Annotated in this window: 47 protein-coding genes and 4 tRNA genes; 41 read left to right on the forward strand and 10 right to left on the reverse strand. The window is 34.3% G+C overall.

The features are described 5' to 3' along the window. Positions 1 to 222: 222 nt before the first annotated feature. The 7 genes from V7056_RS11505 to dnaA form a co-directional block, all read right to left on the reverse strand. Complete coding sequence (locus V7056_RS11505) at positions 223 to 1,260, reverse strand: HD-GYP domain-containing protein (RefSeq protein ID WP_499702048.1); 1,038 nt, start codon at positions 1,258 to 1,260, stop codon at positions 223 to 225. Positions 1,261 to 1,347: 87 nt separating this feature from the next. Beyond that, positions 1,348 to 3,828 (reverse strand): DNA gyrase subunit A, encoded by a 2,481-nt coding sequence (gene gyrA, locus V7056_RS11510; RefSeq protein WP_499702050.1) that lies wholly within the window; start codon positions 3,826 to 3,828, stop codon positions 1,348 to 1,350. A 72-nt stretch (positions 3,829 to 3,900) separates the two neighbouring features. Beyond that, positions 3,901 to 5,820, reverse strand: a complete 1,920-nt coding sequence (gene gyrB, locus V7056_RS11515) for a DNA topoisomerase (ATP-hydrolyzing) subunit B (RefSeq protein WP_499702137.1) — start codon at positions 5,818 to 5,820, stop codon at positions 3,901 to 3,903. 114 nt (positions 5,821 to 5,934) lie between these two features. Continuing rightward, positions 5,935 to 7,056 (reverse strand): DNA replication/repair protein RecF, encoded by a 1,122-nt coding sequence (recF, locus tag V7056_RS11520; RefSeq protein ID WP_499702052.1) that lies wholly within the window; start codon positions 7,054 to 7,056, stop codon positions 5,935 to 5,937. Between the two features lie 17 nt (positions 7,057 to 7,073). Further along, positions 7,074 to 7,292 carry a S4 domain-containing protein YaaA gene (gene yaaA / locus V7056_RS11525; RefSeq protein WP_499702054.1) on the reverse strand — a complete coding sequence of 73 codons (219 nt, stop codon included), beginning with the start codon at positions 7,290 to 7,292 and terminating at the stop codon, positions 7,074 to 7,076. A 226-nt stretch (positions 7,293 to 7,518) separates the two neighbouring features. Then, positions 7,519 to 8,664 (reverse strand): DNA polymerase III subunit beta, encoded by a 1,146-nt coding sequence (gene dnaN / locus V7056_RS11530; RefSeq protein WP_499702056.1) that lies wholly within the window; start codon positions 8,662 to 8,664, stop codon positions 7,519 to 7,521. A gap of 156 nt (positions 8,665 to 8,820) precedes the next feature. After that, complete coding sequence (dnaA, locus tag V7056_RS11535) at positions 8,821 to 10,167, reverse strand: chromosomal replication initiator protein DnaA (RefSeq protein ID WP_499702058.1); 1,347 nt, start codon at positions 10,165 to 10,167, stop codon at positions 8,821 to 8,823. A gap of 833 nt (positions 10,168 to 11,000) precedes the next feature. Here dnaA and rpmH point away from each other — a divergent pair. The 10 genes from rpmH to V7056_RS11585 all read left to right on the forward strand — a co-directional run bounded on the left by rpmH (position 11,001) and on the right by V7056_RS11585 (position 19,970). After that, on the forward strand, positions 11,001 to 11,135 hold the full coding sequence (rpmH, locus tag V7056_RS11540) for a 50S ribosomal protein L34 (RefSeq protein WP_056467137.1): 135 nt from the start codon (positions 11,001 to 11,003) through the stop codon (positions 11,133 to 11,135). A 142-nt stretch (positions 11,136 to 11,277) separates the two neighbouring features. After that, a complete protein-coding gene (gene rnpA / locus V7056_RS11545) occupies positions 11,278 to 11,658 on the forward strand; it encodes a ribonuclease P protein component (protein WP_088001660.1) in 381 nt (126 codons plus the stop codon). Between the two features lie 60 nt (positions 11,659 to 11,718). Further along, entirely contained in the window at positions 11,719 to 12,486 is a 768-nt protein-coding gene (spoIIIJ, locus tag V7056_RS11550; protein ID WP_499702139.1) for a YidC family membrane integrase SpoIIIJ, read from the forward strand. Further along, positions 12,483 to 13,121 carry an RNA-binding cell elongation regulator Jag/EloR gene (gene jag, locus V7056_RS11555; RefSeq protein ID WP_499702061.1) on the forward strand — a complete coding sequence of 213 codons (639 nt, stop codon included), beginning with the start codon at positions 12,483 to 12,485 and terminating at the stop codon, positions 13,119 to 13,121. The genes spoIIIJ and jag overlap by 4 nt, the downstream gene beginning before the upstream one ends. Positions 13,122 to 13,287: 166 nt before the next feature. Beyond that, a complete protein-coding gene (gene mnmE / locus V7056_RS11560) occupies positions 13,288 to 14,664 on the forward strand; it encodes a tRNA uridine-5-carboxymethylaminomethyl(34) synthesis GTPase MnmE (protein WP_499702063.1) in 1,377 nt (458 codons plus the stop codon). 19 nt (positions 14,665 to 14,683) lie between these two features. Then, entirely contained in the window at positions 14,684 to 16,570 is a 1,887-nt protein-coding gene (gene mnmG / locus V7056_RS11565) for a tRNA uridine-5-carboxymethylaminomethyl(34) synthesis enzyme MnmG (protein ID WP_499702065.1), read from the forward strand. A gap of 20 nt (positions 16,571 to 16,590) precedes the next feature. Continuing rightward, positions 16,591 to 17,310 (forward strand): 16S rRNA (guanine(527)-N(7))-methyltransferase RsmG, encoded by a 720-nt coding sequence (gene rsmG, locus V7056_RS11570; protein WP_499702067.1) that lies wholly within the window; start codon positions 16,591 to 16,593, stop codon positions 17,308 to 17,310. A gap of 85 nt (positions 17,311 to 17,395) precedes the next feature. Beyond that, positions 17,396 to 18,247 (forward strand): nucleoid occlusion protein, encoded by an 852-nt coding sequence (gene noc, locus V7056_RS11575; protein ID WP_499702069.1) that lies wholly within the window; start codon positions 17,396 to 17,398, stop codon positions 18,245 to 18,247. A gap of 129 nt (positions 18,248 to 18,376) precedes the next feature. Beyond that, complete coding sequence (locus tag V7056_RS11580; RefSeq protein ID WP_088001648.1) at positions 18,377 to 19,138, forward strand: ParA family protein; 762 nt, start codon at positions 18,377 to 18,379, stop codon at positions 19,136 to 19,138. Further along, the gene (locus tag V7056_RS11585; protein WP_499702071.1) at positions 19,131 to 19,970 is read left to right on the forward strand and encodes a ParB/RepB/Spo0J family partition protein; all 840 of its coding nucleotides are present in this window, start codon (positions 19,131 to 19,133) and stop codon (positions 19,968 to 19,970) included. The genes V7056_RS11580 and V7056_RS11585 overlap by 8 nt, the downstream gene beginning before the upstream one ends. Positions 19,971 to 20,270: 300 nt before the next feature. On the opposite strand, the gene yyaC is transcribed toward V7056_RS11585, so the two are convergent. Next, positions 20,271 to 20,858: a spore protease YyaC gene (gene yyaC, locus V7056_RS11590; RefSeq protein WP_499702073.1), complete on the reverse strand. Its 588-nt coding sequence runs from the start codon at positions 20,856 to 20,858 to the stop codon at positions 20,271 to 20,273. Between the two features lie 233 nt (positions 20,859 to 21,091). On the opposite strand from yyaC, the gene V7056_RS11595 reads away from it, so the two are divergent. The 25 genes from V7056_RS11595 to V7056_RS11715 all read left to right on the forward strand — a co-directional run bounded on the left by V7056_RS11595 (position 21,092) and on the right by V7056_RS11715 (position 41,672). Continuing rightward, positions 21,092 to 21,934, forward strand: coding sequence for a mechanosensitive ion channel family protein (locus V7056_RS11595; protein ID WP_499702141.1), 843 nt, complete (start codon positions 21,092 to 21,094; stop codon positions 21,932 to 21,934). Positions 21,935 to 21,964: 30 nt separating this feature from the next. After that, positions 21,965 to 22,162, forward strand: a complete 198-nt coding sequence (locus V7056_RS11600; RefSeq protein ID WP_499702075.1) for a DUF951 domain-containing protein — start codon at positions 21,965 to 21,967, stop codon at positions 22,160 to 22,162. A 163-nt stretch (positions 22,163 to 22,325) separates the two neighbouring features. Further along, positions 22,326 to 23,426, forward strand: a complete 1,101-nt coding sequence (gene ychF / locus V7056_RS11605; RefSeq protein ID WP_499702077.1) for a redox-regulated ATPase YchF — start codon at positions 22,326 to 22,328, stop codon at positions 23,424 to 23,426. Between the two features lie 128 nt (positions 23,427 to 23,554). Continuing rightward, positions 23,555 to 23,845 (forward strand): 30S ribosomal protein S6, encoded by a 291-nt coding sequence (gene rpsF, locus V7056_RS11610; RefSeq protein ID WP_499702079.1) that lies wholly within the window; start codon positions 23,555 to 23,557, stop codon positions 23,843 to 23,845. Positions 23,846 to 23,880: 35 nt separating this feature from the next. Further along, positions 23,881 to 24,369 carry a single-stranded DNA-binding protein gene (gene ssb / locus V7056_RS11615; RefSeq protein ID WP_499702081.1) on the forward strand — a complete coding sequence of 163 codons (489 nt, stop codon included), beginning with the start codon at positions 23,881 to 23,883 and terminating at the stop codon, positions 24,367 to 24,369. A 76-nt stretch (positions 24,370 to 24,445) separates the two neighbouring features. Then, entirely contained in the window at positions 24,446 to 24,679 is a 234-nt protein-coding gene (rpsR, locus tag V7056_RS11620) for a 30S ribosomal protein S18 (protein ID WP_499702143.1), read from the forward strand. A 152-nt stretch (positions 24,680 to 24,831) separates the two neighbouring features. Further along, positions 24,832 to 25,758, forward strand: a complete 927-nt coding sequence (locus V7056_RS11625; protein WP_499702082.1) for a YybS family protein — start codon at positions 24,832 to 24,834, stop codon at positions 25,756 to 25,758. A gap of 91 nt (positions 25,759 to 25,849) precedes the next feature. Beyond that, complete coding sequence (locus V7056_RS11630; RefSeq protein ID WP_499702084.1) at positions 25,850 to 27,826, forward strand: DHH family phosphoesterase; 1,977 nt, start codon at positions 25,850 to 25,852, stop codon at positions 27,824 to 27,826. After that, a complete protein-coding gene (gene rplI, locus V7056_RS11635) occupies positions 27,823 to 28,269 on the forward strand; it encodes a 50S ribosomal protein L9 (protein ID WP_499702086.1) in 447 nt (148 codons plus the stop codon). The genes V7056_RS11630 and rplI overlap by 4 nt, the downstream gene beginning before the upstream one ends. 27 nt (positions 28,270 to 28,296) lie before the next feature. Beyond that, positions 28,297 to 29,658: a replicative DNA helicase gene (gene dnaB / locus V7056_RS11640; RefSeq protein ID WP_499702088.1), complete on the forward strand. Its 1,362-nt coding sequence runs from the start codon at positions 28,297 to 28,299 to the stop codon at positions 29,656 to 29,658. 201 nt (positions 29,659 to 29,859) lie between these two features. Next, complete coding sequence (locus V7056_RS11645) at positions 29,860 to 31,149, forward strand: adenylosuccinate synthase (RefSeq protein WP_499702089.1); 1,290 nt, start codon at positions 29,860 to 29,862, stop codon at positions 31,147 to 31,149. Positions 31,150 to 31,318: 169 nt separating this feature from the next. After that, positions 31,319 to 31,391, forward strand: a tRNA-Lys gene (locus tag V7056_RS11650). Positions 31,392 to 31,410: 19 nt separating this feature from the next. Then, a tRNA-Glu gene (locus tag V7056_RS11655) sits at positions 31,411 to 31,482 on the forward strand. A 23-nt stretch (positions 31,483 to 31,505) separates the two neighbouring features. Beyond that, positions 31,506 to 31,581, forward strand: a tRNA-Asp gene (locus V7056_RS11660). Positions 31,582 to 31,588: 7 nt separating this feature from the next. Continuing rightward, positions 31,589 to 31,661, forward strand: a tRNA-Phe gene (locus V7056_RS11665). 374 nt (positions 31,662 to 32,035) lie between these two features. Then, positions 32,036 to 32,740 carry a response regulator YycF gene (yycF, locus tag V7056_RS11670; protein WP_499702091.1) on the forward strand — a complete coding sequence of 235 codons (705 nt, stop codon included), beginning with the start codon at positions 32,036 to 32,038 and terminating at the stop codon, positions 32,738 to 32,740. After that, on the forward strand, positions 32,740 to 34,575 hold the full coding sequence (walK, locus tag V7056_RS11675) for a cell wall metabolism sensor histidine kinase WalK (protein ID WP_499702093.1): 1,836 nt from the start codon (positions 32,740 to 32,742) through the stop codon (positions 34,573 to 34,575). The genes yycF and walK overlap by 1 nt, the downstream gene beginning before the upstream one ends. Further along, positions 34,572 to 35,930 (forward strand): YycH family regulatory protein, encoded by a 1,359-nt coding sequence (locus V7056_RS11680; protein WP_499702095.1) that lies wholly within the window; start codon positions 34,572 to 34,574, stop codon positions 35,928 to 35,930. Before walK ends, V7056_RS11680 begins: the two co-directional genes overlap by 4 nt. Then, positions 35,917 to 36,696, forward strand: a complete 780-nt coding sequence (locus V7056_RS11685) for a two-component system regulatory protein YycI (protein ID WP_499702097.1) — start codon at positions 35,917 to 35,919, stop codon at positions 36,694 to 36,696. Before V7056_RS11680 ends, V7056_RS11685 begins: the two co-directional genes overlap by 14 nt. A 23-nt stretch (positions 36,697 to 36,719) precedes the next feature. Beyond that, positions 36,720 to 37,514, forward strand: coding sequence for an exodeoxyribonuclease YycJ (yycJ, locus tag V7056_RS11690; protein ID WP_499702099.1), 795 nt, complete (start codon positions 36,720 to 36,722; stop codon positions 37,512 to 37,514). A gap of 73 nt (positions 37,515 to 37,587) precedes the next feature. Continuing rightward, entirely contained in the window at positions 37,588 to 37,779 is a 192-nt protein-coding gene (locus V7056_RS11695) for a CxxH/CxxC protein (RefSeq protein ID WP_499702100.1), read from the forward strand. A gap of 59 nt (positions 37,780 to 37,838) precedes the next feature. Then, on the forward strand, positions 37,839 to 38,318 hold the full coding sequence (rlmH, locus tag V7056_RS11700; protein ID WP_499702102.1) for a 23S rRNA (pseudouridine(1915)-N(3))-methyltransferase RlmH: 480 nt from the start codon (positions 37,839 to 37,841) through the stop codon (positions 38,316 to 38,318). A 158-nt stretch (positions 38,319 to 38,476) separates the two neighbouring features. Then, complete coding sequence (locus V7056_RS11705; RefSeq protein WP_499702145.1) at positions 38,477 to 38,806, forward strand: DNA/RNA non-specific endonuclease; 330 nt, start codon at positions 38,477 to 38,479, stop codon at positions 38,804 to 38,806. A 23-nt stretch (positions 38,807 to 38,829) separates the two neighbouring features. Next, a complete protein-coding gene (locus V7056_RS11710) occupies positions 38,830 to 39,279 on the forward strand; it encodes a DUF600 domain-containing protein (RefSeq protein ID WP_499702104.1) in 450 nt (149 codons plus the stop codon). 890 nt (positions 39,280 to 40,169) lie between these two features. Further along, a complete protein-coding gene (locus V7056_RS11715) occupies positions 40,170 to 41,672 on the forward strand; it encodes a malate:quinone oxidoreductase (RefSeq protein WP_499702147.1) in 1,503 nt (500 codons plus the stop codon). Positions 41,673 to 41,858: 186 nt separating this feature from the next. On the opposite strand, the gene V7056_RS11720 is transcribed toward V7056_RS11715, so the two are convergent. Next, positions 41,859 to 43,205 (reverse strand): S8 family peptidase, encoded by a 1,347-nt coding sequence (locus V7056_RS11720; protein ID WP_499702106.1) that lies wholly within the window; start codon positions 43,203 to 43,205, stop codon positions 41,859 to 41,861. Positions 43,206 to 43,555: 350 nt separating this feature from the next. On the opposite strand from V7056_RS11720, the gene V7056_RS11725 reads away from it, so the two are divergent. The 5 genes from V7056_RS11725 to V7056_RS11745 all read left to right on the forward strand — a co-directional run bounded on the left by V7056_RS11725 (position 43,556) and on the right by V7056_RS11745 (position 51,535). Then, a complete protein-coding gene (locus tag V7056_RS11725; RefSeq protein ID WP_499702108.1) occupies positions 43,556 to 45,103 on the forward strand; it encodes a GNAT family N-acetyltransferase in 1,548 nt (515 codons plus the stop codon). A 353-nt stretch (positions 45,104 to 45,456) separates the two neighbouring features. Beyond that, entirely contained in the window at positions 45,457 to 47,793 is a 2,337-nt protein-coding gene (helD, locus tag V7056_RS11730) for an RNA polymerase recycling motor HelD (RefSeq protein ID WP_499702110.1), read from the forward strand. Between the two features lie 170 nt (positions 47,794 to 47,963). Next, the gene (locus tag V7056_RS11735; RefSeq protein WP_499702112.1) at positions 47,964 to 48,995 is read left to right on the forward strand and encodes an ATP-binding cassette domain-containing protein; all 1,032 of its coding nucleotides are present in this window, start codon (positions 47,964 to 47,966) and stop codon (positions 48,993 to 48,995) included. Continuing rightward, positions 48,992 to 49,807 carry an ABC transporter permease gene (locus V7056_RS11740; protein WP_499702114.1) on the forward strand — a complete coding sequence of 272 codons (816 nt, stop codon included), beginning with the start codon at positions 48,992 to 48,994 and terminating at the stop codon, positions 49,805 to 49,807. Before V7056_RS11735 ends, V7056_RS11740 begins: the two co-directional genes overlap by 4 nt. Before the next feature lie 282 nt (positions 49,808 to 50,089). Further along, positions 50,090 to 51,535 carry a DEAD/DEAH box helicase gene (locus V7056_RS11745; RefSeq protein ID WP_499702116.1) on the forward strand — a complete coding sequence of 482 codons (1,446 nt, stop codon included), beginning with the start codon at positions 50,090 to 50,092 and terminating at the stop codon, positions 51,533 to 51,535. A gap of 188 nt (positions 51,536 to 51,723) precedes the next feature. On the opposite strand, the gene V7056_RS11750 is transcribed toward V7056_RS11745, so the two are convergent. Further along, on the reverse strand, positions 51,724 to 53,004 hold the full coding sequence (locus V7056_RS11750; protein WP_499702118.1) for an MFS transporter: 1,281 nt from the start codon (positions 53,002 to 53,004) through the stop codon (positions 51,724 to 51,726). Positions 53,005 to 53,386: 382 nt separating this feature from the next. Here V7056_RS11750 and V7056_RS11755 point away from each other — a divergent pair, with 382 nt between their 5' ends. Continuing rightward, positions 53,387 to 53,986, forward strand: coding sequence for a CAP domain-containing protein (locus V7056_RS11755; protein WP_499702120.1), 600 nt, complete (start codon positions 53,387 to 53,389; stop codon positions 53,984 to 53,986). Positions 53,987 to 54,019 lie beyond the last annotated feature (33 nt).

Here is a 54,019-nt window from a genome sequence, read left to right on the forward strand (position 1 = left end):
TTTAGTTTTCAAAGTTCATTTTGTGCCACTCATTGGCGACTTCTATATAATATCAAAGGTATCGCTAATGGTCAAGATGTTTTTATAAAATAATTTTAAAAAAAATACGTTATTTTCTATTTTAGTCAAAACTCCTTATTTTATAAGGGTTTCCACTAAAATATTAGATAAAAACAACGCACTTTTTTCATTTCAATATTTTATTACTTATAATAATATCTACTATAAGATTTGTTCTATAAATACTTTTCTCTCTTTAGATAGGTCAATTACTCGGTCGCTACTTTCTTCTTTCACAACCGGTCTTGTTATTTCGTTAAGTGATTGATATACAATTTGCCCAATTATTCCATTAGATAATAATACTTTATCTCCTAATTGATAATTGATAACAATTTGATTAATAGAATCAATAACAGTTGGATGAAATTTACCGAAGCATTCTTTATTTAAATGTTCAATAATTTGAAAATCATTTAAATCCTCATTAGAAAATAAAACTTTATTAAAGAAATAGGCGCTTGCACCAAGTATTGAAGCATATTCGTTAATATGAGTTGCTTTTAACTTTAATGGATATCCACTTCCATCTAATCTTTCTTCATGCTGAAGTATAGCTATTTTCATTGGATCTCGTAAGAATTGCACCTTTTCTACAATACGATAACTATGCATTGGATGGTTTTTATAATCTGCACTATTTTCTAATTGCTGAATGCTTTTGAAATGATATTTAGCATAACCGGCATTACAAAGAGCTGCAGATACTCCCACTTGAATAATATCACCTTTTGAATAGTTAAGTTTTTGTGCAATAAGCGTAGAAAGAAGTGTACATAGTAAACTGTGATGAACGATCTTATCTTTATCATCTTTTAAAGTAACACTAGGCCTTGGTATTTTCTTAATCGTCGTATTTTCAATATAGTCGATTAATGGGATTAAGATCTTTCTAAATTCTACTATATTTAGAGGCCCCCCAGATTCCCAACTAACAAAGTGAGTACGATACAATTTCATAGCTTCTTGATAAATACTTATAAATTCTAATGAAGTATTATCAGTTTTTGACTCTGAAACACTCGATTCATTCTTTTGTGCAATATCAACTTCAATATCATGAATTAGAAAAGCTCGGATTAATTCAATATCGAAAGTTGTTAATTGTTTTCCCACGTCAACTATAGGAGTTTCTGTATTTGCTAGAACTGGTTTACTTATAATCCAGCCTTCTCTTAACATTTCCGTACGCACTTTCATTAGTTATCCCCCGTATTATCAGTTTAAAAAAGAGAGAACAAATAAATCTGTTCTCTCTTTATCTTGTCATAGGATCAACTTAAAGCATTATTCTTCTGTTGTTTCGATCTCGTCTGCTTCTTCAAGTGTAGAAGGATCTTCTTCATCCTCTTTAGCTGCAATGGCTACTGTAGCAACATGACCTTCTTGATCTAATTTGATTAGTTTTACCCCTTGAGTAACTCGTCCAAGTCGAGAGATTTGCCCAATTGGCATACGAATGATGACACCAGATTCAGTAATCAACATTAAATCTTCTTCATCACTTACGCATTTTAGAGATATCATCTTTCCGTTCTTCTCTGTAACGTTAAGTGTTTTTAGACCTTTACCGCCACGACTTTGAATACGATATTCTTCTTGAGAAGTTCGTTTACCATAACCAAGTTCAGTAACAACTAGAATATCTAATTCTTCCTCAACTACTTCCATCCCTACTACATAATCATCGTCAGAAAGTGTAATTGCTTTAACACCTGTAGCTGTTCTTCCCATCGATCTTACATCTTCCTCGTTAAATCGAATCATCATACCTTTAGAAGTTCCGACAACAATATCCTTTGTTCCATCTGTTAAACGGACTGAAATTACATCATCGTCTTCTCTTAGATTGATAGCGATTAAACCGTTAGTACGGATATTTGCAAACGCCGATAATGGAACACGTTTAGAAATACCTAGCTTCGTTGTAAAGAATAGATACCAGTTATCTAAAAACTCACTTACTGGGATGATTGCATTAATACTCTCACCCTTATCAATTTCTAGTAAGTTTACAATCGGAAGTCCTTTAGCTGTACGACTATATTCAGGGATTTCGTAACCTTTAGAACGGTATACTTTCCCTTTGTTTGTAAAGAATAATATCGTATCATGCGTAGAAGTAGTTAGTAAGTGTTCTAGGAAATCATCATCATTCGTGCCCATACCTTGAATCCCTCTGCCACCTCTACGTTGAGAACGATAAGTAGAAATAGGTAAACGTTTGATATACCCATTATGAGTTAAGCTAACAATGATATTTTCTACTGGAATTAAATCTTCATCTTCAATCATTTCAACTCCACCAGGAACAATTGCAGTTCTTCGTTTATCGTTGTATTGATCTTTTAATTGCGTTAACTCTTCACGGATGATTTCAAGTACTCTCTCTTCATCTGCAAGAATAGCTTTTAATTCTGCAATTAATTTAATTAATTCTTGATATTCTTCTTCGATTTTTTCACGTTCTAATCCAGTTAAACGTTGTAATCTCATATCTAAGATTGCTTGAGCTTGTCTTTCCGATAAAGAGAATGTTTCCATTAAACCATTTTTAGCAATTTCTCCTGTTTGAGAAGCTCTAATTAAACTAATTACTGCATCTAAATGATCTAAAGCTACTTTTAAGCCTTCTAAAATATGTGCACGAGCTTCAGCTTTTTCTAATTCAAATTTAGTTCTTCGTTTAATAACTACAATTTGATGATCTAAGTAATGCTTTAAGCAGCTTTTTAAAGATAAAACCTTTGGTTCACCGTTAACTAGTGCTAAAAGATTTATACCAAAACTAGTTTGAATAGCAGTTTGTTTATATAAATTATTTAATAAAACATTGGCATTTGCATCTCTTCTTACTTCAATGACAATTCGCATACCATTTCTGTCAGATTCATCACGAAGATCTGTAATACCTTCAATTTTTTTATCGCGTACTAACTCAGCAATTCGTTCAACTAATTTTGCCTTATTTACTTGATATGGTAATTCAGTAACGATAATTGTTTGTCTTCCGTTAGCTTTTTCTTCAATCTCAACTTTACCCCTGATAATAATAGATCCTTTACCAGTTTCATAAGCTTTACGAATCCCAGATTTCCCTAGAATCATTCCCGCCGTAGGAAAGTCCGGTCCTTGAACATATTCCATAAGGTCTTGAGTAGTAAGTTCAGGATCTTTACTTAAAGCAAGAACACCATCGATTATTTCACCTAATTGGTGTGGTGGAATATTAGTCGCCATACCAACCGCTATACCTGTAGCACCATTAACAAGTAAATTAGGAAAACGAGCTGGTAATACAATTGGTTCTCTTTCGGAACCATCATAGTTATCTTGAAAGTCTATTGTATTTTTATTAATATCACGAATTAGTTCCATTGATATTTTAGACATTCTAGCTTCTGTGTAACGCATTGCCGCTGCTGCGTCTCCATCTACTGAACCAAAATTACCATGGCCATCTACTAACATATAACGGAAGTTAAAATCTTGAGCCATTCGAACCATCGTTTCGTAAACTGCCGAGTCACCATGAGGGTGATACTTACCAATTACTTCACCAACGATACGAGCTGATTTTTTATAAGCTTTTTCTGCTGTCATGCCTAAGTCATTCATTGCGTACAAAATTCTTCGATGTACAGGCTTCAAACCGTCACGTACATCTGGTAATGCACGCGAGACAATTACACTCATTGCATAATCTAGGAAGGAATTACGCATCTCATTACTTATATTGATTTCTTTGATTTGTTGATTTTCGTTCAACATTGGCACCTCCCTTTATTTTACGTTTCTATGTAGGAAAAGGAGCATACTAGCTCCTTTCATATTTACTTATTAAATATCTAAATTCTTAACATATCTAGCGTTATCTTGAATGAAGTTACGTCTTGGTTCTACTTTTTCACCCATTAATGTTTCAAACGTTTCATCTGCCTCGATTGCGTCCTGAAGATTTACTTGAAGTAAAGTTCTAGTTTCAGGATTCATTGTTGTTTCCCATAACTGCTCAGGGTTCATCTCTCCTAAACCTTTATAACGTTGGATAACTGGCTTTGGAACCGCAGATATATTCGAAAGTATTTCTTCCATGTCTCGATCATTGTAGGCATATTGTATTTTCTTACCTTGTTGAATTTTATATAAAGGCGGTTGAGCAATATATATATATCCACTCTCTATTATTTGACGCATATATCGGTACAAGAACGTTAACAATAAAGTACGGATATGAGCCCCATCAACATCGGCATCCGTCATCAATATAATTTTGTGGTAACGTGCTTTTTCAATATCAAAGTCTTCGCCGATTCCAGTACCAAATGCAGTAATCATTGAACGTACTTCATTATTAGATAAAATTTTATCTAGACGTGCTTTTTCTACGTTAATGATTTTTCCTCGTAATGGTAAGATAGCTTGGAAATGTCGATCTCGTCCTTGTTTAGCACTTCCGCCGGCAGAGTCACCCTCTACAATATAAATTTCGCTTATTGAAGAGTCTTTTGATGAACAATCTGCTAATTTCCCAGGCAAACTTGATACTTCAAGCGCACTTTTTCTTCTTGTTAATTCACGTGCTTTCTTAGCCGCCATACGTGCTCTAGCAGCCATTAAACCTTTTTCTACTATTTTTCGAGCCTCGGTAGGATTTTCTAATAAGAATTTATCTAACTTCTCACCAAAAACTTGCTCAGTGATCGTACGAACTTCACTATTACCTAGCTTTGTTTTTGTTTGTCCTTCAAATTGAGGATCTGGATGTTTAATAGATACGATTGCAGTTAAACCTTCACGTACATCTTCACCAGATAAATTACTATCTTGTTCTTTAATTAATCCATTTTTACGACCGTAATCATTTATTACTCTTGTTAAGGCAGTTTTAAATCCAACTTCATGTGTACCGCCTTCATGAGTATTAATATTATTCGTAAATGAGTAAATATTACTTGTATAGCTCTCGTTATATTGAAGAGCAATCTCAACAGTTATTCCATCTTTTTCACCAATTACAAAAATCGGCTCTTCATGGATGACTTCTTTTGAACGATTTAAATGCTCAACATAAGATTTAATACCACCTTCATAGTGGTACTCTTTCTTTTGTTTGTTCTCTCTACGGTCTTCAATTGTTAAACGCAGACCTCTATTTAAAAAGGCTAGTTCTCTTAAACGATTTGCTAGCGTATCAAATTCATAAATTATTGTTTCAGTAAAGATTTCCGTGTCTGGTTTAAAGTGTGTAATAGTACCTGTAATGTCTGTTTCACCAACAATACTCATATCAGCTACTGGAACACCTTTAGCAAACTGCTGATAATAAATATTTCCATCACGATGAACATGAACTTCTAACAGTGTAGAAAGGGCGTTAACTACAGAAGCACCAACACCGTGTAAACCACCAGATACTTTATAACCGCCACCACCGAATTTACCACCAGCGTGTAGTACGGTCATAATAACTTCTAGAGCAGGTCTACCCATTTTTTCATGTATACCTACCGGAATTCCACGACCATTATCTTTAACTGTAATGCTATTATCATCTTCAATGATGACGTTAATTTCATCACAATAACCTGCTAAAGCTTCATCTATACTATTGTCTACAATTTCCCATACTAAGTGATGTAAACCTTTTCCACTTGTAGATCCGATATACATACCTGGTCTTTTACGAACGGCTTCTAAGCCTTCTAGAACTTGTATTTGATTTTCATCATAATTATGTTCTTGCATTTTCTGATCCATTGTCATGAACACTCACCTACTTTTCTTATTTTACATAAAAGAATTAACAAATTTCAGCTATGCTTTCTAGGCGGCGTAGTAGAAATTTCTAAATAAAAATGTCGTAAAATTTACTTAATCAGCATTACTAATAATTGTTCCATGTGAAACATTTATAATGTTCGCTTGCTTTATCGTTTCATGTTGAATGCCGTCGACACTTGTAGTAGTTACAAAAGTTTGCACTTTATTTTGAATAGCATTTAATAAATGAGTTTGACGATAATCGTCTAATTCTGAAAGAACATCATCAAGTAGAAGGATAGGATATTCGCCTACTTCCTCTTTTATGAGTTCGATCTCCGCTAGCTTTAATGAAAGAGCAGTCGTCCGCTGTTGACCTTGTGAACCAAAAGTTTGGACGTTTTTGTCGTTTACCATAAAAACTAAATCATCTCGATGTGGACCAAGCAGCGTAGTACCTCTAGATACCTCACGCTCTTTTTCAGCTTCAAATTGTTTTATGTACTCTTCTTCCATTTTCGTCAAATCTGTTAAATCTGATACATTGATGCTTGGTTTATATATAATTTCTAGTTTTTCAGTCTCTCTAGAAATCTGACTATGAATTGGCGACGCCCAATCTTGTAATAATTTGATAAAAGAAATTCGCTTTTCTACTATTTTCACTGCGTGTTTTACTAATTGAGCAGTAAGTACTTCTAGTATTAAATAGTTTCGATCCCGACTCGTTTGTAAGGTTCTAAGAAGTGAATTTCGTTGTTGGAGGATTCGTTGATATTGACTTAATTCATGTAGGTAAACAGGCGATACTTGTCCTAATTCCATATCAAGAAATTTACGACGCACTTGTGGACTACCTTTTACTAAGAATAGATCTTCTGGTGCGAACATAACGACATTCATTACGCCAATATATTGACTCAACCTCATCTGTTCAAGATGATTTAGCTTCGCTTTCTTACCTTTCTTTGAGAGGATTAGTTGTAGTGATACATGTTGATTTTTCTTTTGTAACGTACCTTTAATTGTACCATACTCTTCATCCCAACGTATCATTTCTTTATCATTGCTCGTGCGATGTGACTTTGTTAAAGCTAGCACATAGATAGATTCCATTAAATTAGTTTTACCTTGTGCATTTTCACCAATAATAACATTCACGTTATTCTGGAAATTTAATTGAAGATCCTCATAGTTGCGATATTGTTTTAATTGTAAATCTTTAATATACAATGGGATTCCCCCAGAAGTTATGAAGTAATAATATACGTACCAATTCCTGTGATAGAAATAGTGTCATTTACAACTAATTTTTTCCCTCTTCTATTTTCAGGCTCATTATTTACAAAAATCTCGTGTTCAGATAAAAACCATTTTGCCATTCCGCCTGTATCTATTACACCCGCTAATTTTAAAAATTGACCTAAAGTAATATAATCGGTATTTATTTTAACTTTTTCATTTTTCATTTTTCATCACCCTCAAATATCCATTTCTTAATTGTACTAAACTTCTAATAGAAAAAAAATAGGAATCCCATATTTTCTCTTGTATGAGTAAAAAAGACTGACCCAAGTTGTACTTTGCACTCTCCAAAAAATCATTTAGTAGATAATTTATTAAAATCATTCTACAAAACAAGTGGAGGTTGCTAGTACATTCTTTAGGTCAGCCCCTTTTAGTAGAATTTACTAACTAGTATGTGCGAACAGGTAAAATTAATTGCAATGTTCTTGAATCATTAGCTGTACGGATTAAAAATGGTCTCATTGCGCCTGTAAACTGAATATAAATTTCAGGACTTTCAATGGCCTTTAATGCATCCATTACATATTTCGCACTAAATGATATTTTTAACTCTTCACCTTTTATATCCTCACAAGCAATCTCATCAACTACTTTTCCGATTTCTGGAGAATAAGAAGAAATATTTACAACTGAATTACCTTTTGTTTCTAAGTGTACAACATTATTTCTACCTTCTCTTGCAAGTAGAGAAGCACGATCAATCGCTTGTAAAAACTCTTTTGTCATTACAGTTAGTTCAGTTTTACTTTCACTTGGAATCAATTTTGAAGTATCAGGATAATTGCCTTCAAGTAATCGCGTAAAGAATAAAATATGCTTTGTTTTAAATAGTGCTTGATGTTCTGTTAATACGATATCAACTTTTTCATTGCTATCATCAAGAATTTTACTTAATTCATTTAAACTTTTACCTGGGATTACGACACTGGCTTTAAACTCACTTGATAAAGCATTATTGTCAATTTTAGCTTGTCTTAAAGCTAAGCGGTGACTGTCAGTTGCAATACAAGTCAGCTCACCATTTTCTATCTTCCAATTTACACCCGTTAAAATTGGTCTTGTTTCAGATGTGGACACTGCGAATACAGTTTGACGGATCATAAATTTAAGTAGATCTGCAGAAATAGAAATCGTTTCATGTTCTTCAATTTGAGGAAGTAATGGATACTCTTCTGCATCAAAGCCATTTAAACTAAATTCTGTTTTTCCTGCTCTTATTGTTGTTACGTAATGACTGTCTGATTCTAATTCTACAAAATCAGCAGGTAATTTTTTTACAATATCACTAAAATATCTAGCATTAAGTACGATACTTCCCGGTTGCTTTACATCTACTAATTGTTGGTCGTCTACAATCGTTGGTAAATAAGATTCAATAGAAATATCTGAATCACTACCTGTTAAAGTAAGTCCTTCATTTGTAACAACTAATTTTATACCCGTTAAGATCGGAATTGTTGTTCTAGATGAAACAGCTCTCATTACATCTTGTACAGCTTTAACAAGATGATCTTTTTGTACTGTAAATTTCATTTTTTGTACTCCTTATATATTTTATAAAATAATATAGTAATAGTAGTAGGGCCTGTTAATTTGTGGATAACCCTAATTTAGTAAAGAAAAATAAGTCTATCAACATGTGGATAGACTGTGTAAAAAAACTAGAAAGTTATGCACAGTTACAAGTATCTACTGATTTAATTTTTCATTAATCTCTTTAATTTGAGATTGAAGTTGTGAGTCAGTTTCAACCAATCTTGATATCTTTTCGTGTGCATGAATAACTGTTGTATGATCTCTACCACCAAACTCTTCTCCAATTTTAGGTAAAGAATGGTCTGTAAGCTCTCTCGAGAGATACATTGCTACCTGCCTAGGAAATGCCACTGACTTAGTACGCTTCTTTGCTTTAAAGTCCTCTAATTTAATACTAAAAAACTCTCCAACTGTACGCTGGATATCAAGTATTGATAATGTTTTAGGTCTTGAAGCAGTGATTAAATTCTTTAAAGCCTCTGCAGCAACACTAGCATTAATATCTTTATTAATTAATGAAGAATAGGCTACAACGCGTATTAAAGCACCTTCTAATTCTCGTATATTCGTATCAATTTGATTTGCAATATATAACATGACTTCATTTGGTATATCTAAACCTTCTGCTTTTGCCTTCTTACGTAATATGGCGATCCTTGTCTCTAAGTCAGGAGGTGTAATATCTGTTATTAAGCCCCATTCAAATCGTGAGCGAAGACGATCTTCTAGTGTAGGAATTTCTTTAGGTGGTCGGTCACTTGAAATGACAATTTGCTTACTTTCTTCATGTAGAGTATTAAAAGTATGGAAAAATTCTTCTTGTGTTTGTTCTTTTCCCGCTAAAAATTGAATATCATCAATAAGTAGTACGTCTACATTGCGGTATTTATTTCTAAATTCAATTGCTTTGTTATCACGAATTGAGTTAATAAATTCATTCGTAAATTTTTCCGATGATAGATAAACTACCTTTGCATTTGGATTATGTTCAAGTACATAGTGTCCAATCGCATGCATTAAGTGGGTTTTACCTAGTCCTACTCCCCCATAAATAAATAAAGGGTTATATGCTTTTGCAGGCGCTTCAGCAACAGCTAATGAAGCCGCGTGAGCAAAACGATTTCCAGATCCGATTACAAATGTATCAAAAGTATATTTTGGATTTAACATACTTTGTCCGAATTCAACTGGTTCATCATATTTAACCTTTTCTTTTACAGCAGGAATATTCATTTCTATTTCTTCAATATGGTTTTGAGGAAGGATGAACTTAATTTCTAATTCTGCTCCAGTAATTTCTAAAACCGTATCCATGATTAAAGAAGAATACTTTGATTCTAGCCAATCACGTGCAAACTCATTAGGTGCAATAATGGTTAAAGTATCATTTTTTAATGAGAATGCTTTTGTTGATTTGAGCCATGTTTCGAAGCTTGGCTTGCTTATCTTTTTCTCTATTTCTGATAGAACCCTGGACCAAAGATCCCCTATATTCTCCAAAGAATAATCCCTCCTTTTATGACGTGTATAAGTTTTGTACAAGCGCTATATTCAAACTGTAATTTTTATACATTTTGTTGTATATGCCTTAATTCAATTATCTGCAAAATTCCACTTTATTTGACAGTATTCACCTATGTGGATAACTGTAAATAAGCATAAGTGTAAAACCTGTCCACAAGTTATTAACAGTTGTGGACAATTAAATATTAAAATAGACTTGTCCATAAGAGGAAAACAAATTAATGATATCAAAAAACTTTAGGTATTTCAATGAGTAGTTCATGTTATCCACATGCTAATCCACTTGTTTAAGAAAATTGTCCACAGAAAAGTAGCTTGTGCAAAACTTGTCAATAAGTGTTGTGAGTAAAAATTTTGTTGATAAATCTTATCCACAGCGTATTTAACAATTATATGTAAAGGTGATGTAATTAATTTTTGGCTATTTTTTTATACATATAAATTTAGGAGAAAAAAATCTTTCGACACCCTCGTTTTAAGATGATTATTTTGTTTATAAATGAGCGGAGGGGAAAAGATATAAGTAAAAGTTTTTTCTTTATATATGAAATCTGTTTCTCAACAATTAATGAAGAAGTTAATTGGAGATAAAAAGTCAGTGCTCCTTAACAGAAACGATAAGTTTTTTTAGTACTTACTATAAAGAAAGAAAATTTTTAAACATGAAAACGTATGGGATCAGTCATTCTTTTATAAATAATTGTAAAAAATAAAGATGATTTAATATCCTACATTGACATATTGGCCACTTATTCTTTATAATTTATAGGACTGTCTATTACAGTAATTCCTCAGGGAGGTGTCATATAATGAAAAGAACATTTCAACCAAACAAACGTAAACGCAGTAAAGTACATGGTTTCCGTAGCCGTATGAGCACTGCCAATGGACGTAAAGTTCTAGCTGCTCGTCGTCGTAAAGGTAGAAAAGTATTATCTGCGTAGGCCACTGACAACAGTGGTCTTTTTCGCTAATTAGAAGGCCTTTTTTGCTTTAAATGTCACAATTTGTAAGTAAAAAAGGCCTCATTTTTTATGAAAATATTGGTATGATAATTGAAGGAATCTTTAGAGGTGTCAGTAAATCATGAACAAGAAAAACAGAATAAAAAAGAACGAAGATTTTAGTCGCGTTTTTCGAGAGGGTACATCTACTGCGAACCGACAATTCGTAATCTATACATTAAGGAAAGAAGATCAGCAGCAATATCGAATCGGATTATCTGTCAGTAAGAAGTTAGGTAATGCTGTAGTAAGAAATCATATAAAGCGCTACATTAGACAAGCACTTCATGAACTTAGCGATGATCTTCAAATAGAAATGGATTATGTAGTGATCGCTAGAAAACCATGTACTGAACTACCTTTTAATGAATTTAAAAAAAGTTTAATTCACGTATTAAAAAGGGCGGAAGCGCTGAAAATTCGTGATTCAAAACATAAAACAGATAAAAAACAAATTAAGTAATTACATATTTAAGTGTAACAACTTAAAGGAGGAACTAGTTTGAAGACTAAGAAGTATCAAATGCTAGTTGCAATTCTTTTCTTAGTAGTAGTGTTGGCTGGATGTTCACAAACAAACCAAGCGATCACACCTGAAAGTACTGGGATTTGGAATCAGTATTTCGTTTATCCATTATCTTGGCTAATTACAACGGTAGCTAATATTTTCGGTGGTAGCTATGGTATGGCAATTATTACCGTTACAATTTTAATTCGTTTAGCATTATTACCGTTAATGATCAAACAAATTAGAAGTACGAAAGCGATGCAAGCAATTCAACCTGAAATGTTAAAGCTTAAAGAAAAATATTCTTCTAAAGATCAAAAAACAGTTCAAAAATTAAATGAAGAAACAATGAAATTATACCAACAACATGGAGTTAACCCATTATCTGGTTGTTTACCAATCTTCATTCAAATGCCGATCCTGATTGCTTTCTATCATGCAATTATGAGAACAATGGAAATTAAAGCACATGATTTCTTATGGTTCCAATTAGGTCACCCGGATCCAATCTATGCATTACCGATTATTGCTGGGATCACTACATTTATCCAACAAAAAGTATCAATGAATACTAGTACAATGGCTGGTCCTGCGGCACAACAAATGAAAATCATGCTTTATGTTATGCCAATCATGATCTTAGTATTTGCAATTAACTTACCTTCAGCATTAGCGCTATATTGGGTAGTGGGTAATACATTTATGATCGTTCAAACATTACTTGTAAATAGAACTGGTAATACACCAGATCAAAAAAACAATGTAGGAGGGGCTAGTAAGTGAGAGAAGTAACTGCTACTGGTCAAACAATCGAACAAGCAGTTCAAAATGCACTTCAGCAACTTAGTTCAACAAAAGAAGAAGTAGAAATTGAAGTATTAGAAGATGGGAAAAAAGGATTTTTGGGATTTGGTTCAAAGCCAGCCAAAGTTTTAGTTATAAAAAAGAAAACTTTAGTAGAAAAAGCTTATGACTATATTTCAAATATCGTTACATGTTTAGATGAAACAGCCCAAATTGATTTCGATTTTCAAGATAAAAAAGAGCCATCTCTTTTATTTACAATAAAAGGTGAAAAAGTAGCTCTTATTATCGGAAAAAGAGGTAATACTTTAAATGCACTTCAGTTTTTAGTACAAACTTATGTAAATCGCCATTCAAAGCAATTAATTCATGTTGTAGTTGATGCTGAGAATTATCGTTTAAAACGTAAAGAATCACTAGAAATATTAGCCAAAAAAGCTGCACAGACAGTTTTAAAAACAAGGAAGGCTGTTTCGTTAGAGCCAATGCCTTCTTTTGAAAGAAAAATAATACATCACATACTAACAGACATGCCGAATATTTCTACTAAGTCAGTAGGTCAAGATCCATATCGTCAATTAGTTATTGATATCAAAAAACCAATTAAGGGCTAACCTTAGTTGGTTTTTTTGATGCTTGCTCTTTGGGCATTTAAGTTTACTTGTACTTTCGTAGGGTTATAATATAAAAACATTCAATTATAAAAATCTTTATGCTATGCTATAGGTTTAGAAGTAACATGTTATCAATTACATAACATGCTCTAGAGGTGATATTTTAATGGAATTTGATACAATTACAGCGATATCGACACCTAAAGGCGAAGGGGCAATTGCCATCGTACGATTAAGTGGGGATGAGGCTGTTCAAATAGCTAATAAACTGTTTAAAGAAAAAGATTTAAATATGGTAGATTCACATACAATTCATTACGGTCATTTAGTAGATCCTAGTACTGAAGCGATTGTCGAAGAGGTAATGGTTTCGGTGTTAAGAGCTCCTAAAACTTTTACTCGTGAGGATGTAGTAGAGATCAATTGTCATGGCGGAATCTATTCTGTTAATAAAGTGCTAGAATTAGTTCTTTCATCAGGTGCTAGACTTGCTGAACCTGGTGAATTTACGAAAAGGGCATTTTTAAATGGACGTATTGATTTATCACAGGCTGAAGCAGTGATGGATTTAATTCGTTCTAAAACAGATCGAGCGATGGCAATTGCTATGAATCAAGTCGAGGGTCGCTTGTCTAAGATGGTTAATGGACTACGACAAACACTCCTTGAAATTCTTGCTCATATTGAAGTGAATATTGATTATCCTGAATATGATGATGTTGAAGAGATGACGAATACAGTTCTAATTGAAAAAGCAAAAACAGTTCAGAACGAAATTCAAAGACTTCTTGAAACATCAAAGCAAGGAAAAATCTTACGTGAAGGATTATCTACGGTCATTATCGGTAGACCGAATGTTGGTAAGTCCTCTCTATTAAACACACTTGTGCAAGAAAGTAAGGCGATTGTTACTGATATTCCTGGTACAACAAGGGATGTAATTGAGGAATATGTGAATGTTAAGGGTGTTCCTCTCCGTTTGATTGATACAGCTGGTATTCGAGAAACGAAGGACGTTGTTGAAGCAATTGGGGTAGAACGTTCGAAAAAAGTATTAAACTTAGCTGATCTAGTATTGTTTGTTCTAAATAATAATGAGCAACTTACTGAAGAGGATCGTGTTTTATATAAACAAATGAGTGAAAAAGATGTTATCGTCATCATAAATAAAACAGATTTACCACAAAATCTTGATATTGAAGAAGTGAAGCAATTAGTTGGTAATGCTACAATTGTAACGACTTCTTTAAAAGAAGAACAAGGAATTGAAGATCTTGAGAAAGCGATAGCTGATTTGTATTTTGAAGGGCAAATTGAGGCGCAAGATTTAACATATTTATCAAACGCTAGACATATTGCATTATTAAAGCAAGCGGAATCGACAATCAATGATGCTACTGAAGCAATGAGAAATGGAATGCCGATTGATTTAGTGCAAATTGACCTAACAAGAGCGTGGGAATTATTAGGTGAAATTATTGGAGATACAGTACAGGAAAGTTTAATAAACCAATTGTTTTCTCAATTCTGTTTAGGAAAATAAAGGGTTAGGAGGAAGTTACATGAGTTTTGAAGCAGGCAATTATGATGTAATTGTTATTGGCGCTGGTCATGCTGGTTGTGAGGCAGGACTTGCAGCTGCTCGTATGGGTGCAAAAACATTAATGCTGACGATTAATTTAGATATGGTAGCATTTATGCCGTGTAACCCTTCAGTAGGTGGACCTGCTAAAGGGATTGTTGTACGTGAAATTGATGCACTTGGTGGGGAAATGGGTAGAAATATTGATAAAACTCATATCCAAATGAGAATGTTAAACACAGGGAAAGGCCCTGCAGTACGTGCTTTACGTGCTCAAGCGGATAAATTTGCTTATCAGCACGAATTGAAAAAAACGATTGAGAATACTGAAAACCTTACTTTAAAACAAGGATTAGTTGAAAGACTGATAATCGAAGACGGTGAATGTACAGGTGTTATTACACAAACAGGTGCTATTTATCGTTCTAAAACAGTTGTTATTACGACTGGTACTTTTTTACGTGGTGAAATTATAGTAGGTGAATTAAAATATTCTAGTGGACCTAATAACCAGCAACCAGCTATTAAGCTATCTGAGCATTTAGAGGAACTAGGTATTGAGCTTGTGCGTTTTAAAACAGGTACACCCCCTCGTGTAAATAGCCATAGTATTGATTATTCTAAAACTGAAATACAACCAGGTGATGACGTTCCACGTGCATTCTCATATGAGACAGAAGCAGTTGAAACAGATCAAATTCCTTGTTGGTTAACGTATACAAGTGAAAATACCCATCAAATTATTGATGATAACCTTCACCGTTCACCGATGTACTCTGGTATGATTAAAGGAACTGGACCACGTTACTGTCCATCTATTGAAGATAAAGTAGTTCGTTTTAACGATAAACCAAGACATCAAATCTTCTTAGAGCCTGAGGGAAGAAACACTCAGGAAGTCTATGTTCAAGGGCTTTCTACAAGCTTACCAGAGGATGTACAAGAGAAAATGCTTCGCTCAATTGCGGGGCTAGAAAATGTTCAAATGATGAGAACAGGATATGCAATTGAGTATGATGCGATTGTACCAACTCAATTATGGCCAACATTAGAAATTAAACATATTAAAAATCTTTATACAGCAGGTCAAATTAATGGTACTTCAGGATACGAAGAAGCTGCGGGCCAAGGACTAATCGCAGGAATTAATGCAGCTTGTCGTTCACTAAATAAAAAAGAACTGGTTTTAGATCGTTCTGAAGCATATATTGGTGTGCTAATCGATGATTTAGTAACGAAGGGTACAAATGAACCTTATCGTTTACTTACTTCTAGAGCGGAATACAGATTATTACTTCGCCATGATAATGCTGATTTAAGACTGACGAAAATAGGTCATGAGTTAGGCTTGATTTCTGATGACAGATTTGCAGATTTTGAACAAAAGAAAGCACAAATTGAAGAAGAAATTAGTCGTTTAAAATTAACTCAGTTAAGACCAACTGAGCAAGTTCAAGGTTTAATCGCAGATGTTGGTGGTAGTGAATTAAAGGATGGAATCAAAGCGGCTGACCTATTACGTCGACCAGAAATGAACTATGAACATATTCATGTCCTTTCCCCTTCTGAAAAGGAATTACATCCTGATGTAAAAGAACAGGTTGAAATCCAAATTAAGTATGAAGGTTATATTGAAAAATCATTAAATCAAGTAGAACGTATGAAAAGAATGGATTTAAAGAGAATCCCTGAAAATATTGATTATCAAGCAATTAATGGTATCGCTACAGAAGCTAGACAAAAACTTGAACAAGTACGTCCACTATCGGTTGGGCAAGCATCACGTATATCCGGAGTAAACCCAGCAGATATTTCAATTCTACTTGTTTATTTAGAACAAGGAAAAATTGCAAGAATATCGAACTAATATAGATAGGGGAATTACTAGTGAACAAAGAACAATTTATTGCTGCACTAAAAGAAAAAAACATTCATTTATCTGATTTTCAATTAAAACAATTTGATATATATTTTCACACGCTAGTTGAATGGAATAATAAAATGAATTTAACTGCAATTACAGAAGAAGAAGAAGTATATTTGAAACATTTTTATGATTCGATCAGTGCCTCATTCTACTTTGATTTTTCAACTGAGATGACATTATGTGATATTGGTGCTGGAGCAGGTTTTCCTTCTATTCCCATTAAAATATGTTTCCCATCTATCCGATTAACAATAGTAGACTCTCTACAAAAGAGAATTTCATTTTTAAATCATTTAGCTTCGGAATTAAAATTAGAAAATGTTGCTTTCCATCATGACCGTGCAGAAACATTCGCTAAAAAAGGCGGTATGAGAGAATCATTTGACGTTGTTACAGCACGAGCTGTTGCTAGAATGTCAGTACTAAGTGAATTATGTTTACCACTTGTTAAACCAAATGGACATTTTGTAGCCTTAAAGGGTGCTGCAGGTCAAGATGAGTTAGATAAAGCAGATTATGCAATCAAAACTCTTGGTGGCGAAGTAAAAGCGATCAATCATTTTGTTCTTCCTGGAGAAGATAGTGAACGAAATATTGTTATAGTAGAAAAGAAACGTAAAACGCCAAACAAGTACCCACGTAAGCCTGGTACTCCTGGTAAAGAACCATTAGAAAAATAATTTTATAAACTAACAAATGTTTCACGTGAAACATTTGTTAGAATTAATTTGTTGTGAACGAAATTCTAAAAGGGTGGGAATCACATTGAAAAGCACTTTATCCAAGTTATTTGGCTTGTCAGAAAAAGAAATAAGTGATGATGTCCAAGACTCAGTTTCAAGTAATGAAGTAATACGTCAAATTCCGGTGTCTGATATTGTTCCAAATCAGTACCAGCCAAGGACCTATTTTGATGATGAAAAAATAAAGGAATTGGCATTAACGATTAGAACGCATGGTATTATACAACCAATCGTTGTTAGAGAGATTCAGCCTAACTTTTATGAAATTATTGCTGGTGAACGCCGTTTTAGAGCGGTATCATCATTAGGTTGGGACACGATCCCTGCAATTGTAAAAACCTTTAATGATACTGAAACTGCATCTGTTGCACTTATTGAAAACTTGCAACGTGAAGAACTATCTCCATTTGAAGAAGCCGTTGCTTATCAAAAATTAATTGATTTACATAATCTTACGCAAGAGGCATTGGCTCAACGTTTAGGTAAGGGACAATCTACAGTTGCGAATAAGTTAAGGCTGTTAAAATTACCTGAAGAGATCCAACAAGCTCTGTTAGATAAGTCAATTACAGAGCGTCATGCTAGGGCGCTTATTCCTTTAAAACTACCACAACTTCAGGTTAGTCTATTACAAGAAATTGTAGAAAAACAATTGAATGTTAAGCAAACTGAAGATCGTGTAGTTGCTTTGCTTACCGAGAAGAAGCCCAAACCTCGCCCTAAAGTAAAAGCAATAAGCAAGGATATTAGAATTGCAATGAATACGATTCGTGAATCATTACAAATGGTGACGAAAACTGGTATGGATATTGATAGTTTGGAAGAAGAACATGATGATTACTATCAAATCACAATTAAAATTCCTAAAAAATAATGAGTAAATTCACCTCTTTTAAAGTGGTGAATTTTTTTTGTTCATTTTTAAATCTAAACACAATGATGATTGTATTCGTGATAGAATAGAAAATAAGAATTGTTTGTTGTGGAAGGAGTAGATTACGTAGTGGTTAAGGTAATCTCTATTGCAAATCAAAAAGGTGGTGTTGGTAAGACAACAACATCAGTTAATTTAAGTGCTTGTTTAGCACATTTAGGTAAAAAAGTATTATTAGTTGATATAGATCCTCAAGGTAATGCTACTAGTGGAATTGGTATTGAAAAAGCAGATGTAAATCAGTGTGTGTACAATGTATTAGTTGATGATGTCGAAGCAAAAAGTGTAATTATAAGCACCGCAATCCCTAATTTTGATATAATTCCAGCAACAATTCAACTTGCTGGAGCGGAAATCGAATTAGTCCCTACTATCTCTAGAGAAGTGCGTTTAAAACGTGCATTAGATACTGTAAAAGGAAACTATGATTATATATTAATAGATTGTCCTCCATCTCTAGGCTTATTAACACTAAATTCACTGACAGCTTCTGACTCAATTATTATTCCAGTACAATGTGAGTACTATGCTTTAGAAGGATTAAGTCAATTATTAAGTACTGTACGATTAGTACAAAAACATTTAAATAAGAATTTAGCAATAGAAGGTGTATTGCTTACGATGTTGGATGCTCGTACAAATTTAGGTATCCAAGTCATTGAAGAAGTGAAAAAATATTTTCAAGATAGAGTTTATAAATCAATTATTCCAAGAAATGTACGTTTAAGTGAAGCGCCAAGTCATGGCAAGCCGATCATTACATATGATCCAAAGTCTAGAGGTGCAGAAGTATATCTCGAACTAGCAAAGGAAGTGATTGATAATGGCTAAAGGTTTAGGCAAAGGCATCGGAGCATTTTTTCAAGATATCGATAATCAAAATGAAGAAATCGTTCAAGAAATATCATTAAAAGAACTTAGACCAAATCCTTACCAACCTCGAAAAATATTTGATGAAAATGCAATGCAAGAATTAACGCAATCTGTCTTAGAACATGGGATTTTGCAACCTATTATTGCTAGAAAAAGTATTAAAGGTTATCAAATCGTTGCTGGTGAAAGACGTTATCGTGCCGCGAAAAGCGCTGGATTAAATACTGCTCCAGTCATTGTCAGAGAATTGACTGAAGAACAAATGATGGAACTAGCAGTACTTGAAAACTTACAAAGGGATGATTTAAATCCTTTGGAGGAAGCTGAGGCTTATCAATCCTTAATTGAACAATTACATTTAACACAAGAACAACTTGCAAAAAAACTAGGTAAAAGTAGACCGCACATAGCAAACTATCTTAGAATCCTGACTTTACCTAACTCTGTTCAAAAAATGGTTGAGTCTGGTATACTCTCTATGGGACACGGCAGGGCTTTACTAGGACTAAAACGTAAAGGTTTAATTGAGGGAACTGCATTAAAGGTTGTTGAAAAAAATCTTAGTGTAAGAGAAGTAGAAACATTAGTAAATGAATTAAACGATAATGTTTCACGTGAAACACAAAAGAAAATTCCTAATAAGAATATATTCTTCAGTGAGTACGAGGATGTTTTGCAAGAGAAGTTTGGAACATCTGTAAAAATTAAATCAACAAAAGATAAAGGGAAAATCGAAATCCAATTCTTTAATAAAGAAGATTTAGAAAGAATCCTTTCTATTATTAAATAAATAATGTATTTGGACTATAGTTTGTATTGTACATTCAAACTATAGTCCATTTTTTTTTTAGTTAATTTACTTATCAAAAGATGTTTAGGGTTAAAACAAAAAGGACAGAAGTGGATCACAACGGAAATAGTCTGACCCTAGACCCTATAAGTGTCGCGGTAAGGTTGGAAACCCGAGAACGCTTAGCTCACTCCCCACTGAAAGGGGTACATCAGAGCTATCACCATCTAGAGAGTGCTTCAAAAAGAGAAATAAAAAAATAAGTGCAAATTCATTTACTACATTATGAAACTATTATTATTATAATGCAGTTTGGCCAGTCAATTTACTTTCTGTTTCTTTGATAGATTTTGCGATAAATTTTGCCATTTTCATGACTAGACTTAATCTAGTATTTTGTAAAACATAAAACTCCATAAAACCACTTACATTGACGACACCAGTTAAATTAATTTCACCGACCAAAGGTAAATCCTTTTTCATTGCGGCTCCTGGTTTTAATGGTCCATTTGATAATCGCACACTTCCTATGCTTTTAACTCTGCCTAAACATGCATCAACAGCAATAATAAACGGATTTTTATACTTGTTTTTTATTGTTTCAAGTTGTTCAGAAAGATTTAACGCATGAATTGGGTCATCAAGTGTACCATAATAATGGAATCTACTTACATTTAATTCTCCTAATAAAGTACCGACTAGTGGACCTAATGAATCACCTGTTGAACGATCAGTACCAATACATACAAATACAATGTCATTAGTGTAGATACTAGGAAGAGATTTGCTTAAGTGATCTGCAAATTGGTTAACCGCATTGTCATCATCCAAAAATACAGAATAATCATCCTTAAATAAACTACGAAAAGGATTTGCCGGAAATTGCATACTATCGCCCACTTTTCATTTAAAAGAGTAGTAATAGTTTATGCAATATTTAAACAATTTATACTATATTCTACCTTTCTTTATCATAAAATTACTATATGATTACATTTGTAGTTATTTATGGTTTTAAAGTCATAATTCGTTTAGTATAACTTTTGAAGAAATAGGAAGTGAGTTAGGGGGATTAGATGAAAAATACATTAAATGAAGCAGAAACAAAGATAAAAGAAAGTATGTTAACCCAGAGTCAATGGGATACTCTATGGACTTCTTCGATAAAAGTAGTTGTTATCATTATCGTATCTGTTTTAGCGATTAAATTTGGAAGAAAATTAATTCGCCGACTTCTAAAAGTACAAGCAAGAGGACCTTTGCAAGTTTCGGAAAGGCGATCTGTTACATTAGTTAGATTGTTAGAAAATGTTATTGCGTATGTTGTGTTTTTTATTGCAGTCCTTACGATTTTACCGATCTTTGGTGTTGAAACTAGAGGATTAATCGTCGGTGCCGGAGTTGGTGGTGTTGCATTAGGTTTTGGTGCACAAAGCTTAGTGAAGGATATCATTTCAGGTTTCTTCATTTTATTTGAGGATCAGTTTTCGGTTGGGGATTATATTAGAGTCCAAACATTCGAGGGAACGGTACAATCAATCGGTTTAAAAACAACAAAAATTAGAAGTGCGACGGGTGAGTTGCATATTATTCAAAATGGTATGATCACTGAAGTAACTAATTTTTCTTTGCATAACTCAGTTGCAATGGTTGATATCAGTATTTCATACGAAGGCGATATTGAGCATGCTCAATCAGTTATTGAAGAGCACTTGGTGAAAATGCCTGAACGATATGAAGAAATGGCAAAAGCGCCAGAATACCTTGGTATTCAAAGCTTTGGCCCTTCTGAAGTAGTGATTCGAATTGCGTCAGAAGTAAAACCAATGGCACAATTTAAAATTTCAAGAGCAATTCGAAAAGAGATTAAAGAAGTGCTTGAACGAAATAACATAGAAATTCCATATCCAAAAATGGTATTATATAGACAACCAGAACCTAATAATGAAAAGGCACAGTCTTAATTCTACTATTTAAGGAAGTGAAATAGTCGCATGGAAGAGAAAGTTTTTGATTTAAATGATATAGTAGAAATGAAAAAGGCACATCCATGTGGTGTGAATAAATGGAAAATTATCCGTATGGGGATGGATATCCGTTTAAAATGTGAAGGCTGCGGACATAGTGTTTTAATTCCGCGCAAAGAGTTTTCACGTAAACTAAAAAAGGTATTAACGAAAGCTGAAGAATAGGTAAAAAGATTATTAAAAAGGTATCTAGTAAGAGCAAACTTTTTTACTGCTCTTAATAGATGCCTTTCGTATGTAAGAAATAATATTCAGATTTTCTTGTTATTTTTTTTTGAAATCAATATAATTGTGAAAGATTAACTAAGTTCGTATAGGAGTGGAAACTATGGCATTAACAGCAGGTATCGTAGGTTTACCAAACGTAGGGAAGTCAACATTATTTAATGCAATTACGCAAGCTGGTGCTGAATCAGCAAACTATCCGTTTTGTACAATTGACCCTAACGTAGGTGTAGTAGAAGTACCGGATTATCGTTTAGAAAAATTAACTGAATTAGTTCAACCGAAAAAAACTGTGCCAACAACTTTTGAATTTACTGATATTGCAGGAATCGTAAAAGGTGCAAGTAAGGGTGAAGGTTTAGGAAATAAGTTTTTATCACATATTCGTCAAGTAGATGCAATTTGTCAGGTAGTACGATGCTTTGCAGATGACAATATCACACACGTTTCAGGTAAAGTAGACCCAATTTCAGATATCGAAACGATTAACTTAGAGTTAATTCTTGCTGATTTAGAATCGGTAGAAAAAAGAATTGATCGCGTTGCTAAGTTAGCGAAACAAAAAGATAAAGATGCATCTTATGAACATGAAATTTTAGTAAAATTAAGAGATGCATTTGAAAGTGACAAGCCTGCTCGTTCAGTAGAATTTACTGAAGAACAAATGAAGGTTGTAAAGGGATTACATTTATTAACGACGAAGCCAATGCTTTATATTGCTAACGTTGGTGAAGATGATATTGTTGATCCATCATCAAATGAGTTTGTTGAGAAAGTTAAAGCATTTGCAGCGGAAGAGGGTTCTCAAGTTATTGTGATTAGTGCAAAAATTGAGGAAGAAATTTCTGAATTAGATGATGAGGAAAAGCGTTCATTCTTACAAGAAATTGGTATTGAAGAATCAGGTCTTGATCAATTAATCAGAGCTGCTTATCACCTATTAGGATTAGCGACATATTTCACAGCAGGTGTACAAGAGGTACGTGCATGGACATTTAAAAAGGGTATGAAAGCACCTCAATGTGCAGGCGTAATTCACACTGATTTTGAACGTGGATTTATCCGTGCAGAAACTGTATCATATGAAGATTTAGCAACTTATGGTTCAATGCCATTAGCTAAAGAAGCTGGAAAAGTGCGTCTTGAAGGGAAAGAATATATCGTTCAAGATGGAGATGTAATGCATTTCCGCTTTAATGTGTAATAAGTAGCAAATATTTTATTGGTTTGCTATATAAAATCTTTTATGCTATAATTTTATCTCGTGAGTGATTATATAAATTGCTCCTTGCCCTTAACTGGGCCGTTAGACCAAAAGGAGGTGACATTGTGATGAATAAATACGAAATCATGTACATCGTTCGACCAAACATGGAAGACGAAGCGCAAAAAGCTTTAGTTGAGCGTTTTAACAACGTTTTAACTGAACAAGGTGCAGAAATCACAAACGTTAAAGAGTGGGGTAAACGTCGTTTAGCTTATGAAATTAACGATTTCCGTGATGGACACTACATGCTTGTAAATGTTTCTGCTAACCCAGATGCAGTACAAGAATTCGATCGTTTAGCGAAAATCAGCGAAGATATCATTCGCCATATCGTTATCCGTGAAAATGACAAATAATAATTTTTGAAATGCCTTAGGGAGGTAAGAATCAGATGATCAATCGTGTTGTGCTTGTAGGTCGTCTAACAAAGGATCCAGACTTACGTTATACACCAAGTGGGGTTGCTGTAGCTACATTTACTCTAGCTGTAAATCGTGCCTTCTCAAATCAGCAAGGAGACCGAGAAGCAGATTTTATAAACTGCGTTATCTGGAGAAAACCGGCTGAAAACGTTGCGAACTTCTTGAAAAAAGGAAGCTTAGCTGGCGTTGAAGGACGTATTCAAACTAGAAGTTACGATGGCCAAGATGGTAAAAAAGTTTATGTAACAGAAGTTGTTGCAGACTCAGTTCAATTCTTAGAGCCAAGAAATGCATCAGGCAATCAAGGTGGTTCATTTAATACGAACCAACAAAACCAACAAGGCTTTAACGCTGGAAATCCTTTTGAAGCACCATCTCAAAAGCCTAGCTTTAATGATGATCCATTTGGTGGGACAAGCAAAACAATTGATATCACTGATGATGATCTTCCTTTTTAATAAAAATGGCGTAATGTTGAACGGTAAACATTACTAAAAACAATTCTTAAAAAAGAAGGAGGGAAATAAGATGGCAATGGGTGGACGTAAAGGTGGACGTGCTAAGCGTCGTAAAGTTTGTTACTTTACTTCAAACGGCATTACAAACATCGACTATAAAGATACTGAGTTATTAAAACGTTTCGTATCAGAGCGTGGTAAAATTTTACCTCGTCGTGTAACTGGTACATCAGCTAGATACCAACGTAAATTAACGATTGCAATTAAACGCTCTCGTCAAATGGCATTATTACCATACGTAGCTGAATAAGCTGAATAATAAAAAGTACAGCATTCTCGTGCTGTACTTTTTTGTATTTTAAGGGAACTAATGAACTTTTTATTTTTTTTAATAATTTATGGTAAAATAAGTATTAGTATGCTTACCGATATTTTATTGGTTTAGTTGAAAGGAGCCATATTTTGAAATCGACTCGCTTTATAACCGAGGGGGCAGTGCTGTTAGCATTTTACTCAATTATGCTATTGCTGCTTACATATGTACCATTTCTCTCAATTGTACTAACTTATTTAATGCCCCTACCATTTATCATATTTAGCTTGAAATATTCTATTAAGGAATCTCTTTTACTGATTTGTGTTGCATTAGGACTGACACTCGTCATCACTCAAGCTTCTTTTATCTTGGGAACATTAATGTTTTCGACAGTTGGTATTGCAATAGGCTATCAACTTAGAAAGGAAAGAAGTAAAGGAGAAATTTTATTAACTAGTACATTTTTATATTTCATACATATAGTACTAATATACTTAATAGTACAACTTATGTTTGATATTAATATTTCAAACATTGCAACAACAAGAATGACTGAGTTACTTGAAACAAGTAAGAATTTATATTCTGATTTAGGTGTTTCTTATAATGAAAAGAATGTTAAGTCTATAACTGAAGCAATGAAATTACTACCTGTTTTAGTACCATCTATTATGTTAATGTTAGGTTTTGCTATGGCATTTTTAACACAGCTATTATCATTCCCTATCGTAAGAAGATTAAGCTTTAAAACGCCTAAATTTAAGCCGTTTAGAGAATTCAGGTTACCATTAGGGTTTATGTGGTTGTATTTGATTATCACGATTCTTTCTTATTTTGGATCTAAACCAAATGGATTCTTTTATACAGCTGTTATGAACATATCTTATGTATTACACATTTTAGTGATAACACAAGGATTTGCTGCGATATTTTATTTTAGTCATATTAGAAAACTATCTAAAGCAGTACCAATAATAATATTAATTGCAAGTCTACTGATTAACGGGTTAATGATTTTTGTTTTATTAATTGGAATTATTTCAATTGGAATTTTTAATAGAATGAAGAAATAAGCTATTTTGTGGTTTTATATTTGGCAGAATAGGTAAAAATAATCTTATTTTGTATAGAAGTTAGATTTTATTTGATTTAGGGGCTGAACTTATGCAAGATTTTCATAAGAAACAGGTGTTTCTTATTCCCGTCTATCTATTAACTGCTCTTGCGATATTTCTAATAGGAACTGTAGTTTATATACGTCCACAGCTAGGTATTATCTTTATTATCATCTTTCTATTCGTTATCTTTTTAGTTGTAAAGATTGAAATAAAGTATCGACACATTTTAGATATGTATATTGAATCAGTTATGTCGAGAGTGAAAAATTTAAGTAATGAAGCAATTACAAAAATGCCAATCGGTGTGTTACTTTATGATAAAGAGTACCATATCGAATGGGGCAATCAATATATTACACATATTTTGGACGACCAATCGTTAATCGGAAAACATATTTATGACCTGTCAGATGGTCTAATGTCTTTGATTTCAAAGAAAGAGAAAAAAGAAGATGTTATTACGATTAATAAGAGAACGTACCGAGTGGTCATTAAGAGAGAAGAACGATATATTTATTTATTTGATGTCACTGAACAAGCGCAAATGGAGAAATTGTTTGAGGATCAAAGAACAGTTATCGCGGTTATTCTACTTGATAATTACGATGAGATGACGCAAGGTTTAGATGATCAAGAACGTTCTACTATCAATGGAACAGTGACAACGATAGTAAATAGCTGGGCCAATAAACATGGCATATTTTTAAGAAGAGTTTCTTCAGATCGTTTGTACGCTGTTTTAAATGAAGGAATCTTAAACGTTTTAGAGAGTAATAAGTTTGCGATTCTTGATCATGTCAGAGATGAAACAACAAAACGAAATTTACCAATCACGTTAAGCGTAGGGGTTGGAATTGGTAGTGAGAATCTACCTGAACTTGGTCAACTTGCACAGTCTGGATTAGACTTGGCATTAGGGCGTGGTGGTGACCAGGTAACAGTGAAGAATCTTAACGGGAAAGTAAAGTTCTTTGGTGGCAAAACAAATCCAGTTGAAAAACGAACTAGGGTTAGAGCTCGAGTAATTTCCCATGCATTAAGGGACTTAATGAAGAGTAGCTCGAATGTAATGATTATGGGTCATAAATTACCAGATATGGATGCGCTAGGCTCTGCTGTTGGTATTTTAAAAATGGTTACGCATAATGAGGTCAATGGTTATGTTGTCATTAAAAAAGACGAAGTAGATAGAAGTGTAAATCGTTTGATGAAAGAAATGACAAAAAACGAACAATATATGACATGCTTCATATCGCCTGAGAAAGCTAAAGAGTTGGTAACTGAGGACACATTAATTATAGTTGTTGATACGCACAGACCTACAATGGTGGAAGTGGAGTCACTACTAGAAGCAACTGACAAAATCGTTGTTATTGACCATCATCGAAGAGGGGAAGACTTCATAAAAGATGCTATTCTTGTGTATATGGAGCCTTATGCGTCCTCTACAGCTGAATTAGTTACAGAGTTATTAGAATATCAACCGAAAAAGATAAAGCTTAGTATACTTGAGGCAACGGCATTACTAGCAGGCATTATTGTTGATACGAAAAGTTTTACGTTCCGAACAGGTGCAAGAACGTTTGATGCAGCATCTTATTTGCGCTCAAATGGCGCTGATACGATTCTTGTTCAAAATTTATTAAAGCAAGATATGAATGAATATATCCGTAAATCAGAGCTGATTGAAGAGGCATACATGTACAAGAACGGCTTTGCGATCAGTTATGGTAAAGAAAATACAAACTATGATCAGGTGTTAATTGCTAAAGCTGCAGACACTTTATTAACGATGACTGACGTAATAGCATCTTTTGTTATTGCAAAGCGTAACGATAATCTTGTCAGCATAAGCAGCCGATCATTAGGAGATATAAATGTTCAACTCATCATGGAAGAGCTTGGCGGTGGTGGGCATTTAACAAATGCAGCCGCGCAACTAGAATCTTCTTCAATTCGAGAAGTAGAAATAAAATTATTGAAAATAATTGATCAATATATCGAAGGGAGAACTAACAAATGAAAGTAATTTTCTTAAAAGATGTAAAAGGTAAAGGTAAAAAAGGGGAAGTTAAAAACGTTGCAGATGGTTACGCACATAACTTTTTAATTAAGAATGGTTATGCAGTTGAAGCAACAGGCGGTAATGTAAAAACGCTTGATGCGCAAAAAAATAAAGAAGCAAAAGATGCTGCTTTAGAATTAGAAAATTGTAAGAAGCTAAAAGAAACAGTTGAAGGTATTACTGTTGAACTAAAAGCGAAATCTGGAGAAGGTGGCCGTCTTTTTGGTTCAATTTCTAGTAAACAAATTGTTGAAGAGCTACAGAAAGCTCATGGAATTAAACTAGATAAGCGTAAATTTGAAATGAATGATGCAATTCGTGGACTTGGTGTAACAAACATTAAAGTTAAACTTCATCAAGAAGTGACTGCAACATTAAAAGTACACGTGAAGGAACAATAAGTAATTTAAGCATCTGGAGGACAAAAAATGAGTGATTTGTTAAACGATCGTACTCCACCACAGAATATAGAAGCTGAACAAGCAGTATTAGGAGCAGTCTTGTTAGATTCAGATGCTTTAATACCAACTTCAGAACGGCTTTTACCAGATGATTTTTATCGAGCTGCTCATCAAAAGTTATTTGAAGCGATGTTAAATATTTCTTCAAGAAATGAGCCTTTAGATGTCATCACTCTAACTTCTGAGCTAGCAAATCAAGGATTGCTAGAAGAGGTAGGAGGCGTGTCATATTTAAATGATTTATTAGCGTCTGTTCCGACAGCTTCAAATGTTGATTACTATGCAAAGATGGTTGAGGAAAAATCAACATTAAGAAGATTAATTAGAACGGCCACAAATATCGCAAATGAAGGTTATGCATCTGAACATCCTGTTGATGTTATTTTGAATGAAGCTGAAAAGAACATATTACAAGTATCACAGCGTACAAATGTGTCCGGATTTCAAAATATTAAAGATGTTGTTTTCCATACATTCAGTAAGATAGAAACGTTATTTAATCAGCGGGGGGATATTACTGGTATCCCAACAGGTTTTACAGATTTAGATCGAATGACTGCCGGTTTTCAGCCCAATGATTTAATTATTGTTGCTGCCCGTCCTTCTGTAGGTAAAACAGCTTTTGCCTTAAATATTGCACAGAATGTTGCTACGAAAACAGATGAAAATGTAGCTATATTTAGTCTAGAGATGGGTTCAGATCAATTAGTAATGCGTATGCTTTGTGCGGAAGGAAATATAAACGCTCAAGCACTACGTACTGGTAATCTTGAACAAGAAGACTGGAATAAGCTTACGATGGCTGCTAGTAGTTTGGCGAATACAGGTATATATATAGACGATACACCTGGTATTCGTGTAAATGACATTCGTGCTAAATGTAGAAGATTGAAGCAAGAGCATGGGTTGGGAATGATCTTAATTGATTATCTTCAACTGATTCAAGGTAGTGGCAGAGGTGGCGGAGATAATCGTCAACAAGAAGTTTCTGAGATTTCACGTTCACTAAAAGCACTAGCTAGGGAGTTAAAAGTTCCTGTAATCGCACTTTCTCAGCTTTCACGTAGCGTTGAATCAAGACAAGACAAACGTCCAATGATGTCTGATATTCGTGAATCTGGAAGTATTGAGCAAGATGCTGATATCGTTGCTTTCTTATATCGTGATGACTACTATGATAAAGAATCTGAGAATAAAAATATTATTGAAATCATTATTGCTAAGCAAAGGAATGGCCCGGTAGGTACAGTTCAACTGGCATTCGTAAAAGAATATAATAAATTCGTTAACTTAGAGCGAAGGTTCGATGAGCATGCGCCTACAGGTTAAATTTGATCACATAGATATTCTATGTGATTATTTTTTTTGGTTAGGGTAAACTAAAAACATAAGTTTTTTTCATGTAATTACGAACGAAGAAAAGTGAAAACCGAAAAAAACGAATAGAATAATTGACAAATAACGTAAGTTTGATATACTAGGTTTGGTTTTAGTTCGGAAATAGCGAATTTTATTCGGAGGTGCAGTACATTGTCATCAGTAGTAGTAGTTGGTTCTCAATGGGGAGACGAAGGAAAAGGGAAAATTACAGACTTTTTATCTCAGCAGGCAGAAGTAGTTGCTAGATATCAAGGTGGTAATAATGCAGGTCATACAATTGTTTTTAATGGCGTAAAATACAAACTTCATTTAATTCCATCAGGTATTTTCTTCTCGGAAAAAATTTGTGTTATTGGAAACGGAATGGTTGTAGATCCTAAAGCGTTAGTTCAAGAGCTAGCGTATTTACATGATAAAGGTGTTTCAACTGATAACTTACGTATCAGTAACCGTGCACATGTAATCTTACCATATCACTTAAAGCAAGATGAGCTTGAAGAAGAGCGTAAAGGTGATAATAAAATCGGAACAACTAAAAAAGGGATTGGCCCAGCTTATATGGATAAAGCTGCTCGTGTTGGTATACGTATGGCGGATCTTCTTGATAAAGAAGAGTTCTATATTAAATTAAAACGTAATCTTGAAGAAAAAAATAATTTATTCGAAAAGATGTATGATTCAAATAGTCTAGATATTAATGATATCTTTGAGCAATATTATGAATTTGGTCAACAAATTAAAAAATATGTTTGCGATACTTCAGTTGTTTTAAATGATGCAATTGATGGTGGAAAACGCGTTTTATTCGAAGGTGCTCAAGGTGTAATGTTAGACATCGACCAAGGTACTTACCCATTTGTTACTTCTTCAAACCCTGTTGCAGGTGGAGTAACAATTGGATCTGGAGTAGGACCAACAAAAATTAATCATGTTGTAGGCGTATGCAAAGCTTATACAACTCGTGTTGGAGAAGGGGCATTCCCAACTGAGTTACATGATGAAATTGGAAACACGATTCGTGAAGTAGGTCGTGAATATGGTACAACAACTGGAAGACCAAGACGTGTTGGTTGGTTTGATAGTGTTGTAGTTCGTCATGCTCGACGTGTAAGTGGTATTACAGATCTTTCACTTAATTCTATTGATGTATTAACTGGCCTAGAAACAGTGAAAATCTGTGTGGCATACAAATACCGTGGAGAAACGATTAATGAGTTCCCTGCTAGCTTAAAACAGCTTTCAGAGTGCGAGCCTGTTTATGAAGAGCTTCCAGGTTGGACAGAAGATATCACTGGGGTAAAAGATCTTAACGAACTTCCAGTCAATGCAAGACATTATGTTGAACGTGTGTCTCAACTAGTTGGAATCCCATTATCTGTATTTTCAGTAGGTCCTGACCGTAATCAAACGAATATTGTTCGTAATGTTTTCGGTGCATAATAAAAAAATAAAGCCCTTAAAATGATTTTTAAGGGCTTTTATTTTCTTTTACAAGATAATTCTCAAAAAAAGTATTGTGTTACTGTTTGTTTACGTGTTATAATGAATCTTGTCGTCATAACTAGTAAATAGTTTTAATGACTTACATTTATTTTAGTATTTTTTATACGAGCCATTAGCTCAGTTGGTAGAGCATCTGACTTTTAATCAGAGGGTCGAAGGTTCGAATCCTTCATGGCTCATCTTTTATACATAAATTATGGCCCGTTGGTCAAGCGGTTAAGACACCGCCCTTTCACGGCGGTAACACGGGTTCGAATCCCGTACGGGTCACTTTCATTTATAATTATTGTATTGGTCCCGTGGTGTAGCGGTTAACATGCCTGCCTGTCACGCAGGAGATCGCCGGTTCGATCCCGGTCGGGACCGCCATATATTTGGCTCGGTAGCTCAGTCGGTAGAGCAGAGGACTGAAAATCCTCGTGTCGGCGGTTCGATTCCGTCCCGAGCCATCATAAAAACTACTGTTATTACAGTAGTTTTTTATTTATTTGAACCCACATATAACAGAGGATATTTACAACTTATTTCAAATAAATATTAATGAAAAATGAGTAGGATTTTACAAAAAAACCTACTTAATTTAAAATAGAAGTAGTAGATTAAGCCTCTAGCAATAAGCTAGGGCTTTTTTTCTAAGATGAATCATGAATATAGTCTTTTAAAAAGGACACAAAACTTATTAGTCGTATTGTATATATAGAGACAATCCTACAAAACGAAATTGCTAAGATACGTTTAATTGTTGCCTAATTTATTATGAAATTGCTAAAGCTATGAATAGAAATGGGATGCAACTAAACTTACTAGAAAAGGAGTGCGGGGAATGAATAAGAAAATACTAATAGTGGATGATGAAAAACCAATTGCAGATATACTAAAATTTAACCTTGAAAAAGAAGGTTTTGAAATTGTTTGTGCGTACGACGGAGATGAAGCATTACAAAAAGTAGATGAGTTTCTACCTGATTTAGTTTTATTAGATATTATGTTACCAATTAGAGACGGTCTAGAGGTATGTAGAGAAATCCGTAAAAATCATGAAATGCCGATCATAATGATCACAGCAAAAGACTCTGAATTAGATAAAGTGTTAGGTTTAGAAATGGGAGCAGATGATTATGTAACGAAACCATTTAGTACAAGAGAATTGCTTGCCAGAGTAAAAGCTAACTTAAGAAGGCATCAGACTGGTGCATCGTCTGAAAAAGAAGAGTCAGTAGAGGTTGTAATTGGCTCGCTTATCATCAATCCGAATGCGTATATCGTAACAAAACGAGGAGAAAAAATAGAATTAACTCATCGTGAATTTGAATTACTGTACTATTTAGCGAAGCATATCGGTCAAGTTATGACACGAGAACACTTACTTCAAACAGTTTGGGGATATGACTATTTCGGAGATGTACGAACTGTAGACGTAACAATCAGAAGACTACGTGAAAAAATTGAGGATAATCCAAGTTATCCATTATTTATTGTAACTAGAAGAGGAGTAGGCTACTACTTACGTGATCCGGAGCAAGATTAATGGCAGCCAAAAATAAAGTAGGTTTATTTCAATCAATCGTATTTAAATTTGTGCTTGTATATATATTGCTTATATTAGTTGCGATGCAAGTAATTAGCGTTTATTTTTCTAGAGAACTTGAAAAACAATTAGTAAATAACTTCTCTGATTCAATAAACGAACGTGCAAATATGCTAGCCTATAATATTAAAATAGAGTACGAAAAAAAGAAAACTCTTGATGATCCAGAAGTAAAAGAAAAAATTCAAAAGATTGTTTCAGACTTCGGTGAAAATATCGGTATAACAGATGTTAGGGTTGTTAACCAAAATAGTGAGGTAATCGCTACATCAGATTCCAACAATCGGACGATTATTGGAAAACGAACAACTGATATACTCATTAAGAGGGCTCTCTTGGCAGGTACGAATACCGAAAAGGTGTTATTAGATCGTAAGAATGGCCATCGAATGAGAATCATCGTTATTCCAGTATTTGAAAATGACGAAACTGTTGCTGCTATTTACACAAGTGCTTCAATGGAAAGTACGTACGATAGAATGGAATTAATTAATCGTATTTTTTCTACGGGAACACTGATTGCAGTTGCTATTACATCAATTCTCGGAATACTATTAGCGAAAGCAATTACTAAGCCAATTTCAGAGATAAGAAGACAGGCTCAAGAAATGGCAAAAGGTAATTTTTCTCGTAAGCTAAGGGCTTATAGCGAAGATGAGATTGGTGAACTTACGATTTCATTTAATAATCTATCACGAAACCTACAACAAGCAAGAGCATCTACTGAGGGTGAAAGAAGAAAACTTCAATCTGTACTAGAACATATGACTGATGGCGTTATCGCAACAGACCGTCGAGGCAAAATTATTCTATTAAATGATCCAGCTGAAGCGATGTTGAATGTTTCACGTGAAACAGTATTAAATCAGTCAATTTTAGAAGTGCTTGGCATTGAAGAGGTCCATACATTAGACGACTTATATGAAGAGCCAGATTCAATTATGCTTGATTATAGTGAAAATAAGCGTCCAATGATTATCCGTTCAAGCTTTTCAACAATCCAAAAGGATACAGGAAAAGTAAATGGTTTAATCGCTGTACTTTATGATGTAACAGAGCAAGAAAAAATAGAGCAAGAGCGTAGAGAATTCGTAGCGAATGTATCGCATGAATTAAGAACACCATTAACGACGATGAGAAGTTATTTAGAAGCACTTTCTGATGGAGCTTGGGAGAATAAAGAAATAGCCCCTAAATTCTTACAAGTTACACAGGATGAAACGGAAAGAATGATTCGATTAGTTAACGACTTATTACAGCTATCTAAATTAGATAGTACAGAGTATCGTTTGTTAAAGGATTGGGTGAACTTTACGGAGCTATTTAACCGAATCATTGATCGTCACGAAATGAGTAAATCACAAGAAGCTACTTTTAAACGAGAGTTTTTAAATAAGACAAGATTTGTTTTTATCGATGAAGATAAGATCACTCAGGTTTTAGATAATATCATTTCAAATGCATTAAAGTATTCACCAGAAGGTGGAAAAGTTACCTTTAGAATTAAAGAATCAAGGGATCAAATACTTGTCAGCATTACAGATGAAGGTATGGGAATTCCGAAAGATAATTTAGCAAAAATATTTGATCGTTTTTATCGAGTAGATAAAGCTCGTTCAAGACAAGTTGGAGGCACAGGACTTGGGCTAGCAATCGCAAAAGAGATGATTTATGCGCATGATGGTCATATTTGGGCTAAAAGTGAAGAAGGAAAGGGTACAACAGTTTATTTCACGCTTCCGGTAGCTGATGATCAAGAGGATGAGTGGGAATGAAAAGTGAACATATAAAATCAATTATATTATCTACTTTAGTTGCAATCAGTTTGGTTCTTTCATATAGCTTATTATCATACCAACCAGCATACGATGTTATGCAAAATTCCAATTATGATTATGTACAAAATGTTTCAATTGGTGCAAAGAAGCAATATAAGGATGTAGTTGTGCCTACTGAATTAATTGTGCATGAAACAAATAATCATTATTTAACAACAAAGCAAAATAATATATTACCGCTATATAGAGCTTTACAAAAAACAGAAATATCTAGTTTTAGTAATATAACGAGTAAAACGTCTCTAGAAAATTATCAAGGGATTACAAAAGGAAAAAATAAGGTTGAAATTATTTTTCCAACTTTAATTCCAATTGAAACGTTGGATAAGGTGCTAAATATAGATTCAAAAAGATTACAAAATGTTCTTTTTGACCGAGTGATTATTAGCCTTTCAACTAAACAAGATGATTCTACAAAAATTTATTTTGCAAATGAGTCACTAAATGTTTTATACGAAGCGATCTTTGATAATTCAGAAGTAATTTCAGCGGTTGAAAAAGTAAAAAATAACTATGACCATTATATTGAATGCTCGAAGTTTGAGTTAGACTCTGGAAAATTTATTTATTTACCTAAGAAAACTGTGAAATTAAAAACGATTGAGTATTTAACTTCTGACATTGCCATTGATAAGCTAAAGGATGCAATTTTTTACGATCCATCAAAAGTTAGAAAAGAGAGCAGTAGCTCAGGCGATACATTTACAGATGGTACAAGATTAATGACGGTATCACAATTAAACCGTTCGCTTACATTTGTTAATCCAACTACTGTAGAGGACAACAGCCAAAGCTCGAGCTCATTAGTTGAAAGAAGCTTCGGATTTATAAATCAACATGGCGGTTGGACTGATCATTATGTTTTAACGAATATTCAACCAGATAAGAGTGAAGTATCCTTTAGATTTTATGTAAACAATCTACCTGTTTATAAAAATGCTACGATATCAACAAAATTGGGAACAGATGACGTACAAACATTTAAACGTCCATTATACAAATTTGAGTATCGAATGGAGAAAAACGAAAATGAAGTAGAATTAATGTCTGGTTCACAAATCATGGAAGTCATTAAGAAAAATAAAACGATAAATAATTCATTAATTAAAGATATTAGTATAGGATATGAAACAATCTTTAATAGTGAAAAAGAAAAGACAATGAGTCAACCTTATTATAATAGGGCAGTAGAATTAAAACCTGTGTGGATTATCCATTATGGAGACACCTATAAAAAGATTGATCAAGATATGCTAAGCAGAATTGGGGTGAATATTGTTGGATTGGAGTAGGATCAAAACAATATTTATTTTAACATTCTTAGTGTTAGACTTGTTTTTAGCGATTCAATACTATCAAAAAAAGAGCAATTACCAAATTGATGTTATCGCGGAATCTACGATTGAAGATCAGTTAAAGGCGAATGACATCACATATGTTGCTTTACCTAAAGAATCATTAAAAGAGACATATATCGTAGGCAATAGCAAAATTTTCTCTGATAAAACAATTGCTAACCAAAAAGGACAGGACATCGAAATTTATAAAGATGTGCTTCAAAGCCGCTTAAAAGACGTAGTAAAACTTCCCGAAACAAATAGAATTTTCTTCTTAGAGAATTTTGTCAAAGAGTATGTTTGGAATGGGAATAGTTATCGTTTCTGCAAGAGGGATGTAAGTACAAAAACTTTTTATTTCTGTCAAAGTTATAAAGATCGACTCATTTATAATATTGATAGCTCTGTTGTAGAAATTAAGTATAATGATAATGATGAAATTGTTTCTTATCGACAACGCTATATAGAAGATTTAAAAGATATGGTAGATAAAAAGGATGTACAAGAGGTTCTTCCAGCGATTAAAGCGATCGAAAATCTTTACGTAAAAGACGAGTTAAAGCCAGATGATCGAGTGACAAAAGTGGATTTTGGATATTACACATTAATTCCATTATCGACTGGTGTAAAAGTAATTGCACCAGCTTGGCATTTGGTTGTAAATGAGGATCGAGATTATTTCGTAAACGCAATAGAGGGACAAGTTAATAAGATAGAATAAATACAGTGGAGTGGTGAATAAGTATGAGTTTGCATTTTAGCGTACTTGCTAGTGGAAGTACCGGAAATGCGTTGTACGTTGGGACGGAGAAAACAAAGCTTTTAGTTGATGCCGGGTTAAGCGGTAAGGCGATGGAGTCGTTGTTTAAGGATATTAATCGGGATATTAAAGAAGTCTCTGGCATACTTGTTACTCATGAGCATAGTGATCATATTAAAGGGCTTGGTGTACTCGCAAGAAGATACCAAGTCCCAATTTATGCAAATGAAAAAACATGGAAAGCAATGAACCATTTAATTGGAGAGATTCCAACAGAGCAAAAGTTCATTTTTAATATGGAAACGACACATCAATTCGGGGATTTAGAAGTCGAATCATTTGGCGTATCACATGATGCTGCCGAACCAATGTTTTACGTATTTCATCATAATGGGAAAAAATTTGTAACAATAACGGATACAGGATATGTTAGCGATCGTATGAAAGGGATTATTTCGAATGCTGATATGTACATTTTTGAGAGTAATCATGATGTAGAGATGCTACGTATGGGGAAATATCCATGGAGTATTAAAAGGCGTATCTTAAGTGATATGGGGCATGTTTCTAACGAGGATGCTGCATTAGCAATGGCTGACGTTATTGGAGATAATACACAACGTATTTATCTTGCACATTTGAGCCAAGATAATAACATGAAAGAGCTTGCCAAAATGTCTGTTACACAAACATTAGAGGGAAAAGGATTTGAAGTTGGAACGCAGTTTGCGCTACATCATACAGACCCTCAAAAACCAACAGATATAGTGTATGTATAATATGAACGTATACTTTAGGGGAGAATTTACTTTCCCTTATTTTTTTTGTGAAAAATTAAGGAGATGAATATAAATGGAAAAAGTAATAGTAAGTTGTGATGAACATGTTGAATGGGCACTAGATGATTTTGTGGATAAGTATAGCGAAACGCCATTGTTGAATAAAGTCGAAAAAACGCACAATATATCCACAACCTGTGAATATTGTCAAAATGATGCCATATATATTGTATCGAACATAGATTCCCCTACTAAATGTGGATAGAAATTGTGGGTATGTGGATAACTTTTGTGGATAACTTGTTTGTAAAGTGAGGATATAATGTGAATATCTCGATTATCAGTGTTGGAAAACTAAAAGAGAAATATTTAAAAATGGGAATAGATGAATACATAAAGCGATTATCAAGTTATGCAAAAATGGACATAATCGAAGTTCCAGACGAAAAAGCACCAGAGAACTTAAGTGATGCAGACATGTTAATTGTGAAAGAAAAAGAAGGCGAAAGAATACTAAACAAAATATCTGATGATTCATATGTAATTGCACTTGCAATAAAGGGGAAAGAACATACATCAGAATCACTAGCGAAAAAAATAGATCAATTAGCGACATACGGAAACAGTAAAGTAGTATTTGTCATTGGAGGATCGCTGGGTTTAAGCGACGCAGTCATGAAAAGAGCGGATGATACACTATCATTTTCTAAAATGACATTTCCGCATCAATTAATGAAGTTGATTTTGGTGGAACAGATTTATAGAGCTTATCGAATTAATCGGAATGAGCCATATCATAAATGAATGATGGTATATATTTTAATGGAAAAAGCATGTAGAAAAATATTCTGCATGCTTTTTCTTTTAAAGGAGGATAGAATTTTTTGTTTCATCATTCGTATAGTCGATATGGTTCATTTAAATGTAAATAATTTTCCCAAGTGTCAGTAAATTACTAGTGAATCTGCTCAGGTAAGGCTGTATTACGTGAAAATAGATTACCACATAAGTCTAATACACCTGGTAAAGAGCCTGGAGACCATGCAGGGCACCTAGCAGCAGATAGATTTGGAGGTTCTCCAGATTTAGATAATCTTGTGTCTCAATCAAGTAGTGTTAATTTGAGTAAGTATAAAAAGTTAGAAAATCAATGGGCTTCAGCTATAAAAGAAGGAAAAAAGGTTTCAGTTAATGTAAAAGTTAATTATGAGGATGCGGGTTTAAGGTTGAAGAGTTTTGAAGTAAAATATGGAATAGATGGTGTTATTAAGAAAAGAGTACTTAAAAATTGAGGTGAAAAGGATGAGTAAAGTATTTGAGAGATTATTTATCTGAATTACAAACAGATATGGTAGCTATCTGTCTAGAGTATGTTGAAATTAATGCTGATGATATTTATATCTATTGTTCATACGAACCAGAAATGTACGCATTTGACGTATTTTATAAAATAAATGGACAAGTTGTACTTAAGAATAATTTGAATAATTCTATTAATGAAACTAATAAGAAATTTATTTATGATACATCAGAAAATAGACAAGAAGCGGTTTTAGATATTGGACTTAAAAATTTAGAAGAAATCCATGGAAAATGTAAAGAATATGGAAGAGAAATGCCAACAGAAATAAAATTACATTATAATGTGAAGGAAAACAGTCTAAAAGCACAATATAAATATGACATAATTTATTCAAAAGATGATGAGTTATTGCCTGACGATATCTTTGATTTATGGTTCGATCAAGTAAGAAAGAGTAGTTAAAATTTGTGACCTTGATTGGCTATGCCTTTCAAGGTTTTTTGTATATAAAATTTAATGTATAAAAATAAACTGAAATATGAATCAAAAAACTTGATGGTAAGCAATATAAAGCCAGTTACAGTGAGTAAAATAAGTTATTTATGCTGATGGATTTCCAGAACAACAATTCCGATCTTAACGGGTATAAAATTAGTTGTTACAAATGAAGGTCTAGCTTTTCATGTTCGCAATTTCTAACCATTATTGAAATCAATGGAACTAAATAGGAGATCAAATGAATTGTCTAATCCAAAAACTAGAATTGAAAATAGAAAGTGAACCATATCATTATTGATATGGTTTTTTTAGTCTGGAATCTTTTCAAAAATATTGTTGTTTTTTGGTTTATACTGATTTAGACAGGAGATATAATCAACTAACGCATTCTATAGTCATAGAAATTTATACGAAATAACCTTAGTAAAAAATAATTACTGAAGATTAACAAGTGAGTAAATGTACAAAAAATAATAGCAAAAAAATAAGGTGCCAAATAAATGTTAAATGACAATTAAACCCGTATTCCCATGAAAAATCCTAAATTTAGGATATTTTTGTTTATTCTAAGGGCTTTTAGAAGATTCTCACTTTTTTACCGGCCGTAAATAGTATATAATTATCTGATAATAGTAGATATTTTAGTATAAGGATAATAGAAATAAATGGTTATTAAGTGTAAAAATTAATAGTGTTATACTATTATGAGTTTTATTTTAATAGTGTTATACTATTTAATAAGTTATAATTGAGATAGGAAATGGTGCGTTCATTGATGGCATCTTGATTTTTGTGACATCATGGTAGGTGCATCTACTCTTTATTTCAAATATAGGGGGATAAGGGTGGGTAAAATGATAAACAGACAGGAAAAAACTGACGTTATCTTAATTGGTGCAGGAGTTATGAGCGCTACATTAGGTTCATTACTGAAGGAGCTAGTACCAGAATGGGAAATCAAAGTGTTTGAGAAATTGGCAAATGCTGGAGAAGAAAGCTCTAATGAATGGAATAATGCGGGGACGGGCCATGCTGCATTGTGCGAGCTTAACTATACATCCGAGAAATCTGACGGGTCTATAGATATTAGCAAAGCCTTACAAATAAATGAACAGTTTCAACTTTCAAGACAATTTTGGTCTTATCTAGTAAACAGTAACCTAATTCGTAATCCACAGGACTTTATCATGCCAATACCTCACATGAGTCTAGTTCATGGTGAAGAAAATGTTTCGTTTTTGAAAAAACGATTTAAAGCGCTATCAAACAATCCTTTGTTTCAAGGAATGGAATTTTCCGATGACCCAAAAAAGCTGAAGGAATGGATTCCATTGGTTATGGAAGGGCGCATTTCAAATGAGCCGATCGCGGCAACAAAAATCGACTCTGGGACGGATGTTAACTTTGGTGCATTAACTCGTATGTTATTTGATCACTTAGAAAGTAAAAACGTCGAGATAAACTATCAGCATGAAGTTAGAGATCTTAAACAAACTAAGGATGGTTTATGGGAATTAAAAGTACAGGATATGGAAACTGGAAATATTGTCTACCATACTGCTAAGTTCGTCTTTATCGGTGGCGGTGGCGGAAGTCTGCCTTTACTTCAAAAAACTGGTATTCCCGAGTCGAAACAAGTTGGGGGCTTCCCAGTAAGCGGACTATTTATGGTATGTAACAATCCAGAGGTTGTAGAACAACACCATGCTAAAGTGTACGGTAAAGCAAAAGTTGGCGCACCTCCAATGTCTGTTCCGCATCTTGATACAAGATACATCGACAATAAAAAAACATTGTTGTTTGGTCCTTTTGCAGGCTTCTCACCAAAGTTTTTAAAAACTGGTTCAAATTTAGACTTAATCGGTTCAGTAAAACCGAATAATCTTTTCACTATGTTAGCAGCTGGTGTAAAAGAAATGTCATTGACGAAATATCTGATTCAACAAGTATTGCTTTCGAACGAAAAGCGTTTAGAAGAATTACGAGAGTTTATTCCAAATGCCCAACTTGAAGATTGGGATATAGTGGTAGCGGGTCAACGTGTACAAGTTATTAAGGATACTGAGGCAGGCGGTAAAGGAACACTTCAATTTGGTACGGAAGTAATTAGCGCTGCTGATGGTTCAATAGCTGCATTACTTGGTGCTTCTCCAGGGGCTTCTACTGCCGTTCATGTAATGCTTGAGGTATTAGAAAAATGTTTCCCAGAGCAAATAAAAGAGTGGGAAGCTAAAATAAAGGAAATGATTCCTTCTTATGGCGTATCACTGATGGATCATCCAGAGCTAATACAAGAAATTCATTCTTCAACTGCTGAGTCGCTTGGTCTAAATGCAAAAGAGCTTGTTTATAGTTAATTTTAATTCTAAGGATTAAAGACAAGGGTCCCAATCAAAAGATTAAGTAACATTTTTCATTAATGAACTAAGTAAAAAGGATCTGAAGCCCAGATCCTTTTTACTTTTAATTGGCTTAAATATTGATAGATTAGAGAACGTTATATTTTCATTTTGGTTGGGTTATTTGCAAAAGAAACAACCAAACTATTTTAAAGCACTTACAGCATTAATCGATCCAAATCCTGATTCGCCATCATATCCCGGTTTGAACCAGTCATCTGCTGAACTTTGAATAATATGTTTTACTTGAGATGGAGAGAGAACATCCTTACCATATTTTGCGATAATTACCCCAGCAAGACCAGCAGTTTTAGGCGCGGCCATAGAAGTACCTGCATAAAAAGCATATCCACCAGGAACAGTTGATAAACACAATTTATTTGTATCTCTAAGTGATTTGTCACCAGTAGCTAACCAAGCCGTACCATAATCACCACCTGGAGCAATAACATCTATTTTTCCTACTCCATAATTAGAATAATAAGTTAAATTCTTCTCTTGTCCACCAGCAGCTACACGAATTAATGTTTGACTACTAGGGCTTCTATGTGTAGCTCCATTATCTTCCCCAGAAAGCTTACCAGGGCTAGATATATCCACACCAGCATTTCCTGCAGAACCAACTACTGTTACTCCATTCTTAATTGCATATTGAATAGCACGGTTGAAGAGACGAACATCGGCAACAATGTCTTTTGTAGCATATTCAGGATTTTGGAACCAATCGTATCCACCAAGTGACATATTCACAACATCAACATTGTCATCTGCTGCTGTCATTAAGGCGTTAGCAATATCAGATGTAGCTGCTCCGCCATCTGGTCCAAATACACGATAAGCAGCAACCTTTAATTTTGGCCCGATACCCAGTACTCTTCCATTGCCGGCGATAGATCCTGCAACATGGGTTCCGTGTCCATCTTCATCCATTGCACTTGTTATACCAGGAACGAAAGACTTTCCATAAGCGTAGTTATTTTTGATATCAGGATGGGTATAGTCGATACCTGTATCTACTATGGCTACTACAACATCTTTACCATTCGTTGATTTTCCTGTCCCACCTTCCATATTCCAGGAGGCACCGTTATTTGTTACTTGTTTAATGTCCCATTGATATTTGTTATATAAATCGTTTGTAGAACTGGCAGTAAAGTCATCATGAAGAACATCAACATCTACAGGTGCTTCAGGATATATGGTATTTTCAACGCCAGCATTTAAAACAGTTGAACTTTTTTGAATATCAGCCAAGAAATTTGGATTATCTGATTTGACTTTAATAACGCCTAGTTTTGTTAACGTTTTTGTTACTTTACCACCAGCACTTTTAACTTCCTCTAAATAGTTAGAAGGTAGGTTCGTATCTGATTTAAAGACAACTACATAGTTCTTATCCACCTCTTGGGCTTGTCCAACATTTAGACTACTAAAGATAGTAACAGCACTCAAAGCAGCTGTTAAAGTACCTGCAATAAATTTATTTTTCATAGTAACCCTCCAACTTTATTATTAAGAATTTTCTAACAATTAAATTATAAAATTTGCAAACGCATTCTACAACGGGGGGATTTTGTTTTATCTTGTCTTTACTTAGGTTATTCTTAAAATTCTTTCGACAGATTGCCTCAAATGGATATATGAAAGATAACACTATATTAACTGCTGAGTTCGAAATTAAATCCCTACTTAAAAAGTGTATGGTTGTTTTGTGCTAAAAGATGATTTGTTGCATGTTAAAAGGGAATTTATGGGTAACATAACGTTTGTATAAGTAAATTCGAGCGACTTCTATTTTGAAAAAATAGTAAGCGTCACCTTCAACGAAAGGACGTGAAAATATGTCTGAGTCAGATATATCGAAATATGAGAAGAAAATCATTGTTCGTAACATACGTATGCAAGATATTCCAGATATTATGGCCTTATCAAGCCGTTGCTTTCCTGGCATGGAGGGATGGAAAAGGGAACAGTTAGAAAGTCATATACGAATCTTTCCAGAAGGTCAATTTTGTGTAGAGTATGAAGATAAAATTGTAGGTTCATGTTCAAGTCTCATGGTTGAATTTGACGAATATAATGATCAGCACACGTGGAATGTCATTACAGACAACGGCTATATTACGAATCACGATCCACATGGATCTAATTTATATGGAATAGAAGTAATGGTAGATCCAGAATACCGCCGTATGAAAATTGGACATCGGCTTTATGAAGCTCGAAAGGAACTTGCCCGCCAATTAAATCTCCAGAGCATCATCATAGGTGGTCGAATCCCTAATTATCATAAGCATAAGAAAGAGATGACACCTCGTGAATATGTTGCAGCGGTAGAGAAGCATAGCATTTATGATCCAGTTTTATCTTTTCAATTATTAGAGGGTTTTACAACTAAACGAATTAACACAAGTTATCTACCAGACGATAAGGCATCCGATTCTTTCGCTACTTTGATGGAATGGAATAATATTGATTACTTACCTAAGTCAAGAAGAGTTTATCGAGCATCCTTCCCAGTAAGAATATGTGCCATACAATACATGATGAAAAAAATTGAATCGTTCAATGATTTTACTCGACAGATAGAATACTATGTAGACGTTGCCGCTGACTTTGGTTCTGACTTTGCGGTATTTCCTGAATTATTTACAACCCAGTTGATGTCTTTTCTTGAAGAAAAACGCCCTGATCAAGCAGTTCGTCGGCTTGCAACCTATACAGAACAATACATTGAACTTTTTACTGAACTTGCTGTAAGGTATAACGTCAACATTGTTGGGGGATCACATTTCGTCGAAGAAAATGAAAATATTTATAACGTGGCATATCTCTTTAGACGCGACGGTACGATTGAGAAACAGTCGAAGCTCCATGCAACACCTAACGAGCGTAAGTGGTGGGGGATTGCAGAAGGAAATGAGATCCAAGTATTTGACACGGACTGTGGAAAAATTGCAATTCAAATTAGCTACGACATCGAATTTCCAGAGTTAGCACGCATTGCGGTAGATAAAGGTGCAAATATTATTTTTGTTCCATTCTGTACAGAGGATCGTCAAGGATATCTCCGTGTTCGATATTGTGCACAAGCACGTGCAATCGAGAATCAGGTATATACTTGTATTGCAGGTACAGTGGGCAATTTAACACATGTGGAAAACGTAGACATTCAGTATGCTCAATCTGGCATTTTTTCACCATCAGATTTTGGGTTCGCAAAAGATGGAGTAGTCGGAGAATGTGACGCGAATATTGATACAGTTGTGGTAGGTGACGTTGATATTGAGAAGTTAAGACGATCAAGAAACACTGAATCAGTACGACTATTACGAGATCGACGTCGTGAATTGTCCAGAATAGAATATAGAAATTTAAAATTAGATTAAAATGTTTTTTTAGATAGAAAAGAGAGCTTGGACAATGATAGCAGTATGAATGAAAGGTAGAGTAGTGAGAGTCTGACTTATTTAGTTGGACTTTTTTTGATGAGAATGTAAAAGGATCTACTTACATAATGAATGAGTAAGGTGCAAATAATAGAATTTGGAGTCAGAAGAACTAGAAGGTTCTTATAAATTTGAAGTATGAAAATGCATTGATTAAAAAGAAGAAACGTGGTAGAGTAATATAGATTACATTATATTATTATTTATCAGGGTAAAGTTTCCCTATTATAAGCTTACAACATAATCAAGCTTAAGTCAACCCTCATTTTCTATTTTTTAAAGGAGTGCATGGAATGAACAAAGAACTTCGTCAGGAACAAAACCGTGTCGACACAATCATGGATATAATTGCGGATCAAATCGTCAAGATGGAAGGAGAAACTAACCAACGTCAAAATGAAGTAATTGGTATTCGCAAAAACTTTTGGGATGAAGTTAAGGTTAATACTGATAATTTTGATGATTATTTAGAGACAATTCTCAGTCTAAGACAACAGGCACAAGTTTTGTCCGTGAGCCAAAGCACTCATAAGCAAGCATCGAAGCGGTTATCAGCTCTAAGAAGAATGAAGGATGTACCGTATTTCGGCCGAATTGACTTTACTGAAGAAGGCACTTCTGAATTAGAACGTGTTTATATTGGAGTCTCTACGCTAACAGATGAGAGTGGAGACAATTTTTTAATTTATGATTGGCGAGCACCGATTTCGAGTGTTTACTATGATTATCCGCCAGGTCCAGCCGAGTATGTAACGCCAGGGGGTACCATTAGTGGTGAGTTGGATCAAAAGTGGCAGTACATCATACGTGATGGTGTAATTGAATCGATGTTTGATACGAGTCTTACAATTGGTGATGAGATTTTACAACATGTACTTGGTAAGGGCACCGATAAACATTTACACAGCATCGTTGCCAGTATTCAACAAGAGCAAAACCAAATTATTCGGCATGATCAAGGAAGATTGCTTATTGTTCAAGGAGCGGCGGGCAGTGGAAAAACATCAGCTGCCTTGCAGAGAATCGCGTACTTACTCTACAAATATAGAGAATGGTTAAAAGCTGACCAAATCATATTATTTTCACCAAATGCTATGTTTAACAGTTATGTCTCAAGAGTGCTACCTGAGTTAGGTGAAGAGAATATGCAGCAAGTTACATTTCAAGAATACTTAAGCCATCGATTAAGCGATCAATTTCAAGTTGAGGATAATTATGACCAATTAGAATATGTTTTAACAAAAACAAGTGACCCTTCCTATCAAGCTAGGACTTCAAATATCCAATTTAAAGCTTCAACACGTTTTTTTGATGTTATTAAAGCGTATAGACAGTCACTAGAATTATCTGGAATGATCTTTAAAGGAATTAAGTTTAGAGGAAAAACGCTGGTCTCTGCTAAGGAAATGAAAGAAAGATTTTATAGTAGTGACACCTCACTTCGCTTTTACAATAGAATCGAGAAGTTAACAGAATGGTTGAATAAGCGAATAGATGAAACAGAGAAAAATGAACTGAAAAAGCCCTGGGTAGAAGAAGAAATCGAGCTTCTTAGCAAAGATGATTATCAGAAGGCCTATAAGTTCTTACAGAAAAAAGAAGGCTATAAAGATAATTCATTTGACGACTATGAGAAAGAAATCAAGGTGCTCGGCAAAATGGTTGTTCGAAGAAAGTTAAAGCCATTGCGTAAATGGGTTCAAATGCTCCATTTTGTTGACATGAAGGGCGTTTATAAGCAATTATTTGCAAACTCAACAAAGATTGAACAGTTAATAGAAGGAGACATACCAAAGCATTGGGAAGATATATGTCAACTGACGTTCAAAATGCTTGAGGAAGGTAAATTGTATTATGAAGATGCTACTCCATTTTTACTTTTAAAAGAATTGATTCAAGGCTTTCAGACAAATGCCTCAATTAAACAGGTACTAGTGGATGAAGCACAGGATTATTCACCATTTCAGTTCGAATTTTTAAAACGTCTTTTTCCTGCTGCAAGAATGACAGTACTCGGTGATTTTAATCAAGCAATATTTGCCCATGCCAGTGAAATGGTTAATTTTCACGTATTGAAAGGCTTATATGGGCCAGAAGAAACACATGCGATAAACTTGACTCGCAGTTATCGATCAACTAAACCAATCGTTGAATTTACAAAGAATCTTGTTCCTGGTGGTGAACAGATCACCGCTTTTGAACGAGACGGTGAAGTGCCAGTATTAACACAAGTGTTAAATCGAGATGAACTCCATCGCCAAATAACATCTAAGATCATAGAATTGAAGCAACGTAATTACAATACAATAGCAGTTATATGTAAATCGGCTGCAGAGAGTGCGGCTGCCTTCAAGGCTTTAAAAGATATTGAGGGAATTAAGCTTGTTAAGAGCGGTTCGGTTGAGTATGAGCAAGGTATTGTGGTCATACCTGCTTATTTAGCTAAAGGAATCGAATTTGATGCTGTGATCATTTATGACGCTTCCAAGGATGTATATGGGGAGGAAAGTTTACGTAGATTGTTTTACACTGCATGTACGCGAGCTATGCACCTTTTACAGCTATACAGTATGGGAGAACCAAGTCCAATTTTAAAACATGGTACAACGAAAAGCTTAGTTCTAAATTAAGAAAATAAATATATTGCTGGTAATCTCTATATTCCCTAGAGATGAAAAATTCAAAAGAGAACTCATTATTAAAGTAATGAGTTCTTTTTTACTTTGTATCTTGAAGTTCATAATTTATTCATAAATCATTGATACCATCACTATGTATTTAAAAGTAGAGGAGGTATAAAATGGAATTTTTAAATAAAAAAGTAATCACACCAGACAATGGTGATTGGGCTGTTGAGGCACGTGGACTAGTCAAAGTATTTGGTGATAATCGCGCGGTAGACGGAGTAAATCTAAATGTGCGTGCCGGTTCGATCTATGGTGTGCTTGGTCCAAATGGGGCTGGTAAGACAACTACAATTAGGATGCTTGCGACTTTATTACGTGCGGACGCTGGCTCGGCAAAAATATTTGGACACGATGTGATCAAAGAGGCTCAGATCGTAAGACAATTGATTGGCGTGACAGGTCAGTATGCTTCGGTTGATGAGTCACTTAGTGCTACTGAGAATCTAGTCATTTTCTCACGACTACTAGGGTTAGGCCGTTCAGAGGCAAAGAATAAGGCTGCTGAATTATTAGAGGAATTTGGATTAACTGAAGCTGCTAAACGTCCATTAAAAAATTTCTCAGGCGGAATGCGTCGTAGATTAGATTTAGCCGCTAGTCTAATAGCGCAACCACCACTTATTTTTCTTGATGAACCGACAACAGGGTTAGATCCTCGTACTCGTAATCAAATGTGGGACACCATCCGTAGATTGGTAAAGAATGGGTCAACGGTGTTGTTAACGACACAATACTTACAAGAGGCAGATGAACTTGCTGACAGTATTGCAGTTATTGATCACGGCCGAGTTGTTGCAGAAGGTACTGTTGATGAGCTAAAAGCGTCAGTTGGAAGCTCTTCATTACATTTAACAATTCAAAATCCTGGAGAAATAGAAACAGCACGTCTGACGGTGGAAAGACTGCTTAATGTCCAGTCTAAAGTATCACGAGAAGACGGGAAAATTACTGCGCCTATGGCAGACGCTGATAAAGTAACTGACTTACTGATTGCTCTTCGTGAAACGGATATTCAACTGGCTGAATTGAGTGTTCAGAAACCAACATTGGATGAGGTCTTCTTAACGATTACTGGAAATGATATCGAGAAGGATAATTCTGAGGTATCCCACGAATCAATTAAGGTGGGGGAGGTAAGAGTATGAGTCAAACTTATCAAAGTACTATTAACAAACGTCAACTAAAAAACAGAACTAGCTTTCGTCAGTCAGTAAGGAACTCGCTTACAATGGCTTACCGTGGACTACTAAAGATTAAACGCACACCCGAGCAATTATTCGATGTTACACTTCAACCAATCATCTTCACTCTTATGTTTACTTATATTTTTGGCGGTGCAATTTCTGGTGATGTAAAAAGCTATTTACCAGTCATTATCCCTGGAATACTTGTGCAAACAGTTATTACTACCTCCATTGTAACTGGTGTACAGCTGCGTGAAGACATGGATAAGGGTGTATTTGATCGGTTCAAATCACTCCCTATTGCACGAATTGCTCCTTTAGCTGGAGCTTTGTTGGCGGATACAATCCGTTATACAATAGCGACTGTCCTAACGTTTACAATGGGATACATCATGGGTTACCGTCCGGAAGGTGGTCTAGGCTCAGTTATCCTCGCGGGACTTATTGTGATTGTTTGTTCTTGGGCAATTAGCTGGATATTCGCATTCTTTGGTGTAATCGCTCGAACAGCTTCAAGTGTTCAAGGTATTTCGATGCTAGTTCTATTTCCTATGACTTTCCTGTCTAATGCATTTGTACCAGTTGATACAATGCCAAACTGGCTTCAATGGTTTGTAAAAATAAATCCAATATCTCATCTAGTAACAGCAGTTAGGGAACTTGCTAATACTGGAACTGCCGGTTGGGATTTATCCATCTCATTGATTGGGGCGGCTGTTATTGTAATAATCTTTGCCCCACTTACTGTTAGTGCTTATATGCGACGAACGTAGTTAAGCTTTTAAGCTCATGCTGAATAAAAAACGAACTAAAAAAATAGTTCATCCAATAATAGGTTTTCCGTGAGTTTACTAACTTGTGGGAAACCTTATTTTTTTGAAGCCAGCCCTCTTATTAGATTTTTATAGATTGATGTATGGTATGATAAAGCTTTCTTACGGTTCTTTTCAAACAGGTTGTTGTTTTAAAACTACACCATAACGAAAAGAAACTAGACTATAAACTAAACTAACAGAAATAATAAGAATAAATTCTAAAATAAATGAGGCTAAATGATGGGGAATAAAAGCTTTAAAGATTATCAACTAAGTAATGAAATCGTAAATGCACTGGAACAATTAGGATTTACAAATCCTACAGAAGTTCAGAGTAAAGTAATACCACTAGTATTAAACAAAACGGACCTAGTAGTAAAATCGCAAACGGGTAGTGGTAAGACAGCGTCGTATGGTATACCAATTTGTGAACTAATAAAATGGGAAGAAAATAAGCCGCAAGCACTTATTTTAACGCCAACTAGAGAACTTGCAGTTCAAGTAAAAGAGGATTTTACTAATATTGGTCGATTTAAGAGGATTAAAGCTGTCGCAGTTTATGGAAAACAACCGATTGCCATCCAAAAAACAGAATTAAAGCAAAAAACTCATGTTGTTGTAGGGACGCCGGGTCGAGTGTTAGATCATATTGAAAGAGGTACATTGAGCCTAGAACAAATTAAGTATCTTGTTATTGATGAAGCAGATGAAATGTTAAACATGGGATTTATCGACCAAGTTGGAGCCATTATCGACGAGATGCCTAGAAATAGGGTAACTATGTTATTTTCAGCGACTATACCGGATGAGGTAAAAAATCTCGCAAATCAGTATATGAAAGCCCCTACAAGCATTGAAATTACAGCAACAGGGCTTACGACAGATAAAATTGATCATTCACTATTTTTAGTTGAAGAAGAGAATAAATTATCCTTGCTAGAAGATATAACGATTGTACAAAACCCTGATAGTTGTATCATCTTTTGCAGAACAAAGGATAGAGTGGATACTTTATATGATCAACTAGCAGATTTAGGTTATAGCTGTGATAAGATTCATGGTGGAATGGAACAAAATGATAGACTGCATGTAATGAATGATTTTAAAAGGGGAGATTTCCGTTATTTAGTAGCAACCGATGTTGCTGCAAGAGGGATCGACATTGATAATATTACTCATGTCGTTAATTATGACCTTCCTTTAGAAAAAGAAAGCTATGTACACCGAACTGGTCGAACTGGACGAGCAGGTCAAAAAGGAAAAGCCATTACGTTTGTTACACCTTATGAAGATCGATTCTTAGCATCAATTGAAGAATATATCGGTTTTGAAATTCCGAGGATGACAGCCCCTACAAGAGATGAAGTAGAACATAATATTGCTGCCTTTGAAACGAAAATGAATGTTGAACCGACTATTAAACAAGCTAAAAGTGAAAAGTTGAATAAGAAAATTATGAAATTGTATTTTAATGGTGGTAAAAAGAAGAAGCTTAGAGCGGTTGACTTTGTTGGAACGATTGCCAAAATCGAAGGAGTAACGGTGCAAGATATTGGTATTATTACAATATTAGATACTGTTTCTTATGTTGAAATATTAAATGATAAAGGTCCAATTGTGTTGAAAAAGATGAAGAATACCACAATAAAAGGTAAGTTATTAAAGGTACATGAAGCAAAAAAATAAAGCCTGTATAAGGCAAAAAAGTCTCCCAGATAAGTATTTACTATTTGAGAGACTTTTTTTTAATTGGTTTTATAAGATAGACAACTATTACTCACAGATGCGTAGCGACAAGTGCTCATCAGGCTGCCCACTTTTAAAGCTGGCTACCCGAGTGAAATACAACTACTTCTTTTGCCAAAATTTTTAACTCAAACAGTATCAACTGTTTCTGAAGAACTTACTTCAATTTTTGGTTCGGAAACTTTAGTTAAGATAATGATGCCGATGACAAATAATATAATCAAACTAAATACGCCCATATTTGAACGTCCTGTCATTTGTGCAGTTAAACCGACTAATAAAGGACCCATAATCGAAGCGAATTTACCAAAAATATTGTAAAAACCAAAAAACTCATTTGATTTTTCTTTTGGTACAAGCTTTGCATAAAATGATCGACTTAATGATTGAATGCCACCTTGTGAGGTTGCAACAAGCATTGCCAAAATCCAAAAGTCTACAGCTGTTTTTAAGAAGAAAGCATATATACAAATAATAATATAAATACTGATTCCAACATAAAGCATTTTTTTACCAGAAAATTTTTCTGATAATCTTCCAAAAAGGATTGAAAAAGGAGCAGCTACAGCTTGTGTAACAAATAAAATAATTAATAGATTTGTTGAGCTAATTCCAAGGTCAGAGCCATAAGCTGTAGACATTGTAATGATGGTTCCAACGCCATCGATATAAAAGAAATAAGCAAGTAAAAATAAAAATAAAGCACGATATTGTCGGATGTTTTTAAAGGTTTTTCCGAGTCTTTTAAAGCTATTTATAATTGGTTTTTGTTCGGGTTCAATGAAATAATTTTGATGAACATTTCGTAAAATAGGGATTGAAAATAACCCCCACCAAATTGCGGTAATCACGAATGCGATTTGACTTGCTGTGGTTGTAGTGATTGGAAGAATTTCTTGTTGTGCTAAAATGATGATCGCAATGCTAATTAGAAAAGGAATTGTACTTCCAATGTAACCTAAACCAAAGCCGCGAGCGGATATTCGGTTCATACGTTTCTCAGTAGTAACATCTACTAAAAAGGCATCATAGAAAACATTTGCTCCAGCGGATCCTATAGCTGCAATCGTATAGCAGATTAATAATAATAACCACTTATCACTAGGTATAAATGCAAGAAGTGCCGTAAAGGATACACCAAGTATTAAAAAGAAGGAGAAAAACTTCTTTTTAAAGCCCTTATAATCAGCGATTGTTCCAAGAATTGGTCCTAACATTGCCAAAATGAATGTGGAAATTGCAATGGTGTAACCTAAATAAGCAGTAGAATCTGAAGCATTGATTCCAGCTTTCGTAGCTGCGGCCTTATAAAATAGTGGGAAAACAGCGGTTGTAATAATAATAGAATAAGCTGAATTGGCCCAATCGTATAACATCCAACTATTCTCTTGCTTTGTAAAACTCTTCATGAGTTTTTCCTCCTAGTAAACTAGTAATTTCTATTATTATTATTTTACATAAAAATATATCCTATAAATATAAATTGTTATAAAATTTTACATCAGTTTTACACTAATTATTCCTAGTGATTGAGAGAATTATTAAGAAGTGATTTGAGTGGTGCAAAAGAGGGTGAAGCTTATCTACATCTCACATAAACAAGCGCTGTATTTTTTATTTCATTAACTTTTAATACTTTGTTAATAAATTGTTCTCCATGAGTTAAGTATTAGAGGTTACTATGTAGTTAAATCAACGATTGATTTAAATAATGTATTATTTAGTTACTTTAATCTACCAAGCTTAAATACTACTAATGGTAAAATTGATTTATCAAAATTTGGTATCGATATGGCTAAGTTACAAGAAGCAATTAAACAACAAGTAGAAGCACAATCAAAACCAGCTACTGGTTCAAATAACTCAACTACAAAACCAACAGTGCCATCTACACCGGCTAAACCAACAACACCACCGGTTGCTGAAAAACCTGCAACACCGGCTAAGCCAGCAACACCGGCTGAAAAACCAGCAACACCACCAGTTGCTGAAAAACCATCGACATCAACAGCTTTAAATGCTTACGAAAATAAAGTATTTGAATTAACAAATGTTGAACGTACTAAAAATGGTTTAAAACCATTTACTTTAAATGTTGAATTATCAAAAGTTGCTCGTATTAAATCACAAGATATGACTGATAAAAACTACTTTGATCACAACAGTCCGACTTACGGTTCACCATTTGATATGATGAAAAAATTCGGAATTTCATATAACTATGCAGCAGAAAACATTGCTAAAGGTCAAAGAACTCCTGAAGAGGTTGTAACTGCTTGGATGAACAGTGCTGGTCACCGTGCAAACATCTTAAATCCTAACTTAACTCAAATTGGTGTTGGTTATGATTCAAGAGCTAACACTTGGACTCAACAATTCATCGGTAAATAATAGTATTAACATTTAAATAAAAAGTAGTCCACT

Origin of the sequence: Bacillus sp. JJ664, from assembly GCF_036962205.1 — a bacterium.
In the GTDB taxonomy this organism is placed as follows: domain Bacteria; phylum Bacillota; class Bacilli; order Bacillales; family Bacillaceae_G; genus Gottfriedia.

Excerpts from the sequence above, each read along its gene's own strand:
- V7056_RS11505 (WP_499702048.1), bottom strand. The coding sequence starts at position 1,260 with ATGAAAGTGCGTACGGAAATGTTAAGAGAAGGCTGGATTATAAGTAAA.
- gyrB (WP_499702137.1), bottom strand. The coding sequence starts at position 5,820 with ATGGATCAGAAAATGCAAGAACATAATTATGATGAAAATCAAATACAA.
- yaaA (WP_499702054.1), bottom strand. The coding sequence starts at position 7,292 with ATGAAAAATGAAAAAGTTAAAATAAATACCGATTATATTACTTTAGGT.
- dnaN (WP_499702056.1), bottom strand. The coding sequence starts at position 8,664 with ATGAAATTTACAGTACAAAAAGATCATCTTGTTAAAGCTGTACAAGAT.
- rpmH (WP_056467137.1), top strand. The coding sequence starts at position 11,001 with ATGAAAAGAACATTTCAACCAAACAAACGTAAACGCAGTAAAGTACAT.
- rnpA (WP_088001660.1), top strand. The coding sequence starts at position 11,278 with ATGAACAAGAAAAACAGAATAAAAAAGAACGAAGATTTTAGTCGCGTT.
- spoIIIJ (WP_499702139.1), top strand. The coding sequence starts at position 11,719 with ATGCTAGTTGCAATTCTTTTCTTAGTAGTAGTGTTGGCTGGATGTTCA.
- mnmE (WP_499702063.1), top strand. The coding sequence starts at position 13,288 with ATGGAATTTGATACAATTACAGCGATATCGACACCTAAAGGCGAAGGG.
- mnmG (WP_499702065.1), top strand. The coding sequence starts at position 14,684 with ATGAGTTTTGAAGCAGGCAATTATGATGTAATTGTTATTGGCGCTGGT.
- V7056_RS11585 (WP_499702071.1), top strand. The coding sequence starts at position 19,131 with ATGGCTAAAGGTTTAGGCAAAGGCATCGGAGCATTTTTTCAAGATATC.
- yyaC (WP_499702073.1), bottom strand. The coding sequence starts at position 20,858 with ATGCAATTTCCGGCAAATCCTTTTCGTAGTTTATTTAAGGATGATTAT.
- V7056_RS11595 (WP_499702141.1), top strand. The coding sequence starts at position 21,092 with ATGTTAACCCAGAGTCAATGGGATACTCTATGGACTTCTTCGATAAAA.
- V7056_RS11600 (WP_499702075.1), top strand. The coding sequence starts at position 21,965 with ATGGAAGAGAAAGTTTTTGATTTAAATGATATAGTAGAAATGAAAAAG.
- ychF (WP_499702077.1), top strand. The coding sequence starts at position 22,326 with ATGGCATTAACAGCAGGTATCGTAGGTTTACCAAACGTAGGGAAGTCA.
- rpsF (WP_499702079.1), top strand. The coding sequence starts at position 23,555 with ATGAATAAATACGAAATCATGTACATCGTTCGACCAAACATGGAAGAC.
- ssb (WP_499702081.1), top strand. The coding sequence starts at position 23,881 with ATGATCAATCGTGTTGTGCTTGTAGGTCGTCTAACAAAGGATCCAGAC.
- rpsR (WP_499702143.1), top strand. The coding sequence starts at position 24,446 with ATGGGTGGACGTAAAGGTGGACGTGCTAAGCGTCGTAAAGTTTGTTAC.
- V7056_RS11630 (WP_499702084.1), top strand. The coding sequence starts at position 25,850 with ATGCAAGATTTTCATAAGAAACAGGTGTTTCTTATTCCCGTCTATCTA.
- rplI (WP_499702086.1), top strand. The coding sequence starts at position 27,823 with ATGAAAGTAATTTTCTTAAAAGATGTAAAAGGTAAAGGTAAAAAAGGG.
- dnaB (WP_499702088.1), top strand. The coding sequence starts at position 28,297 with ATGAGTGATTTGTTAAACGATCGTACTCCACCACAGAATATAGAAGCT.
- yycF (WP_499702091.1), top strand. The coding sequence starts at position 32,036 with ATGAATAAGAAAATACTAATAGTGGATGATGAAAAACCAATTGCAGAT.
- walK (WP_499702093.1), top strand. The coding sequence starts at position 32,740 with ATGGCAGCCAAAAATAAAGTAGGTTTATTTCAATCAATCGTATTTAAA.
- V7056_RS11680 (WP_499702095.1), top strand. The coding sequence starts at position 34,572 with ATGAAAAGTGAACATATAAAATCAATTATATTATCTACTTTAGTTGCA.
- yycJ (WP_499702099.1), top strand. The coding sequence starts at position 36,720 with ATGAGTTTGCATTTTAGCGTACTTGCTAGTGGAAGTACCGGAAATGCG.
- V7056_RS11695 (WP_499702100.1), top strand. The coding sequence starts at position 37,588 with ATGGAAAAAGTAATAGTAAGTTGTGATGAACATGTTGAATGGGCACTA.
- V7056_RS11715 (WP_499702147.1), top strand. The coding sequence starts at position 40,170 with ATGATAAACAGACAGGAAAAAACTGACGTTATCTTAATTGGTGCAGGA.
- V7056_RS11720 (WP_499702106.1), bottom strand. The coding sequence starts at position 43,205 with ATGAAAAATAAATTTATTGCAGGTACTTTAACAGCTGCTTTGAGTGCT.
- V7056_RS11725 (WP_499702108.1), top strand. The coding sequence starts at position 43,556 with ATGTCTGAGTCAGATATATCGAAATATGAGAAGAAAATCATTGTTCGT.
- helD (WP_499702110.1), top strand. The coding sequence starts at position 45,457 with ATGAACAAAGAACTTCGTCAGGAACAAAACCGTGTCGACACAATCATG.
- V7056_RS11735 (WP_499702112.1), top strand. The coding sequence starts at position 47,964 with ATGGAATTTTTAAATAAAAAAGTAATCACACCAGACAATGGTGATTGG.
- V7056_RS11740 (WP_499702114.1), top strand. The coding sequence starts at position 48,992 with ATGAGTCAAACTTATCAAAGTACTATTAACAAACGTCAACTAAAAAAC.
- V7056_RS11745 (WP_499702116.1), top strand. The coding sequence starts at position 50,090 with ATGGGGAATAAAAGCTTTAAAGATTATCAACTAAGTAATGAAATCGTA.
- V7056_RS11750 (WP_499702118.1), bottom strand. The coding sequence starts at position 53,004 with ATGAAGAGTTTTACAAAGCAAGAGAATAGTTGGATGTTATACGATTGG.
- V7056_RS11755 (WP_499702120.1), top strand. The coding sequence starts at position 53,387 with ATGGCTAAGTTACAAGAAGCAATTAAACAACAAGTAGAAGCACAATCA.